The sequence below is a fragment of the Streptomyces sp. NPDC056600 genome (genome assembly GCF_042792855.1).
Classification (GTDB): domain Bacteria; phylum Actinomycetota; class Actinomycetes; order Streptomycetales; family Streptomycetaceae; genus Streptomyces.
In genome coordinates this window covers 1-48,782 of sequence record NZ_JBHTVQ010000044.1, presented here as the reverse complement: position 1 = coordinate 48,782, position 48,782 = coordinate 1, and the positions used below count along the sequence as shown (strand labels likewise).

Sequence of the window (48,782 nt, the reverse complement as noted above, 5' to 3'; positions counted from 1 at the left end):
GGGGGCCCTGGGGGCCCGCCCCCCCCCGGGGGGGGCGGCCTTACCGGACCCCGGGCCCCCCCGCGGTCGGGTGTGGGGGGGGGGGCGGCGTCCAACCCCGCCCCCCCCCGCCACCCGATCTTCCGCACACAGGTGCGGATATTTCACCTGTTCGGGTGAGTCTGGATTGGACGCCCACCCCTATGGGCAGCCCAAGGTCACAGCGGGTCAGGCCCTCCGCAGGACATACGGAGGACGCCGGTCCGTTCGTGCGCGGCCGGAGGGGAGCGGCGGACGAACGGACCGGCGGCGCTATCGTCGCGGCATGGTCCTCGCCCGACGCGCCCTGCCCGAGGACGCCCGTGAGGTGCTGCGGCTGCGCCAGGTCATGCTCGACGCGGTCCACCCCGGACGCACGCCGACGGACCCCGGCGGTACGCCCGAGTGGCACGCCGGGGCGCTGGAGCCGCTGCGGCGCCGGCTCGCCGACGAGGACGGCGACTTCGCCGCGTTCGTGGTCGACCACCCCGAGAGGCCCGGGGCGCTGGCGTCGCTGGCGGTCGGGCAGATCGGTTACCGGATCGGAGGGCCGGACAACCCGGGCGGGCTCGACGGCTACGTGTTCAGCGTGGCGACCGATACGGACGCGCGTCACCGTGGGTGCTCCCGGGCCTGCGTGGAACTGCTGCTCTCCTGGTTCCGCGAGCAGGGCTGCGGGCGGGTCGGGCTCACCGCGTCGACCGACGGCGAACCGCTCTACACCTCGCTCGGTTTCGTCCCCCACCCGTACCCCTCGATGCGGCTGGTGTTCTGATCGGCCTAGGCTCTCCGACATGAACAGCTTGGCGATGATCGAGTCCTGGCCCGTGACCACCGCCGCGGCGGGCGTGGTGCGGGCGGACGGCACGGTGGCCGGCGTCCACGGTCCCGTCGACCACCGGTTCCCGCTGGCCTCGGTCACCAAGCCGCTGGCCGCGTACGCGGTGCTGGTGGCGTACGAGGAGGGCGCGCTCGAGCTGGACGAGCCGGCCGGCCCCGAGGGGGCGACCGTCCGCCACCTCCTCGCCCACACCTCCGGTCTCGCCTTCGACGAGCACAAGGTGATGGCCGCCCCCGGGGAGCGGCGGATCTACTCCAACGCCGGCTTCGAGGAGCTGGGCCGCCACCTGGAGAAGGCGACGGAGATGCCCTTCGCCGAGTACGCCCGCCAGGCCGTGCTGGAGCCCCTGGGCATGACCGCCACCACCCTGGACGGCTCGCCCGCCAAGGACGGCGTCTCCACCGTCTCCGACCTGCTCCGCTTCGCCGCCGAGGTCCAGGCCCCGCGCCTGCTGGATCCGCGGACGGTGCTGGAGGCGATGACCGTGCAGTTCCCCGGCACCAAGGGGGTGCTCCCCGGGTACGGGCACCAGAACCCCAACGACTGGGGCCTCGGCTTCGAGATCCGCGACGGCAAGTCCCCGCACTGGACCGGCTCCTCGTCCTCCCCCGCGGTCTTCGGCCACTTCGGCCAGTCCGGCACCTTCCTGTGGGTCGACCCCCACGCCCGCCTCGCCTGCGTCGCCCTCACCGACCGTCCCTTCGCCCAGTGGGCGATCGACGCCTGGCCCCCGTTCACCGACGCGGTGCTGGCCGAGGCCCGTTAGGGGATCAGGTGGCCGGTGCGGCCGGGGGCGGGTCGGGGAACTCCCACACCAGGAACTCCGCCGCTTCGGCCGCCTCCGCCACGAGCCCCTTCTCCTCCGTCACCCGGGCCGCGTCGCCAGCGGTCAACGTCCGTTCAGCCAGGCCGAGTTCGCCCGACGCCAGGTGGAGGTAGAGCGAACCGCCCTCAGGCAGGGCCACGTTGTCGCCGGCGGCCAGGCGGTGGATGTGCAACACCGCTCCCGCCTCGGGGAGTTCGTACGCCCCCGCCCCCAGCTCCCGGACCAGCGTGTACGCCGGCTCGCCGCCCGCCGCGACGGGCGTCAGCCACATCTGCAGGAACCGCAGCGGCCGCGGGCCGTCGTTGCGCTCGACGTGGCGGACGCCCGCCGCCGCGCTCAGGTGCTGCAGGTCGCCGGGGCGCACCCGCCGCTCGCGTCCGGCGGAGTCGCGGTGGGTGAGCTCCCCCTCCAGCACCCAGGTGACGATCTCCACGTGCCGGTGCGGATGCTCGTCGAACCCGGCGCCGGGCTCGAGCCGTTCCTCGTTGACGGCGATCAGCGGGCCGAAGCCGAGGTTGTCCGGGTCGTAGTGGGAGCCGAAGGAGAAGGCGTGGCGGGTGGTGATCCCCGCGCCGGGGTCACCGCCCGGGTGCCGGCCGTCGGCCCGCCGTACGTCGATGGTCACACCGGCCACGCTACCGGCGCCGTACCGCGCGGACCGTGGGGCCCGCCGGAGCACGGGGCCAGCCCGGTGTGACGGTCCGCACACGTACCGCTGCCACCCGGCGCGTCGCGAGCCCACCGGCATGGGGCACCCTTGGGGGCGTGCCCGCACCAGATCCTTCCGAAGCCGCCCCGTCCGCGTCCGGCCCGCCCGCCCCGCACCGCTACTCCGCCACGCTGAAACGGCTGGAGCGGTCGTCCGGCAGCCTCGCCGCGCAGGCGATCGCGCGGATGGACGAGACGCTGCCCTGGTACCGGGCGATGCCTCCGGAGAACCGGTCCTGGATCGGCCTGGTCGCGCAGGCGGGCATCGCCGCGTTCACCGAGTGGTTCCGCCGCCCGCAGACCCCGACGCAGGCGATCTCGACCGACGTCTTCGGCACGGCCCCCCGCGAGCTGACCCGCGCCATCACGCTGCGGCAGACCGTGGAGATGGTGCGCACCACCATCGAGGTGATGGAGTCGGCGATCGACGAGGTCGCCGCTCCGGGCGACGAGTCGGTGCTGCGCGAGGCGCTGCTGGTCTACGCGCGGGAGATCGCCTTCGCCACCGCCCAGGTGTACGCCCAGGCCGCCGAGGCGCGCGGCGCCTGGGACGCCCGCCTGGAGTCGCTGGTGGTCAACGCGGTGCTCTCCGGTGAGGCCGACGAGGGCGCGGTGAGCCGGGCCGCGGCGCTGGGCTGGAACTCGCCGGAGCACGTGTGCGTGGTGCTGGGCACCGCCCCCGAGGGCGACAGCGAGCTGACCGTGGAGGCGATCCGCCGCGCCGCGCGGCACACCAAGCTTCAGGTGCTGACCGGCGTGCTGGGCCACCGCCTGGTGGTGATCGCCGGCGGCAGCGACAACCCGATGCACGTGGCGAAGTCGCTGATCGGGCCGTTCGCCGCCGGTCCGGTGGTGGCCGGCCCCGTGGTGCCCGACCTGCTGGCGGCGACCCGTTCCGCGCAGGCGGCGACCGCCGGGCTCAAGGCGTGCTCGGCCTGGCCGGACGCCCCTCGCCCGGTGCTGGCGGACGACCTGCTGCCGGAGCGCGCGATCGCCGGGGACCCGATGGCGCGCGAGCAACTGGTGGAGGAGATCTACAGACCGCTGGAGGAGGCCGGATCGGCGTTGCTGGAGACGCTCAGCGTCTACCTGGAGCAGGCGAGCAGCCTGGAGGGCGCGGCCCGCATGCTGTTCGTCCACCCCAACACCGTGCGCTACCGGCTCCGACGTGTGACCGATGTCACCGGGTGGTCACCCTCCGACGTCCGCTCCGCGTTCGCCCTGCGGGTGGCCCTGGTCCTCGGGCGCCTCACCGAGGGTGATCACCTCGCCTGAGCGTTTGTCCAGGTCCTACAACTAGCCTTGCCGTTCTTCGTCCCTGTCCCCACGGGCGGGGGCCGCCGTCTCCGAGAGAGAGTGTGAAAGTGCTCGTACTCGTCGCTCCCGGCCAGGGCGCCCAGACGCCTGGCTTCCTGACTCCCTGGCTCGAACTCCCCGGCGCCGCCGACCGCCTCGCCGCGTGGTCGGACGCGATCGGCCTCGACCTCGTCCACCACGGGACCGAGGCCGACGCCGACGCGATCCGTGACACCGCGGTGGCGCAGCCGCTGCTGGTCGCGGCCGGACTGCTGTCCGCGTCCGCGCTCGGCGACGTGACGCCCGGCGCGGTCGCCGGTCACAGCGTCGGCGAGATCACCGCCGCCGCGTTCGCCGGCGTGCTGGAGGACTCCGCCGCCCTGTCGCTGGTGCGTACCCGCGGTCTGGCGATGGCCGAGGCCGCCGCCGTGACCGAGACGGGGATGGCCGCGCTGCTCGGCGGCGACCCCGACATGACCGTCGCACACCTGGAGAAGCTGGGCCTGACCCCGGCGAACATGAACGGCGCGGGCCAGATCGTGGCGGCGGGCACCGCCGCGCAGATCGAGGCGCTGGTCGAGGACAAGCCCGAGGGCGTGCGCCGCGTGGTGCCGCTGAAGGTGGCCGGCGCGTTCCACACGCACCACATGGCCCCCGCGGTCGACAAGCTCGCCGCGGCCGCCGAGGCGCTCACCCCGGCCGACCCGCGGGTCGCCTACGTCTCCAACAAGGACGGCGCGGCGGTCTCCTCCGGCGCCGAGGTGCTGCAGCGGCTGGTCGGCCAGGTCGCCAACCCGGTCCGCTGGGACCTGTGCATGGAGACGTTCCAGAAGCTCGGCGTGACCGCGCTGATCGAGGTCTGCCCCGGCGGCACCCTCACGGGCATCGCCAAGCGCGCCCTGCCGGGCGTCAAGACGCTCGCCCTGAAGACCCCCGACGACCTCGACGCGGCTCGCGCGCTCATCGCCGACCACGCCTGACGCCCCAGAAGGAGCCGACCGAACATGTCGAAGATCAAGCCCAGCAAGGGCGCCCCGTACGCGCGGATCCTGGGCGTGGGCGGCTACCGCCCCGCGCGGGTCGTGCCCAACGAGGTGATCCTCGAGACGATCGACTCCTCCGACGAGTGGATCCGGTCGCGCTCCGGCATCCAGACCCGGCACTGGGCGAACGACGAGGAGACCGTCTCCGCGATGTCCCTGGAGGCGGCCGGCAAGGCGCTGGCCGCCGCCGGGATCGGCGCCGAGCAGGTGGGCGCGGTCGTGGTCTCGACGGTCTCGCACTTCGAGCAGACCCCGGCCGTCGCCACCGAGATCGCCGCGAAGCTGGGCACGGACAAGGCCGCCGCCTTCGACATCTCGGCCGGCTGCGCGGGCTTCGGTTACGCGCTGACCCTCGCCAAGGGCATGGTCGTCGAGGGATCCGCCGAGTACGTGGTCGTGATCGGCGTGGAGCGCCTGTCGGACCTGACGGACCTGGAGGACCGCGCGACGGCCTTCCTGTTCGGCGACGGCGCGGGCGCCGTGGTGGTCGGCCCGTCCGACGAGCCCGGCATCGGCCCGACGGTCTGGGGTTCCGAGGGCGACAAGTCCGGCGTCATCAAGCAGACGGTCTCCTGGAACCGCTACCGCGTCGGGGACCTCGACGAGCTGCCGCTGGACGAGGCCGGCCGGGTGAAGTTCCCCGCCATCACCCAGGAGGGCCAGACGGTGTTCCGCTGGGCCGTCTTCGAGATGGCGAAGGTCGCCCAGCAGGCGCTGGACGCGGCGGGCATCGCCCCGGACGAGCTGGACGTGTTCATCCCGCACCAGGCCAACGAGCGCATCATCGACTCGCTGTTCAAGACCCTCAAGCTCCCCGAGACGGTCACCGTCGCGCGGGACGTCCGCACCACCGGCAACACCTCGGCCGCCTCCATCCCGCTGGCGATGGACCGGCTGATGGAGACGGGCGAGGCCAAGAGCGGCGACACGGCCCTGGTCATCGGATTCGGTGCCGGACTGGCCTACGCCGCGACGGTCGTCACCCTCCCCTAGCCGTTCCGTCCGGGACGATGCGTTCCGGCACGGACATGTGGACATCGAGCGCCACACCCTCAGAAATACATCTACGAAGGAGCGCCGACATGGCCGCCACCCAGGACGAGATCGTCGAAGGTCTCGCCGAGATCGTGAACGAGATCGCCGGCATCCCCACCGAGGACGTCAAGCTGGACAAGTCCTTCACCGACGACCTGGACGTCGACTCCCTGTCCATGGTCGAGGTCGTCGTCGCCGCCGAGGAGCGCTTCGACGTGAAGATCCCGGACGAGGACGTCAAGACGCTCAAGACGGTGGGCGACGCCGCCGACTACATCCTCAAGCACCAGAGCTGAGCGACCCTCGGCACCTGGGCTTGGCCCTCGCCACCCGGCAGCGTCGCCGCGGCGGGTGCCTCGCCTCCCGGGCGCAGGTACCCGCCGCGGTGACAGTGCGGTGGCGCCGTTATTCCTCGTACCTCGTTGGAGAAGAGTTCCCGTGAGCCCGACCAATCGCACCGTGGTCGTCACCGGTATCGGCGCAACCACACCGCTGGGTGGCGACGTAGCCTCGACCTGGGAGGGCCTGGTCGCCGGACGTTCCGGCGTCACCCCCCTCACCCAGGAGTGGGCCGCCGAACAGCCCGTCCGCATCGCCGCGCAGATCGCCGTGGAGCCGACCGAGGTCATCCCCCGTCCGCAGGCCCGCCGACTGGACCGTTCGGCGCAGTTCGCGCTGGTCGCCGCCCAGGAGGCGTGGGCCGACGCCGGTTTCACCGCCAAGGCCGGTGAGGAGGACGCGGGCGTCGAGCCCGAGCGTCTGGGCGCCGTCATCGCCTCCGGCATCGGCGGCGTGACCACCCTGCTGGGCCAGTACGACGTGCTGAAGGAGAAGGGCGTCCGCCGCGTCTCCCCGCACACCGTGCCCATGCTGATGCCGAACAGCCCCTCGGCCAACGTGGGCCTGGCCGTGAACGCCCGGGCGGGCGTCCACACGCCGGTCTCCGCCTGTGCCTCGGGCGCCGAGGCCATCGGCTACGCCATCGAGATGATCCGCAGCGGCCGCGCCGACGTGGTCGTCGCGGGCGGCACCGAGGCGGCGATCCACCCGCTGCCGATGGCCGCGTTCGCCAACATGATGGCGATGTCGAAGAACAACGACGACCCCGAGGGCGCCTCGCGTCCCTACGACACGGACCGCGACGGCTTCGTGATGGGCGAGGGCGCCGGCGTCCTGATCCTGGAGTCCGCCGAGCACGCCGCCGCGCGCGGCGCCCGCGTGTACGCGGAGGCGGTCGGCCAGGGCATCTCCGCCGACAGCCACGACATCGTGCAGCCGGAGCCCGAGGGCCGCGGCATCCAGGCCGCGCTGCGCAACCTGCTGGACTCCACCGACCTGGACCCGACCGAGCTGGTCCACGTCAACGCGCACGCCACCTCGACGCCCGCGGGCGACATCGCGGAGCTCAAGGGCCTGCGCGCGGTGTTCGGCGACGACACGGACCACATCGCGGTCTCCGGCACCAAGTCGATGACGGGTCACCTGCTCGGCGGCGCCGGCGGCGTCGAGTCGGTCGCCACGGTGCTGGCGCTGTACAACCGGGTGGCGCCGCCCACGATCAACATCAAGGAGCTGGACCCGGCGGCCGCGGGACTCGCCGACGTGGTCCGCGACGAGGCGCGCAAGCTGCCGGTCGACGGCCGGATCGCCGCGCTGAACGACTCGTTCGGCTTCGGCGGCCACAACGTGGTGCTGGCCTTCCGGACGGTCTGACACCGCCCGCACGGCTGAGGGCCCCCGCTCCGGCGGGGGCCCTCTCGCGTTCCGTGCGTGGTGTGTGCGGGGTGTTCCGCGCGTGGTGCTCCGTGCGGGGCGTGTCGTGCGTGGCCTGTCGTGCTCGGCGGGTCAGACGACCTGGTGGAGCCAGCGGACGGGGGCGCCCTCGCCGGCGTGGCGGAAGGACTCCAGCTCGTCGTCCCACGGCTTGCCGAGCAGCTTCGCCACCTCGGCCTCGAGGTCCGTCTCGCCCTTGCGGGCGCGGGCCAGCGCGGCGCGCAGCCGGTCCTCGGGGATCATGATGTCGCCGTGAATGCCGGTGACGGCGTGGAAGATGCCGAGCCCGGGCGTGCAGCTGTAGCGCTCGCCCTCGGCTCCGGCGCAGGGCTCCGAGGTGACCTCGAAGCGCAGCATCTGCCAGCCGCGCAGCGCGGAGGCCAGCTTGGAGGCCGTGCCGGCCTTGCCCTGCCAGGACAGCTCCGAGCGCCAGGTGCCGGGCGAGGCGGGCTGCCGGATCCAGTCCAGGTTCACGCGCGCGCCGAGCACTCCGGCGACCGCCCACTCGACGTGCGGGCACAGCGCGCGGGGAGCGGAGTGCACGTACAGAACCCCACGTGTCGTCACCGAGACCTCCTCGAAGCGGCGCGCTTGCCACGGACAGAACGGACGGACGGGGCTCCTGGGTTCCCGGACAGCGGCCTGACGGCGTGTCGGGGGAGCCACGGAGCGAGGCTATCGTGCCGACGGGTGGCGAGTGTGACGTACCGTCGGTCCCACGGCCGCGAAACGCCGCCATTCACCCGGTGGGACGCTTGTACGGGCGGGCGGGGCGGCATCCGGGCGGCACCGGGAACTCCCGCGCGTTCTCATGGTGGGGGGGCACGAGCGACCTGTGCCCCCTTTCGCCGGAACCATGGGCGCCGCGGCCCACGAGAGACGAGAGCACCGGAAGGAGTCCCGGGCATGCCGACCCCCTGCCGCGTGAGGCCGCGGCCCGCCGTCCTGGCGGCCGTCGCGCTCGCCGCGCTGCCGGCGCTGGCCGCGTGCGGCGGCGGCGAGGAGGCCGCGGCGCCCCGTCCGAAGGCCTCGCCGACGCCCTCCTCCTGGGACCGCTCGCCCGACTCGGTGGCCGCCGTCGGCGACTCGATCACCACGGGGTTCGACTCCTGCCAGGTCCTCTCCGACTGCCCGAGCGTGTCCTGGTCCACGGGGGACTCCCCGGAGGTGCGGAGTCTGGCTGCCCGGCTGCTGGGGGACGGCGCGAGTGCCCGGGCGCGCAGCTGGAACTTCGCGGAGACCGGCGCCCGGATGTCCGACCTCGAGGGGCAGATGCGGCTGGCCGCCGCCCGGCGGCCGGAGCTGGTGACGGTGCTGGCCGGCGCCAACGACGCCTGCCGCGGGTCGGTGAAGGGGATGACTCCGGTGGAGACGTTCCGCGAGCAGTTCGGGACGGCCCTGCGCACGCTGCGCCGGGAGTCCCCGAAGACGCAGGTGTACGTGGCGTCGATCCCGGACCTCAAGCGGCTGTGGGAGGTCGGCCGGGGGACGTCGATGGCACAGGAGATCTGGAAGCTGGGCATCTGCCCGACGATGCTGGGGGAGGCTGAGGCGATGGACCGCAAGGCCGTCGAGCGCCGCAGGAAGGTGCGCGAGCGGGTGGAGGAGTACAACGAGGCGCTGGCCGAGGTGTGCGCGCGGGACCGGCGGTGCCGCACGGACGGCGGGGCGGTCTACGCGTACCGGTTCGGCGCCCGGCAGCTGAGCCGGTGGGACCTCTTCCATCCCGGCGTGGACGGCCAGGCGAGACTGGCCGACATCGCCTACCGCGCGGTCACGGCCTAGGGTGGCGATCATGAACAGCGAACTCTTCGGCGCCCTTCCCGACGGCGCCTCGGTGCACCGATGGACCCTGGAACGGGCCGGGGTGCGGGTGCGGGTCCTGTCGTACGGCGGCATCCTCCAGTCGGTCGAGACGCCGGACCGCGAGGGCCGCACGGCGGGCATCGCGCTCGGCTTCGACGAGCTCGACGGGTACCGGAAGTTCACCGGCCCGTTCTTCGGCGCACTGATCGGCCGCTACGCCAACCGGATCGCGGGCGCCCGGTTCACCTTGGACGGCGCCGAGCACGCGCTGCCCCGCAACGACGGGGAGAACTGCCTGCACGGCGGGGACGAGGCCTTCGACAAGCGCGTCTGGGACGTCGAACCGGAGGGGGAGCACGCGCTGCGGCTGACCCGGGTGAGCCCGGCGGGCGAGGACGGCTTCCCCGGCCGCCTGGAGATCTCCGCGGTGTACGCGCTGGAGGAGGACGGGTCGCTGTCCCTGACGTACGAGGCGGTGACGGACGCGCCGACGGTGGTGAACCTGACCAACCACACGTACTGGAACCTGGCGGGCGCGGGGTCCGGCACGGCGCGCGGGCACCGGCTGCGGCTGGAGGCCTCCCGGTACACGCCGGTGGACGAGGCGAACATCCCGGACGGCCCGGTGGCGGAGGTCGAGGGCACGCGCTTCGACTTCCGCGGGGCCGAGGGGCGCCTGACGGGTGAGGGCTACGACCACAACCTCGTCCTCGACAAGGGGGTCACCGCCCAGGCGGTGCCGGTGGGCGAGATGTGGGAGGAGTCCACCGGGCGGGTGCTGACGGTCGCCACCACGGAGCCGGGCATGCAGGTGTACACCGGGGACTTCCTGGAGGGCGGCTTCGCCCCCGGCGACGGCGTCGCCCTGGAGACCCAGCACTTCCCGGACTCCCCCAACCGCTCCGACTTCCCCACCACCGTCCTGCGGCCCGGCGAGACGTACCGCTCCCGCACGGTCTACGGCTTCACGACCCGCTGACACACCCGGCGGGGCCGTCCCGGACACGGCGGCCCCGCCCCTCACGGCGGCAGAGTTCGCCGCGACAGGGCCGGCGGCGAAGGGCCGGGGACGACAAGGCTAGGTCAGGGCTGGGCGAGGGCAGGGCTGGCCGAGGTCAGGGCTTGGTGAGGTCAGGGCTTGGTGAGGTCCAGCGTGGCGGCGTCGCGGGCGGGCCGGTCCTCGTCCTCGCCGAGGAGGTCGCGGGCCATCAGGGTGGCCCCCGCGACCGCCCCCGGCATCAGGAACACCGCCACGAACGGCACCAGGAAGCACGCCGCCAGCGGCGCCCCGAAGCCCCACACCAGCAGCTTCCGGGACCGCAGCAGCCGCAGCCGCTCCCGCAGCCGGACGTCGCGCCGCTGCAGGGCCACCGAGGTCAGCTCCTCGGTGAGGAAGAACCCGGTGACGAACACGCCGATCACCGGCACCGCCGTCTGCCCCACCACCGGGACGAACCCGCAGCAGAACAGCAGCAGCCCCCACAGGGCCGCGCGGACCATCACCCGCAGGCTGTCCCGCGCGGAGATCCACAGCTCCCGCAGCAGCGGAAGGTCGGAGACGGCGGCCGTGCCGTCGGGCGACACGTCGCGGTCGACCCGCTCGGAGAGCGCCTCGTAGAAGGGCTGGCCTATCAGCAGGGTCATCGCGGTGAAGGTGAGCACCGCCGCGAGCAGCGCCGCCGCCCAGAGCAGCACGGTGAAGGCCACGCGCACCAGGTCGGCCCAGGTCTGCGACCAGTCGTCGGCGAAGGGCGTCGCCCAGGCCACCAGATCGGCGCCCCAGACGGCCAGCGCCACCAGCAGGCCCACGTACAGGACCAGCGTGATCAGCCCCGGGATGAGGCCGAAGCCGTACTGCCTGCCGTGCCTGGCCACCCAGCGCTGGCCCTTGAACAGATAACCGAAACCGACCCCGAGATCACGCATGCCGGGAACTCTAGCGCTGCGCCTTCCGGAGCGACCAGGCACCATGGAACGCATGTCCCATACACCTGAACTTCCCGCACAGACCCGCGCCTGGCACCTGCTGAGCCGTCCGGTCGGCGAGCCCAAGCCCTCCGACTTCGCCCTGGTCGAGAGCGAGCTGCCCGAGCTGAAGGAGGGCCGGGTCCTCGTCCGCAACCTGTACTTCTCGGTCGACCCCTACATGCGCGGCCGGATGTCGGACGCCAAGTCCTACGTCGCCCCGTTCGAGCTGGACAAGCCGATGCAGGGCCACGCGATCGGCGAGGTCGTCGCCTCGAACTCCCCGGACCTCGCGGTCGGCGACCACGTGGTGCACATGCTGGGCTGGCGCGACTACGCCTCCCTGGACGCCCGGCACGCCACGAAGGTGGACCCGGACGCCGTCCCGCTCTCCGCCTACCTGGGCGTCCTGGGCATGACCGGCCTGACCGCCTACGCGGGCCTGTTCCGGGTGGCGTCGTTCAAGGAGGGCGACAGCGTCTTCGTCTCCGGCGCGGCCGGCGCGGTCGGCTCGCAGGTGGGCCAGATGGCGAAGCTCAAGGGCGCCTCCCGGGTGATCGGCTCGGCCGGCTCCGCGGACAAGGTCCGGCTGCTCACCGAGGAGTACGGGTTCGACGCGGCCTTCAACTACAAGGACGGCCCGGTGAGCAAGCAGCTCCGCGAGGCCGCGCCGGACGGCGTCGACGTCTACTTCGACAACGTGGGCGCCGACCACCTGGAGGCGGCGCTCGGCTCACTGAACGTGGGCGGTCGCATCGCGGTCTGCGGCATGATCGCCGTCTACAACGCCACCGAGCCCGTCCCGGGCCCGCGCAACCTGGCCCGGCTGATCCAGACCCGCGGCCGCATCGAGGGCTTCCTGGTCGGCGACCACGAGGACCTGCGCCCGGCGTTCGTCGAGGAGGCCGGCGCCTGGATCCGCTCCGGCGAGCTCAAGTACCGCGAGACGGTGACCGAGGGCATCGAGAACGGGCTGGACGCCTTCCTCGGCATGCTGCTGCGCGGCGACAACGTCGGCAAGGCGGTCGTCAAGGTCTGACCGTTCCCACGGCCCCGCACGCGGCCCCGCACCGTCCCCGCCGCGGCCCCGCGCCCCTCCCGGCCCGCACCTAGGTGCACCACCACAGCACCCGCTCGCAGGTGGGCGAGGGGGTGGGCGTCGGGCGGGGCGGGGCCGAGGTGGTGGTCGGGGCCGGTCGCGAGGGGGCCGGTTCGGGGTCCGCGGCCCCCGGCGGCCGCGCGTCCTGGCCGGACTCGGCGGACGCCTGGTCCGCCGGTTCCGCCGCCGGCGGCGACGGCGACGGGCTCGAGGTCGGCGGCTCCGAGGCGGTCGCGGAGGCCGACGGGGAGGGCTCGTCCCCGGCGGGGGTGGCGCTCGCGGCCTCCCGCTGCGGCGACGGGGCGGAGCGGGCCTCCTCGGCGGGGGCGGTGTCCGCCGCCGCGGCCGCGGGCGTCGTGGGGTCGTTCTCGCCGCCGACGGCCGTCACGGCCGCAACTCCCAGCCCGAGGGCGCCGAGCAGGCAGCCGCCGATCAGCAGCGCGCGGCCCGGCCCGCGCCCGCCGTGCCGCCGTGCGGCGGCCCGGGGCGCGGCCGGCTCCGTCCGCGGTGTACGGAGTCCGGCGCGGCGGCCTCCGGGGCTCCTGACATCCCCTCCGCGCCTGGTGTCCCCGGCGCCGGTCGCCTCCACGCCGGACTCCTCCACCGCTGCCGTGACGTCCGCCTCACCGGCCGCCCCGCCGACGACGTGGCCGGCCGGCTCGGGGGGTTCGGCGGTTTCGTCAACAGCCTCGGCGTACTTGTGGAGTTCCCACGCCGGCGTTCCACAACCCGGGCAGTTGAACTGCAGGTTGAGATGCCGCCGGCACCGCGCGCAATAGTCCATGAGGCTGGAAGGGTAGGTGCCCGACCGGTGACTTGTCGGGGGGTCCTGGTGAAGGTCGTGTGCGGCATTGGCGGACACCGGCACGCCCCCCGTCGGCGCCCGACAGCACGTGACCGCGCAACAGCGTTCGGTGCACGTCCAGTTGGTCGCGGACCGGGTCAGGTCAGCCAGCCCCGGGCCCGGGTGAGTTCCAGGACGCAGGAGCGGACCTGTTTGAGCTGGGCGGCCGTGAGGGTGGGGACGCCGTCGATCAGGGCCTCGGTGAGCTCCGTGCGGAAGCCGTCGGAGCCGGGCCGCGCCGCTCCCGCCGTCGCACCCCGCGGCGCCGGGCCGAGGAGCCGGATCTCCGAGCCCTTGGGGCCCTTCTCGCCCATCTCCAGGACGAACTCGACCTGGCAGCCCTCCCCGTACAGGTACTTGTCGTCGAGCAGGTCGTTGGCGTGCATGAACACGTCCTCCCCGCCCTCGTCGGGGGCGATGAACCCGTACCCGCGCACCTCGTCGAACCGCAGCACCCTGCCGGTCATCAGCACCGCGAACCCACCCACTCCTTCGTCGGCCGCCGCAGCCCCCGGTCGGCACGGCTGCGGTCGGCGCCCCTTCGGTCGGCACAGCTCCGGTCGGCGCCGGGGACGGGGCACTGCCGGGCGGTGCCCGAAGTTACCGGTGCGGCGCGGGGTGCCGGGCGGCTTTTCCCCGGTCGCGCCCGATCGGTGCGCGCCGGCGCCCGCGCGAAAGCGGCAAAAGGGCAGCAACCGGGCACCGTAGGCATCCGCCGGACCCCGTCGGGTGCGGCCCCTGTGGAGAATGGGGCGCGCGCGTCGATGTGGCGCGGGAGTCGGCGGAGGTTCTGTTGGTGTTCACCAGGCGTACGTTCGGTGCTCTGGCCGGCACGGCCGTGCTGGGGGTCGCGCTCGCGGCCGACAGCACGGCGGCGCCGCCGACCGAGTCCGCCTCGCGGAACGTGCCGACCGGCCGTCCGCCCGCCCCGCCGCGCGCGGACCGGCGGCCGCACTCGGTGCGGCACGACGGCTACTCGCTGATCGTCGACGGGCAGCGCCTGGTGCTGTGGTCCGGGGAGTTCCACCCGTTCCGGCTGCCCAGCCCCTCGCTGTGGCGGGACGCGCTGCAGAAGATCCGCGCCTCGGGCCACAACGCGGTGACCGTGCCGGTGGCCTGGAACCACCACTCCCCCGCTCCGGGACGGTACGACTTCACGGGAGTACGCGACCTGGGCCTGCTGCTGCGCACCGCCGCCGAGGAGCACCTGTACGTGGTGCTGCGCCCCGGCCCGTTCCTCGGCGCCGACCTGGACGGGGGCGGGCTGCCGGGCTGGCTGGCCGGCACCGGGGGCGGCGCGGGCGCGGACGACCCCGCCTACCTGGAGCACGTCGACGCCTGGCTGACCGCGGTGGACCGGATCGCGCGCCGCCACCAGTACACCGAGGGCCGCGGCACCGTCCTGCTGTACCAGTTCACCGACGTCAGCGGCGCCACCTCCACCGCCTACCGGGAACATCTGTACGCCAAGGTGCGGGGCGACGGGATCCAGGTCCCGGTGTTCCACAAGGAGCTCGACCCGGCCGCCGGTCCGGCCGAGCGGGGACCGGCGGACGTCCCGCCGGACCGCGGGCTGTTCTTCGGGGCGGCGACCTCCGAGCGGGCCCGCCCGCGCACGGCCGGCGTGCTCGCCGAGTTCACCGCCGGCCGGCCGGTCCCCTGGGGCGGCGGCCGCGACGGGCAGCGAGCCTTCGAGGCGGTGCGCCGGGAGTTCGACGCCGTGCAGGTGCGCCGCACCTGCCTGACCGACATCGCCAACGGACTCACCGTCCACAACACCCGGACGGCCTTCGGCGGGACCAACTGGGGCTGGCTGGGCGGCCCGTCGACCGTCACCTCCTACGACCTCGCGGCCGGTCACGACGAGGCCCGCGCCCCCACGCCCCAGCTGGCCGCCTTCCAGCAGATCGGGCACATGCTGCGCACCGTCCCCGACCTGGCGAAGCTGCACCGGGCGGCGGACGTGCGGGCCGACGACGACCGGGTGCGGGTCTACCACCTCACCAACCGGGACACCGGCTCGCACACCTACGTGCTGCGCAACGACTCGCAGGACCAGGTCACCACCTCGCTGCGGCTCGCCGGGTCCGCGCTGCCGGTGACCGTCACGCTGCCGCCCCGCGAGGCCCGGCTGATCATGTCGGGGCTGCGGCTCGGCGAGCGGCGGCTGCGCCACTCGACGGCCCAGCCGATGCTCTTCCTGCCGATCGGCTCGATGGACGTCGCCGTGTTCACCGGCACCCGCGGCGAGCTGGTCGAGCTGGTGCTGGAGACCCCCGGCTCCCCGGTGACCACGCGGCTGGACCCGGAGCCGGCCTGGGCGCTGGACCGCAACCTGCTGCGGGTGACCGCGCCGCTGGGCGAGGGCGGCCTGAGCCGGGTGCTGGTCGAGGGCGGCGGCAGCGACCGGCCGCTGCTGCTGATCCTCGCGGACGAGGACGACGCGGCGCGGATGTGGCCGGTGGAGACCCGCAAGGGCGACTTCCTGGTCTACGGCCCGTCGCTGGTGCGCACGGTGACGCCGCACGGGTCCGGCGTGGACCTCACCGGCGACGTACGGACCACCACCGGCCTGGAGGTGTGGGCACCGGGCCGGATCGGCTCGCTCACCTGGAACGGCGAGCGGGTGCGCACCACCGTCTCGCGGGGCAACGCGCTGGTGGCGACCCGGCACCTGAAGGCGCCGCCGGCCGTGGTGCTGCCCACGCTCACCGGCTGGCGGCGCCGCGAGGAGAACCCGGAGGCCGACCCGCGCTTCGACGACGGCCGCTGGCGGGTCGCCGACCGCACGGCGACGTCCGGCGCGACGCCGGTGCCCGAGGGGCAGCCGGTGCTCTTCGCCGACGACTACGGCTTCCACTACGGCGACCTCTGGTACCGGGGCCGGTTCGCCGACGCCCGCGGCGCGGCCTCGGTGCGGCTCTCCTACCGGGCGGGGCCGCAGGGCCTGGTGATGGCCTGGCTGGACGGCGAACCCCTGGGCGTGCACCGGCGGCCCGAGGACGCCGCCGCCGGGCAGGGCACGGGCGCCGACGGCACGGACGGCGGCGGGACGGACGCCGACGGGGCGGACGACGGGAGCGACGCGTCCGTGCAGGCGGCGCCGGCGGGCGGCGGCGAGGCCACGGCGGAGTTCGCGGTGCCCGAGGAGCTGCGCACCCCGGGCGCCCACGTGCTGGCGGTGCTGGTGCGCCCCATGGCCCGCGAGGAGGGCAGCGGTTCGGCCGGCGCCCACAAGGCGGCGCGCGGCCTGACCGCGGTGACCTTCGAGGGCGCGCGGCCTGGGGTGGAGTGGCGGCTGCAGGGCGCGGCGGGCGCGGATCCGGTGCGCGGCCCGCTCAACACCGGCGGCCTGTACGGCGAACGGGAGGGCTGGCACCTGCCCGGACCGGTCGACGAGAAGGGCTGGGACGCCGTCGAGCTGCCGGTGGGCAGGAAGGACGAGGAGAAGCGGCAGGGCGTCGTCTGGTACCGCTCCTCCTTCACCCTGGACGTGCCGGAGTCGGTGGACGCCTCCGTCGGACTGGCCCTGGAGGACGATCCCGGCCGGGCCTACCGCGTGCAGATCTTCCTCAACGGCTGGAACCTCGGCCTGTACGTCAACGACGTGGGGCCGCAGCATGTGTTCGTGCTGCCGAACGGGGTGCTGCGCACACGTGGGGAGAACACACTGGCGCTGGCCGTGCTCTCCGACGGGACCACACCGTCGGGCCCGGGCACGGTGAGCCTGCGGCTGCTGGGCGCGGCCGCAGGCGGGACGCCGATGACCGACGTCGCCTCCCCGGGCCGGTAGGCAGCCGCATGTCCTCCTCCCCCGACCACGCTGGCCACTGCCGCCGCCCGGGCTCTGCCGGCTCCGCCGCCGCCTTCACCCGGCTGGACTTCCAGCTGGTGCTGCTGCGCCGGATGGCGGACCACAACCCGGAGCTGGTGGAGGACGCCCGCCGCCGGCTGGGCGTCTCGGCCGCAGCCATGCGGGAGGCCAACAAGCGGTGGCAGGCCATGGTGCGCTCGCCGCGCGGCCGGTCCGCGGCCGCCCGGTACCGCTCGGTGCTGGGCGAGCCGGAGTCGACCCGGCGCCGGGTGCTCGGCGACCTGGAGTGCGAGGCGCGGCTGTGGCCGGTGCCGCTCTGGCCGGACCTGAGGTTCGAGGTCCTGGTCGGGCCCTCGGGTGCCGTCTGGAACGAGTGGCTGGTGCGCGCGCCGGGCGATCCCGGTCCCGCCCTGCGCACCCTGGCGGACCTGACGCCCTGGTCCTGCACCGTCGACGAGGCCGCCCGCGCGTTCCCCGGGGCCCGGCCGCTGCAGGGCAGCGCCCCGACCCGTTGGGGGCTGGCGCTGACGGTGCCCGACTCCTCCAGGACCGTGGGGGTACCCCCGGACGGAGTCCGGGGGAGGGAGTGCGTGGCGGAGTTCACCTGGGGGCTCCTGCAGCGGCTGGCGGTGACGGGGGCCGCGTCCGGGTAGGTTCCGGGCGCCGATGTCCCGCCGCGAGTGCGAAGGAGCCCGCCCCGATGACCTGGTCGCCGCCGTCCCCCCTGCCGCTCTTCCCTTACCTCCACGATCCCGCCGCGGCGGACCGCCCGGCGCTGGCCTTCCCGGGCCGTTCCCTGACGTACGGGGAGCTCGCGGGCGAGGCCGGGGCGGTGGCGGCCCGCGTCGGGGGCAGGGCGCGGCATGCGAGCGGCCGGATCGCGGTGTGGGCGACGCCGGGGCCGGAGACCGCGGTGGCGGTGGCCGGCGTCCTGGCCGCCGGGCTGTGCGTGGTCCCGCTGAACCCGCGCTCGGGGGACAAGGAGCTGGCCCACGTCCTGGCCGACAGCGACCCGGACGCGCTGCTGGCCCCGCCCGGCGCCGGGCTGCCCGGAGCGCCGGACGGCGTGGAGCGCCTGGACGTCGTGCTCGGCGGCCCTCCCGCCGCCCTTCCCCCGGACGCCTCCGGCCCTCTCGACCCCGCGCTGGTCGTCTACACCTCCGGCACGACCGGTCCGCCCAAGGGCGCGGTGATCCCCCGCCGGGCGGTCGCGGTCACCCTGGACGCGCTGGCCGAGGTGTGGGCGTGGACCGCCGAGGACGTCCTGGTGCACGCGCTGCCGCTGTTCCACGTGCACGGTCTGGTGCTGGGGGTGCTCGGCCCGCTGCGGCTCGGCGGCGCGCTGCGTCACCTGGGCCGGTTCGACACCGCCTGCGTGGCGCGGGAGCTGAACGCGGGCGCGAGCGTGCTGTTCGGCGTGCCGACGATGTACCACCGGATCGCGGAGTCGCTCGCCGCGGAGCCGGAGCTGGCGAAGGGCCTGGCCTCCGCCCGGCTGCTGGTGTCCGGCTCGGCCGCGCTGCCGGTCCACGACCACGAGCGGATCCTCGCCGCCACGGGCCGCCGCGTCGTCGAGCGGTACGGGATGACCGAGACGCTGATGAACACCAGCGTCCGCCTCGACGCGGGGCCCGGCGCGGTGACCGCCGGGACGGTCGGCGTCCCGCTGCCGGGCGTGGAGCTGCGGCTGGTGAACGACGACGGCACCCCGCTGCCCGCGCGGCCCGGCGCGAACGACGCGGACGACGCGGACGACGCGGACGGCACACACGGCGCACACGGCACACACGGGACGCCGCGCACCGACCCCGCGGCCGACGGCGAGCGCATCGGGGAGATCCAGGTCCGCGGCCCCCACCTGTTCACCGAGTACCTGGGCCGCCCGGACGCCACCGCCGCCGCCTTCACCGCCGACGGCTGGTTCCGCACCGGGGACATGGCGGTCCTGGAACCCGGCGGCGCGGTGCGGATCGTGGGGCGGCGGGCCACCGACCTGATCAAGAGCGGCGGCTACAAGATCGGCGCGGGGGAGATCGAGAACGCCCTGCTGGAGCACCCCGCGGTGGCCGAGGCCGCGGTCACCGGCGCGCCCGACGCGGACCTGGGCGAGCGGATCGTCGCCTGGATCGTCCCCGCCGACCCGCGGACGCCGCCGGACGCGGACGAGCTGGCGGACCACGTGGTACGCCGGCTGGCGCCGCACAAGCGCCCCCGCGAGGTGCGCCTGCTCGACGCGCTGCCCCGCAACGACATGGGCAAGGTGATGAAGCGTGCATTGGACACCAGTTCCCCCGCTCCCTTGATCAGGTGAGCCGGACTCGGACGCCCGCACGGACACGCTCCGGCGCGACATAGTCACTGTGCGCCAACAACGGGCTGCAGACCGGCAGTTGGCGCATGTCCCAGTACGAACCCATGTCCCGAGGAGCAGTACCCCATGAACGTCATCACCGACGCGCTCGCCTGCATCGCCCACTTCCTGGGCTGGCTGGTCTGACCCTTCCTGGCGAGCCGCCGGAACGCGGACGCACAGCGGCGCCGTCTCCCCGTCCCAGGGAGGCGGCGCCGCCGCCGTTCCGCGGTGACCCGGCGTCAGTCCACGCCGGGCGTCCGGCGTGTCACTTCACGCCGATCGCACGGATGATCTCCTGACGGACCGAACCGTTCCGGTCGTCGTGCGCCTCGGCGCGCAGCGAGACGTGGTCCGCGCCGCTCGGCGCGGTGAGCGTGCCCTGCCAGGTGTCGCCCCGGCGGCGCAGGTCGGCCGTGCGCCAGGTGCGGCCGTCGTCGTAGGACACCTCCAGCCGGGCGGACACCAGCCGGCCGGTGCCGGTGGCCCCGCCGACGTACTCGGCGCCGAGGGTGATCGGCACCCGCTGCCGGGCCCGGACGTCGCCGGACAGGTCGGTGGTGACGCCGAAGCTGAGGTTGAGCAGCGGGAGCGTGACCTGCCCGTCGCTCGCCGCCGAGCTGAACGTCCACTCGCCGTGGCCGCGGCTGGACAGGTCCCACTGCCCGGGGTCCAGCGTGGTGTCGGTGACCACCTTGTACGTCTGCTTCCCGGCGGGGGCGTCCCAGACGTTGAGCCCGCTGCCCTGAGTGCGGCCCAGCAGCGTGCCGTCCTCGGCGTACAGCGCGGTCTCCTGCGTCATCCCGGAGGTCTCGCTCCACACGTCGCCGAAGCCGGTGTGGTCGGGGCCGGAGTCGCCCCAGCCGGGCACGTTGATCGCGATGGCGTCGCCCTCGCGGGTCTGGCCCCAGCCGAGGCCCTCGCCCATCCAGGGGTGCCAGACGGGGCGGAACCAGTTGAGCTCCTGCCGGTCCCCGGCCCGGTAGGCGACGAGTCCGGAGCGCTGTTCCATCGCCTCGTTGTTCGTCAGCGCCTGCTCGTGCCAGGTCAGGCCGTCGGCGACGGTGACGTGGTCGGTGCGGCGGTGCGGGTAGGCGACCCGCTCGCGGAAGCCGACGCCGACCGGGAAGGTGTCGGTGATCGAATAGCGGTACTCGCTGCCGGTGTCGGTGGGCCGGGTCGCGTGGAACGCCACGTCGACCTGGGCCAGGTCCCGGCGGCCGGGCGTGTACTCCAGGCCGCGTGCCGGGATGGCTCCGGGGTGGCCCTCGGTCAGGTCGTAGACGAACGGGGTGTTCGGGGTGCCGGTCGCGGTGACGGTCCCGGCCGTCCGCAGGCGCTTCGCGTCTGCGGCGTTCAGCGAGGCGACGGGCAGCGGGGCCTGGGCGCCGGTGTCCGGGTCGCCGGCCCAGACGCTGAGCCGGCCCGGCCGGTCGTCGGTGATCAGCAGGATCCGGGCGCCGGCCTCGTGCGCGGCGCGGGCCAGGGCGGGCACGTCGGTGTCGTCGCCGACCGTGGCCAGCACGGCCTTCCCCTTGACGGCTCCGGTGACGGAGCCGGAGCCCACGTCGGCCAGGCGCGCCGTCAGGTCGCCGTCGACGAGCGGGGCGCCCGCCTGCGGGACGCTCTCGCCGACGCCGCGGATCTTCAGCACGGGGTTGCCGAGCCGCCAGCGGGTCCGGTACTCGAAGCTGCCCTCGGTGACCTTCCGGGTCGGGGCGGCGTAGATGGTGTCGTAGGCCAGCGGCACCTGGTAGGCGGCGGACGTCGGGAGACCGCGTGCCTCACGGGCGAACTCCATGAGCAGCTGCCGGGTCTCGGTGCGGTCCTCGACCCTCGCCTCGATCTCACGCAGTGCGGCGCCGTCCAGGGTGATCTCGCGGTCCCGGTCGAGCAGGATCTCGGGCGCGGTGAGCAGACCGAGGCCCAGGGAGTCGGGGCCGTGCGCGCCGGTCACGTCGAGGAAGGTGTCGACGCCGTACAGGCCCGGCCGCAGGCGCAGTTCAAGGGTGCCGGAGTCGCCGACGTGTGCGGGCTCGGGCCAGGTGTCCTGGGCGAACCGCTGCACCGACAGGTCGGCCGCGGTGGGCCTGCCCTCGCGGTCCTTCACATGGACGGTGAGGGTGTACCGCTCCTCCTCCTTGACCATCCCGAAGAGGGTGTGCGCGACGGCCTCGCCGGCCGCCGAGGCCACGATCTGCCCCCCGGTGCTGCCGGCCGGCGCGCCGGTGCTGTCGCCGGTGACGGTGGTGGAGGCGGTGCCGTGCGCGGGAACGGTCAGGGTGCTGTCGGCGAGGGTCGCGACGCCGGAGCCGCCCTCCACCGACAGGTCCAGCACGACCTCGCGGTCGCCGCCGTTGGTGTAGGTGAGGGTCCGGGTGACCGGCTTGTCGTCCTCGTGCGGCCAGTCGTGGAAGCCGAGGTCCACGCTGCCGGTCGCGATGACCTGCGAGGCCACCGCCGAGGGGACGTCGACCCGGCCGGCGCCGAGCACGTAGGCGGAGTCGTCCAGCGGCTTCGAGGTGGACATCAGCGCGCTCTTCAGCTGCTCGCCGGTCCAGTCCGGGTGCTTCTGCGCGAGCAGCGCGGCCACTCCGGCGACGTGCGGGGTGGCCATCGAGGTGCCGCTCATGGCGACGTAGTCGCCGGAGCCCTCGGCCAGGGTGGAGCGGGCGGCGAGGACGTCGACGCCGGGGGCGGCCAGGTCGGGCTTGAGGGCCATGTCGCCGTGGCGGGGGCCGGCGCTGGTGAAGTAGGCGGGCACGTCCTGCCCGTCGACGGCGGAGACGGTGAGCGCCGCGTCGGCGGCTCCGGGCGAGCCGATGGAGGAGGGGGTGCCGGTGTTGCCGGCCGCGATCACGAAGAGCGCGCCGGTCTCCGCGGAGAGGGTGTTCACCGCCTGCGCCATCGGGTCGGTGCCGTCGCTGGGCTCGGGCGAGCCGAGGCTCATGGAGACGATCTTCGCGTCGGCGTCCCGGGCGGCCCACTCCATGCCGGCGATGATCTGGGACTCGGTGCCGGAGCCGGAGTCGTCGAGGACCTTGCCGACGGCCAGGGTGGCCTCCGGGGCGACGCCCTGCTCCTTGCCGCCGGAGGCGGCGCCGCTGCCGCCGACGGTCGACGTCACATGGGTGCCGTGGCCGTCGCGGTCGGCGACCTCCTCGCCCTCGATGAAGCTGCGGGACTGCGCGACGCGGCCCTTCAGGTCCGGGTGGGAGGCGTCGACGCCGGTGTCCAGCACGGCGACGGTCACGCCCTTGCCGGTCAGCCCGGCCTGCCAGGCGGCCTCGGTGCCGATCTGCGCGTTGCTCTCGGCCATCTCGGCCTCGACGCGGCCGTCCAGCCAGACGCCGCGGACGCCGGCCTGGCGGGTGACGGACGTCCAGAAGTCGCGGCCCTTGTCGGCGGACACGGCGGCGCCCCGGACACTGGGCAGCGAGCGTTCGCGGTCGGCGCCCTCGGGGGTGGTGGTCCGGGCGCCCTTGCCGTAGGTGAGGATCAGCGGCAGCTCGCCGGTGCGGGCGTCGGTCAGGCCCTGCTCGATCAGACCGGTCACGTCGAACAGCCGGGGGTCCAGCCGGCCGGCCCGCAGCAGCGACTCGGCCTCCTCGGGGACGACCCGGATGTCGCCGTCGACCACGTCGGTGCGCACGGCGCCCGGGGCGCCCTTCGGGGGCTGCACCTCGACGGTTCTTCGGTCGCCGCCGAGTTCGGTGACGGTGACCTGGTGGCCCGTCACCAGGGTGACGGTGTGGGCGGCGGTGGCCGCGGCGCGGGCCGCCGAGGCGGTGTCCCGCGGCGCGGGGGCGGCCGCGGAGGGCGCGGCCGGGGACAGCGACGCGCAGGCGAGACAGGCGGCGACCAGGGTCACGCCACGCCGGGCGGCACGGGGCCGCGCGGAACCGGGCGGTAGGGAACCGGGCTGCGCGGAACCGGGCTGCGCGGAACCAGGCTGCGCGGAACGGGGCGGTAGGGAACGGGGGCGTGCGAAACGGGGGCTCATCTACCCTCTCTTCGTCCAGCGTCCGCCGGGAGGTTGCGGGCGCTTGGCGACGATTCTTCGCAGGCGAATGTCACCGTCAGGTCAAGACCGGCGGGCGGGATTGCGCCGTGACGTGAACCCGCCTCAGGCGCCTGACCGCGGCGTGCGCGAGGACCGCGCGAGAGGGTCCGCCCGGCCGGGTGCGGACCACCCGTCCGGTCCGCACCCGGCCGGGCGGCTCCAGCGGGCGCCCGGTGGCGGAACCTCGCAGGATGCGGGAAGGGACGCCGGCCGGGCGTCTCCGACCGCACCCGGGAGGATCCACAAGTGACCGCCGACCTGGACCAGTTGCGCCGCTGCCACTTCGCCGTGGACCTCGGCGCCGCCCGTACCCGCGTCTACGTCAAGGGCGCGGGGCTGGTCGTCGACCAGCCCTCGGTCGCCGCCGTGAACACCCGCACGGGCGCGCTGATCGCGGTCGGCGAATTCGCCGAGAAGATGACCGGCCGCACCCCCGAGTACATCAAGACGGTCCGCCCCGTCTCCGGCGGCACGGTCGTCGACATCGAGATGGCGCAGCGGATGCTCCGTCACCTGCTCGGCGAGAAGACGCGGCGCCTCCTGCGCCGCAAGCCGCGGCTGCGGGCGGCCGCCTGCACCCCGCACGACGCGGACCCGCTGGCCCGTCGCGCGACCGTGGAGACGCTGGTGGGACTGGGCGCCCGCCGGGTCGAGCTGGTGGACACCCTGATCGCGGCCGCGGTGGGCTGCGGCCTGCCGGTGGAGCGCGCCGAGGCCACCATGATCATGGTGTGCGGGGCGGCCGCCACGCAGGTGGCGGTGCTCTCGCTCGGGTCGATCGTGACGGCGGAGCGCATCCCGGTCGGCGGCGAGGCGGTGGACAACGCGATCGTCCAGCACCTGCGGCACGAGCACGAGCTGATGCTGCCCAGCCAGTCGGTGCGCCCCCTCCAGCTCGCCCTGTCCGGCAACGGACTCACCCCGCACGGCCCGGCCACCACCGAGATCAACGGCCGTGACGTGGCCACCGGTCTGGCCCGCTCGGTGCAGGTGGACACCGCGGCGGTGCGCAACGCGATCCAGACGCCGCTGACGGCGGTGCTGGACGGCATCGGCAAGGTGCTGCGCGACTGCCCGCCCGACCTGGTCGCCGACCTCGCCGACCGCGGGATCATGATGGTCGGCGGCACGGCGCTGCTCCCGGGCTTCGACCAGATGCTCCGCCAGGCCACGGGCATGCCGGTGCACATCGCCGAGCGCCCCGACGTGTGCGCCGTGCAGGGCCTGGGCGCGATGCTGGACGGCAAGATCGAGCCGCTGGTCCTGAACCCGCTGGCCGGCTGAGCCGCCCGGGTCGGGGCGCCGGGTCAGCCGCCCCGCTCAGGACACCAGGTCAGCCGTCCCGCTCAGGGCGCCGGGTCAGGCGACCGGGAGCGCCAGGTAGACCCGGATCGTGGTCCCGTAGCTGCCGGTGTGCACGCGCACCAGGTCGGCCAGCAGGTTGACGGTGAGCAGCCCGCGCCCGCCGATCTGGTCGCGGCCCGCCGGGCGGCGCCCGGCCAGCGGGTCGGTCAGCAGGCCCGCGTCGCGGACCTCGCAGACCAGGCTGCCGTCCTCGGCCCACAGTCGCAGGGCGCCGCGGCCCCCGCCGTGGACCACGCTGTTGGTGGTGAGCTCGGCCACGATCAGGGCGAAGTCGTCCAGCCGCTCGCCCGCCAGGCCCATCTGGGCGGCCTCGGCGACGCTGCGGTGGCGGGCCGTCGGCAGCGAGTCGGCGGCGTACGCGTACGTCAGCCGGACCCCGCCCGCGGCCTCCGGAAGCGGAAGGTTGTAGCGGGCCACCAGCCCGTCCGGGTCGTAGGCGGGGCTGTCGCTCCGCCGTCCCTCGCCGTCGATGACCACGGGGTGCGTGACGTAGGCGTCCGAGAGGGAACGCTCGTCGAGCCGGGAGGTGTCGTAGGGGCACAGGATGCTGACCTCGCGCCCGGTGAAGGCGTGGTTGATCAGCGCCTCGTGCTGGGCGCAGGCCGGGTACTCCGTCTCGGAGCGTCCGGCCCAGATCGGCTCCCCGATCAGGCGGACCCGCGGGGCGTCCGGGTGCGCGTCGGCGAAGGCGCGCAGCACGCCCGGGATGATCCGGCCGGGGTTGCGGCCGGCCTGCTGCATGTCGAGGAAGCGCACCCGCCCGGCGTCCTCGCCCAGGGCGGCCTCGATCAGCTTCAGGTTGTACGAGGGCACGGCGACGGCCACCGGCTCGCCCCGCTCCAGTCCCTCGCGGACGAAGGCGAGGCAGCCGGCCAGGTACTCGTCGGTGTTCCCGTAGAACAGGGCAGGGTGCACGAACGGTTCGGTCACAGTACTCACGACGTCGGCACCTCGATCCCCGGCATGCCGGGCCAGTACATCTCCAGGACCCGGACGAGGGTCCCCGGCGGCTTGTGCAGGACGATTCGGCGGCCGGTCCCCAGCCGGTCCGCGGCGGCGGCGAGCGCCTCGGCTCCCGCCACGTCCACGAAGGCGACCTCCGCCAGGTCGAGCACGTAGGCGCACCGGCGGGCCCGCACGGCCCCTGCCAGCACGTCCGTCCAGGCGGGAAGGGTGACGAGTCCGACCTCCCCGCGGAGCCGCACGCCGTCCCCGTCGGGGAGCGGCTGGACCGTCAGGTGCGGGGCCGCGGTCGCGGCCGTGGGGCCCGCCGCCGCGGCGGTCCTTTCCTGGCTGTGCACACCGTCTCCTGTCCGGGTCGCTTCGGCGCCTCGTCCAGTATGCCTGGCGCGTCGGCGCTCCCCGGCTCCGAGCCCGGTCCGCGGGCGAGAGGTCCGCCACGCGTCAGGCGCTCGCCGCGCGGGTACCCGCCGCGCGGGGCCCCGAGGCGGTGGGCCGTGTCACCGCGTGCCCCCGCGCCGGCTCCAGACCCGCGACCAGACCCGCAGCCCCAAGGAGAACCCCATGAGCGACGAGCCGATCCCGATGTCCTCGCAGGCCGAGGGCGAGCGCGAACCGGAGCCCGGGGAGGCGGCGCCCGAGCAGCACACCAACCCGCCGCACATGACGCCCTCCCAGGCGGAGGGCGAGGCGGACGACGAGCCCGGCGACCGTTCCTGACCCGCCCGGTGCCGCCCCCGCCGGCCCGCACGAGACCCTGCCGGTACGACGAAGCGGCACGACGAAAGCCCCCGGACCTGTCCGGGGGCTTCGATGATCCGTGGTGGGGCGGGTGGGACTCGAACCCACGGCCGGCGGATTATGAGTCCGCTGCTCTAACCGGCTGAGCTACCGCCCCTTCACGGCGCGTCGCGCACATATGTGCGCGCCGTCTGCCGCAGCATAGCCGCTCATACGATCTCCTGCCTCAGGTAGGTCAACTGCATGGACATGACCGGCCAGGACGGGCGCCGCGGGGCGCGTCAGCAGGGGTGGAGCACGGCGGTGCGGGGTGCGGCGGGGCATGAAAAAGGACCCCGGCGGGGCCCTCGTTCAAGCGTGCTCCTCCAACTGGACTCGAACCAGTAACCTGCCGATTAACAGTCGGCTGCTCTGCCAATTGAGCTATGGAGGACCGAAGCTCCCCCGACTGGACTCGAACCAGTAACCTGCCGGTTAACAGCCGGCTGCTCTGCCAATTGAGCTACGGAGGATCGCCTCGCTGCATCGAACGCCTCCACCCGGGTATTCGCCAGGGGGCGCGCGCTCGCTGCGAGACATACATTAGCGCAAGCAGGGGGGTGCTCCGCCAATCGGTATCCCCTGCGACCTTGCCGAAGCCGAAGGAAGGGTGGCCGACCATGCGTAACCGGCTCACATTCATGTCCGGAATGGCCCTGGGCTACGTGCTCGGCGCGAAAGCCGGGCGGGAGCGGTACGAACAGATCGTCGCGAAGGCGCGACAGATCACGCAGAACCCCGCGGTGCGCAACACCGCCGAGACCGCGGCCCAGCAGGGCCGTCAGGTGGCGGGCAAGGCCTACCACACCGTGAGCGACAAGATGCCCGACTCGGTGTCCCAGCGGGTGAAGTCCGTCCGCGGGAGCCGGTCCGGCGCCAACGGCCAGAGCGGCACGGACGACTGGGGAACCGGCACCGTCTGAACCCACTCGACGACAGGACCGGACGACGGGGCCCAGGCCCCGGCCGCCCGGTCACGGGCCCGTGCCGCGTGCGGTGCGGGCCCGTGCCGTGTCCGGGCCCGATCCGTGCCGTGTCCGGGTCGGGTCCGTGTTCCACCGGCCTGCCGCATCCGGGTGTGAGATGACGTCCGTGGTGCACAATCACCCTCATGGGGATAGTCGCCGGCTTGGACAGTTCGTCCGATTCCACTCGCATCGTGGTCTGTGACGCGGAGACCGGTGCCGTGCTGCGGCAGGGCTACGCGCCGCATCCGATCGAGCCCGCCGAGGGCGGAGGGCGTCCGGCGGACGTCGATCCGCAGGCGTGGCTGCGGTCCCTGGGCGAGGCGGCGGGCGGCGGTCTGCTGGAGAACGTCCAGGCCATCGGCGTCTCCTCGCAGCGCAACGCCCTGGTCCCGCTGGACCGCAACGGCAGCCTGGTGCGGCCCGCGCTGACCGGCGCCGACCGGCGGGCGCAGACCTCCGCCGCCGACCTGATGGACGCGTTCGGCGGCCGTGAGGCGTGGGTGGGGGCCGTCGGCCTGGTGCCGCAGGCCGCGCAGCCCGTCACCAAGCTGCGCTGGCTGCGCCGCACCGAGCCGGAGAACGCCGACCGCACCGCCTTCCTCATGCAGGCGCACGACTGGCTGGTCTGGCAGCTGCTGGGCCGACCCGTCCGGCGCACCACGGACCGGGGAGGCGCCTCCGGCACCGGCTTCTGGTCCGCGGCGACCGGCTCCTGGCGCCCCGACCTGGTCGAGCTCGCGCTCGGGCACCGGACCGGGCTGCCGGAGGTGCTCGCCCCCTGGGAGGCGGCCGGCACCACCCCGGAGGGCCTGCTGATCTCGGCCGGCACCGGGGAGACGATGGCCGCGGCGTTCGGGCTGGGCGTCGGGGTGGGCGACGCGGTCGTCTCGCTGGGCGTCTCCGGCTCCGTGATGGCCGTGCACCCGGAGGCGGTGAGCGACGGCGGCGGCGCGGTGACCTCGCTGGCCGACGCCACGGGGATGCACCTGCCGGTGGTCTCCACCTCCAACGCGGTCCGGGCGCTGCGCGCCACCGCCGCGATGCTGGACCTGGAGGGGCCCGAGGCCCTGTCGGAGCTGGCGCTGAAGTCCACCCCGGGCGCGCACGGGCTGGTGCTGCTGCCGTACCTGGAGGGCGAGCGGACCCCGAACCTGCCGAACGCGGCGGGCACCCTGAGCGGGCTGCGCACCGAGTCGATGCGGCCCGAGCACCTGGCGCGGGCCGCCTTCGAGGGCATGCTGTGCTCCCTCGCGGACGCGCTGGACCTGCTGCGCGGCCGGGGCGTGGAGGTCCGGCGGGTCTTCCTGCTGGGGCAGGCCGCGGAGCTGCCGGCCGTGCGGGCGATCGCTCCGGCGCTGTTCGGGGCGCAGGTCGTGGTGCCGCAGCCGGCCGACTACGCGGCGCTGGGCGCGGCCCGGCAGGCCGCCTGGGCGCTGGGCGTCGCGCAGGGCTCGCCGGACCCGCACCGCCCGCCGGCCTGGCAGGGCGCGATGGGGCAGGTCCTGGAGCCGGGCGACGACCTGCCGGTCGGCCAGGCGGTCCGCCGCCAGTACGCCACGGTCCGCGAGCAGACCCACCCGGGCGCCTTCACCTCCTGAACGCGCGACGCGCACGCCCCCGCCGCCCCGTGTGGTGGGGGCGTGCCGCGTTCGCGGGCCGTCGCCTGCGGACGAAGAGGGCCCTCACCTGCGGACGAAGAGGTGCGCCGCCCCGGCCGCCGGGCCGGGACCGCGTCGCGTCCAATCCCTCCTGATACCCCCACGGCTGAACCATGACCGCGTTTTGGCCCGCGCTTGGCTCAATCGGCTTGAGGTAACACCACGGGAGTGTCCGACGATAGGGACGCGTGGGGGTCCTCTCCGCCCAGCGGCGGCGGACCCCGCCTCCTCCTCGTCGGCCTCTCGAAAGTATCGGCGTGCTCATACGACTCCTCAGGGCCCATCTGCGGCCCTACCGCAAACCCATCGCCGTCGTCGTGGTGCTGCAACTGCTGCAGACCTGCGCGACCCTCTACCTGCCCACGCTCAACGCCGACATCATCGACAACGGCGTGGTGGAGGGCGACACGGGCTACATCCTGGCCTTCGGCGCCCTGATGCTGGGGATCTCCCTGGTCCAGGTGGTCTGCAACATCGGCGCCGTCCGCTTCGGCGCCCGGACCGCCGCCGCGCTGGGCCGTGACGTGCGGGCCGCGGTCTTCGACCGGGTGCAGTCCTTCTCGGCGCGCGAGGTGGGCCGCTTCGGCGCGCCCTCGCTGATCACCCGCACCACCAACGACGTCCAGCAGATCCAGATGCTGGCGCTGATGACGTTCACGCTGATGGTGTCCGCCCCGATCATGGGCGTGGGCGGCGTGATCATGTCGCTGGGTCTGGACGTGCCGCTGTCCGGCGTCCTGCTGGCGGTGCTGCCGGTGATGGCGGTGGCGCTGACCTTCCTGATCCGGGCGCTGCGCCCGCTGTTCCGCACCATGCAGGAGCGGCTCGACCAGGTGAACCGGGTGCTGCGCGAGCAGATCACCGGCAACCGGGTCATCCGGGCCTTCGTGCGCGACGAGTACGAGCAGCGGCGCTTCCGCAAGGCCAACGAGGAGCTGACCCAGGTCGCGCTCGGCACCGGCAACCTGATGGCCCTGATGTTCCCGATCGTGATGACGGTGGTGAACCTGGCGTCCATCGCGGTGCTGTGGTTCGGCGCGCACCGCATCGACTCGGGCAGCATGGGGATCGGTGACCTGACGGCCTTCCTGGCCTACCTGATGCAGACCGTCATGTCGGTGATGATGGCCACCTTCATGTTCATGATGGTCCCGCGCGCCGAGGTCTGCGCCGAGCGGATCCAGGAGGTGCTCGGGACGGAGTCCAGCGTGGTGCCGCCGGTGGCGGGCGTGACCGAGCTGCGGACCAGCGGGACGCTGGAGCTGCGCGGGGCCGGCTTCCGGTACCCGGGCGCCGAGGAGCCGGTGCTCAAGGGCGTCGACGTGACGGCGCGGCCGGGTGAGATCACGGCGGTGATCGGCTCGACCGGTTCCGGCAAGTCGACCCTGCTGGGGCTGGTGCCGCGGCTGTTCGACGCCACCGAGGGCGAGGTCCTGGTGGACGGCGTGGACGTGCGGGAGATCGACCCGCGGGTGCTCGCGAAGACCGTGTCCCTGGTCCCGCAGAAGCCGTACCTGTTCGCCGGGACGGTGGCCACCAACCTGCGCTACGGCAACCCGGACGCCACGGACGAGGAGCTGTGGCACGCGCTCGAGGTGGCGCAGGCCAAGGAGTTCGTCTCCGCGCTCGAGGGCGGCCTGGACGCCCCGGTCGCGCAGGGCGGCTCCAACGTCTCGGGCGGCCAGCGGCAGCGTCTGGCGATCGCCCGGACCCTGGTGCAGCGGCCGGAGATCTACCTGTTCGACGACTCCTTCTCGGCGCTCGACTACGCCACGGACGCGGCGCTGCGCGCGGCGCTGACCCGGGAGACGGCGGACGCGACGGTGGTGATCGTGGCGCAGCGCGTCTCGACGATCCGGGACGCGGACCGGATCGTGGTCCTGGACGAAGGCCGGGTGGTCGGCACGGGCCGGCACGCGGAGCTGATGGACGGCAACGAGACCTACCGGGAGATCGTGCTCTCCCAGCTGACGGAAGCGGAGGCAGCCTGATGGCCGGGCCTGCGGGGCGGATGATGGCCGGGACGGGCCCGGAGAACCGGTCGATGGACTTCAAGGGGTCGACCAAGCGGCTGCTGGGGCAGTTCAAGCCGGAGCGGGTGTCACTGTGGGTGATGCTCGTCTCGGTGGTGGCGAGCGTGAGCCTGACGGTGGCCGGGCCGAAGATCCTGGGCCGGGCCACCGACCTGGTCTTTGCGGGCATCGTCGGCCGGCAGATGCCGGCCGGGGCCTCCAAGGAGCAGGTGCTGGAGACGATGCGGGCCCGCGGCGAGGACGGCGTCGCGGACATGCTGGGCGGGGTGGACTTCACCCCGGGGCAGGGCATCGACTTCTCGGCGGTGGGCGGCGTGCTGCTGCTGGCGCTGGGCATGTTCCTGGCCGCCGGCGCGCTGATGGCGGTGGCCACCCGGATGGTGAACCGGGCCGTCAACCGGACGATGCTGCGGATGCGCGAGGACGTGCAGACGAAGCTGTCGCGGCTGCCGCTGTCGTACTTCGACAAGCGGCAGCGCGGCGAGGTGCTGAGCCGGGTCACCAACGACATCGACAACCTGGGTCAGACGCTCCAGCAGTCGATGGGCCAGCTGGTGAACGCGGTGCTGTCCGTCGTCGGCGTGCTGGTGATGATGTTCTGGGTGTCCTGGCTGCTGGCGCTGGTGGCGCTGGTGACGGTGCCGCTGTCGTTCGTGGTGGCGACCCGGGTCGGCAAGCGGTCCCAGCCGCACTTCGTGGCACAGTGGCGCACGACCGGGCAGCTGAACGCGCACATCGAGGAGATGTACACGGGCCACTCGCTGGTCAAGGTGTTCGGCCGGCAGGACGAGTCGGCGGAGAAGTTCGCCGAGCACAACGACGAGCTGTACGAGGCCGCGTTCAAGGCGCAGTTCATGAGCGGCGTCATGCAGCCGCTGATGATGTTCGTCTCCAACCTGAACTACGTCCTGGTGGCGGTCGTCGGCGGTCTGCGGGTGGCCTCGGGCTCGCTGTCGATCGGTGACGTCCAGGCGTTCATCCAGTACTCGCGCCAGTTCTCCATGCCGCTGACGCAACTGGCCTCGATGGCGAACCTGGTGCAGTCCGGCGTCGCCTCGGCCGAGCGGGTCTTCGAGGTGCTGGACGCCGAGGAGCAGGACGCGGACCCGATCCCGGGCGTGCGGCCCGAGGAGCTGCGCGGCCGAGTGGGCTTCGAGCACGTGTCGTTCCGCTACGACCCGGACAAGCCGCTGATCGAGGACCTGTCGCTGGCCGTGGAGCCGGGGCACACGGTGGCCATCGTCGGCCCGACCGGCGCGGGCAAGACCACGCTGGTCAACCTGCTGATGCGGTTCTACGAGGTCACCGGCGGGCGGATCACGCTGGACGGCGTGGACGTGGCGACCATGTCGCGCGACGAGCTGCGCTCGGCGATCGGCATGGTGCTGCAGGACACCTGGCTGTTCGGCGGGACCATCGCGGAGAACATCGCCTACGGCGCGCCCGGCGAGGTGACCCGCGGCGACGTCGAGGAGGCGGCGCGGGCCGCGCACGCCGACCGGTTCGTGCGGACCCTGCCGGACGGCTACGACACCGTGATCGACGGCGAGGGCTCGGGGGTGAGCGCGGGCGAGAAGCAGCTGATCACCATCGCCCGGGCGTTCCTGTCCGACCCGACGATCCTGGTGCTGGACGAGGCCACCAGCTCGGTCGACACCCGCACCGAGGTGCTGATCCAGAAGGCGATGGCCAAGCTGGCGCACGGCCGGACCTCGTTCGTGATCGCGCACCGGCTCTCCACCATCCGCGACGCGGACACCATCCTGGTGATGGAGGACGGCGCGATCGTCGAGCAGGGCCGCCACGCGGAGCTGCTGGCGGCCGACGGGGCCTACGCCCGCCTGTACCAGGCGCAGTTCGCCCAGGCGGTCGCCGAGGTGGAGTGACCCGGCCCGCCCGACGGGATCACCGACCGGAAAACGCGTCGGCCCCACCCGCGCCTGCGGGTGGGGCCGATACGTTCACGACTGGTGGGGCGGAGGGAAGCCGCACCTCCCGCCACTTCTAAGGTATAGCGCAAGGGGGGCCTTGCGGCAAGGCCCCCTCGGTGCCGCACAATCGCTCCTCCGCCCCGGTGTCCACCGGCGCGGAGCCGCGATCGCGACCTTCTACGGAGCTGATTTGCTGAACCCCCCTGCCCTGCCCGCCCGTGCCTTCGCCCTGCCCGAGCGGCTGGCCGACAAGGCCGACCCCGCGCTGATCGCCGCCGACGAGGCCCACTTCGCCGACATCGCGGCGAGCCTGGAGCAGGCGATCGCCGAGCTGTCCGACCGGCTCGACGCACAGCGGCGGGCGCCCGGCGGCGTGGGCCGGGAGGCGATGGAGCGCGACCTGGAGGTCCACCGGCTCTCGGCCCGCCTGCGGGCGCTGCGCCGTTTCGGCCTGGACCTGTGCCTGGGCCGGATGGTTCCGGCGGGCCCCGCCGGGTCCGAGGAGCCGGTCCACGTCGGACGGCTCGGCCTGACCGACAGCTCGGGGCGCCGGCTGCTGCTCGACTGGCGCTCCCCCGCCGCCGAGCCGTTCTTCGCCGCCACCCACGCCAACCCGATGGGGCTGGCCAGCCGCCGCCGCTACCGGTGGTCGGGCGGCCGGATCGACGACTACTGGGACGAGGTGTTCACCTCCGACGGCCTCACCGAACGCCACGCGGCGCTGGACGACCAGTCGGCCTTCATCGCGAGCCTGGGCGCGCACCGGTCCGAGCGGATGCGCGACGTGCTGGCCACCATCCAGGCCGACCAGGACGCCGTGATCCGCGCGGGCTCCCGCGGGGCGCTGGTGGTGGACGGCGGTCCGGGCACCGGCAAGACCGTCGTCGCCCTGCACCGCTCGGCGTACCTGCTGTACTCCGACCCGCGGCTCGGCCACCGCCGCGGCGGGGTGCTCTTCGTGGGCCCGCACCAGCCGTACCTGAACTACGTCGCCGACGTGCTGCCCAGTCTCGGCGAGGAGGGCGTGCGCACCTGCACCCTGCGCGACCTGGTCGCCGAGGGGGCGAGGGCGGTGCCGGAGGCGGACCCGGAGGTCGCCCGGCTGAAGTCGTCGGTGGAGATGGTGCGGGCGATCGAGAAGGCGGTCCGGTTCTACGAGTCGCCGCCGACCGAGGCCCTGACGGTCACCACGCCCTGGGGCGAGGTGACGCTGAGCGCCGCCGACTGGGCGGAGGCCTTCGACGCGGCCGAGCCCGGCATCCCGCACAACGAGGCCCGCGAGCAGATCTGGGACGAGCTGGTCGCCGTGCTCCAGGACCGCGTCAAGGGCGAGGTCCCCGCGGTGCTGTTCCGCAGGGCGCTCGCCGCCGACGACGAGCTGACCGGCGCGCTGAGCGCCGCGTGGCCGATGATCGAGGCGGCCGATCTGGTCGGCGACCTGTGGACGGTCCCCGCCTACCTGCGGCTGTGCGCCCCCTGGCTGGACCGCGACGAGGTGCGCCTGCTGCAGCGCGGGAGGCCGGACGCGTGGACGCTGTCCGACCTGCCGCTGCTGGACGCGGCGCGGCAGCGGCTCGGCGACCCGCGCACGGCCCTGCGCAAGCGGCGGCAGAAGGCGGCGGTGGCCACCGAGCGGGAGCGGATGGCGGGCGTCATCGACAGCGTGGTGGCCGCCGACCCGGACGGCGAGGGCGCGGTGACCATGCTGATCGGCGAGGACCTCAGGGAGAGCCTGGTCGACGAGTCGGCGCTGCCGTCCCACGCGGCCGATCCGCTGGCCGGTCCGTTCGCCCATGTGGTGGTGGACGAGGCGCAGGAGCTGACCGACGCCGAGTGGCAGATGCTGCTGCTGCGCTGTCCCTCCCGCAGCTTCACCGTGGTCGGCGACCGCGCCCAGGCGCGGCACGGCTTCACCGAGAGCTGGCAGGAGCGGCTGGCGCGGGTGGGGCTGCACCGGGCGGAGGTGGCCTCGCTGAGCATCAACTACCGCACGCCCCAGGAGGTCATGACGGAGGCCGAGCCGGTGATCCGGGCGGCCATCCCGGACGCCAACGTGCCCACCTCGGTGCGGCGTTCGGGCATCCCGGTGCGCCGCGGGGACGTCGCGGAGCTGCGGGAGGTGCTCGACGGGTGGCTGGCCGCCGACGAGGACGGCGTCGCCTGCGTCATCGGCGCCCCCGGCTTCCCGGAGTCGCCCCGGGTGCGCTCGCTCACCCCGGAGCTGGCCAAGGGCCTGGAGTTCGACCTGGTGGTGCTGGTGGAGCCCGGCCGGTTCGGTGAGGGCGTCGAGGGCGCGGTGGACCGCTATGTCGCGATGACCCGCGCCACCCGGCAGCTGGTGGTCCTCGGCTGACCCGAGCCCCCGCCGGTGCCCCGCGGCCCCACCCGCCGCGGGTCACCGGCGTCCGGACCCGGCAGTCCCTCGCGCGCACCACCCCGCCGGAGCCGACGGCGAGCCGGACACCCGGTACGACAACGTGCGGCGGCCCGAACCCGGACGGGGAGGCGGGCCGGCGCGTGGAAGCGGGGCGGGTCAGTGGACGACGTCGAAGACGTTCTTCTGCAGGCCGTTGGCGTACACCTCGTGCTCGACGAGCTTCAGCTTCTGGGCGTCCTTGTCCGTGGCGCTGAACAGCCGCTTGCCCGCGCCGAGCAGCAGCGGGAAGACGAGCAGGTGATAGCGGTCGATCAGACCGGCGTCGGACAGGCTCCGGTTCAGCGCGGCGCTGCCGTGGACGATGATCGGCCCGCCCTCGGTCTCCTTCAGCGCGGCGACCTCGTCGAGCGACCGCAGGATCGTGGTGTCGCCCCAGTTCGGCACCAGGTCGTCCTCGGTGAGCGTGGTGGAGACGACGTACTTCGGCATCACCTTGTAGTCGGCGAAGTCCTCCATGTCCGGCCACACGGCGCTGAACGCCTCGTAGCTGGCCCTCCCGAGCAGCATCGCGCCGGCCTCCTTCTGCTCCCTGCCCTTGATCTCGTAGGCCTCGGGGAGGAAGTCGACGTCCTTGAAGGTCCACCCGGAGTTCCGGTACCCGGGCTCGCCGCCCGGCGCCTCGACGACGCCGTCCAGGGAGACGAACGCGGTGCTGATCAGGGTGCGCATGAGGTTCCTCCGAGCTCGTGGTCGCTTCAAAGGTTCAGACGGCGCGGCCGGGCGAAACTCATCGCCCTCGCGCGGGCGACCGGGAGCAACCTGGTCACCCGCACGCCACCGTAGCCCCGCGGCCGCCTGTGTGCCCGGTCAGCCGGCGTACCGGAGGTAGGTGATCAGGAACGCCACCGCGAAGGTGACGGCGGCTGCCAGGAGCGCGGTCCCCAGCATGGCCATCGCCTTGTAGGGGTCGGCCAGCCCTGTCCGGGCGATCCGGGTGTTCGCGTACATGGCAGCACCACCCGCCGCGCCCCCCAACATGCCGCCGACGAACATCAGCGCCAAGGTCCCCAGCAACCACGGGGCGATCCTCCGCAAGGGCTTCCGCGCCGTCGCCGACGCCGTACGCGAGGTCCCCGCCCCCGACCGCGACAAGCGCTGAACTCCGGTCCCGTCCCAGGCCGTGCAGGACCTGCTCCGGGCCGACCGGTCGGCTTCGGCGCCGGGCGGCAGGACAGGAGCGTCAGCCCGTACCTCCCGGCCCGGGCGGTACGGGCTGACGCTCACTCCACGCCCGAGGCCTTGAACACGGCGCGGGCGTTCTCGTCAGCGACACGCTGTGCGATGCGTTCCAGGGCGGGCGCACCGTGCTGGAGCAGACCGTTCGCGGTCGCCTTGCGCGCACCGTCGTCGAGGAGGCACCACAGTCCGGGATGCCGCACCAGCACTCGGGCGTCGATCTCGACGCGGCCACCGAGCGAGTCACGCAGGACGAGCCGCTGGGCGACGCCGTCCACACAACGGACCGAAACGAGCAGGTCCGTGCGCACGCGGTGTTCACGGAGCAGTTCGCGCGAAGCCAACCAGGTCTCGCCGGCCGAGATCCGCGCGGGCCACAGCACGACACAGAGCAGCCCGCCGAGCGCCCACCACAGGGCGGCGCGCCACGGGGTGATTCCCCCGGAGCCGGCGTCGACCACGAGAAGCAGAGTGATCAGTCCGCCGGCGGCGCGGACGGAGCTCCGCAGTTCCCGCTTCCACTCGGGGCCGTTCGTCGCCTCACGAAGGGGAGTCCTCTCCGCGAGGGCGGAGAACGCTTCGTCGGCCACTTCGTCACGGTCTTCCATGAAGGTGACGCTAGTGATCGGAGGTATCCGCCCAGTTCCCCTTGATGTTCCTCTGACAGATATCCAGCGCTTCCTTGGCGCCTGCCGACGCGGGGGGCGCTGCAGACGTCTCGCCCCGGCCAGGGACCTCGGGATCAGATGATGTAAGAGAACCGTCAAAGCAGGTCGGCCAAGCGTATGGGAGCTGTCAACGAGCGACTCGATCCGGCCAAGGAGATGCTTTCCTCAAAGCGTCCTTTCCACCGAACCTCTCTTTCAGGAGTTCGTGATGGCCGATCTGGCCTACCTCGTCACCGTGGTCGCGGGTATCGCGCTGGTGGCTCTCGTCGCGAAGGGGGTGGCGAAGCTGTGACCATCGAGAACATCGTCGGCCTGGTCGTGGCCGTCGCTCTGCTGGGTTACCTCGTCCTCGCCGTGGTCTTTCCGGAGAGGTTCTGAGTCGACATGAGTCCTGTTACCGCAGGCGTGCTCCAGTTGCTGGCGCTCATCGCCGTACTGGCGCTCGTCCATGTTCCGCTGGGCAACTACATGGCCCGCGTCTATTCCTCGGACAAGCATCTGCGCGTCGAGAAATGGATCTACAAGGGGATCGGCGCCAATCCGGACACGGAAATGCGTTGGCCCGCCTATATGCGCGGCATTCTGGCCTTCTCCCTGGCCGGTCTCCTCTTCCTCTACGCCTTGCAGCGCCTCCAGGGAATCCTGCCCGCTTCGCTCGGCTTCTCCTCGGTCAACCCGGCGCAGTCGTTCAACACGGCCGTGTCCTTCGTGGCCAACACCAACTGGCAGTCGTACTACGGCGAGCAGACCATGGGGCACGTCGTGCAGACCGCCGGTCTGGCCGTGCAGAACTTCGTCTCCGCCGCCGTCGGCATGGCTGTCGCCGTGGCGCTGGTACGCGGTTTCGCCCGGGCGCGCACGGGCGAGCTGGGCAATTTCTGGGCCGACCTGGTGCGCGGAACGGTCCGCATCCTGGTGCCGATCGCCACCGTCGCGGCCGTTGTCCTGGTCGCCTCCGGCGCGATCCAGAACTTCGCCGGCATCCACGAGGTCGGCCAGTTCACGGGCGGCTCGCAGCAGTGGAACGGCGGCGCGGTGGCCTCGCAGGAGGTCATCAAGGAGCTGGGCACGAACGGTGGCGGCTACTTCAACGCCAACGCCGCCCACCCCTTCGAGAACCCGAACGCCTTCTCCAATCTTCTCGAGATCTTCCTGATCCTGGTGATCCCGTTCTCGCTCACCCGCACCTTCGGGGTGATGGTGGGCTCGGTGCGACAGGGCTACGCGATCCTCGGCGCGATGGCCGTCATCTGGGTGGGCTTCAGCGCCCTGATGATGTGGACCGAGTTCGCCCACCATGGTGCGGCGCTGCAGGCCGCAGGCGGAGCGATGGAGGGCAAGGAGACCCGGCTGGGGATCGGCGGCTCGTCGATCTTCGCGGTGTCCACGACGCTGACGTCGACCGGCGCGGTGAACTCCTTCCACTCCTCCTACACCGGCTTCGGCGGAGGGATCGCCATGCTCGGCATGATGCTGGGAGAGATCGCGCCCGGTGGTGTCGGCTCCGGCCTCTACGGCATGCTGATCATGGCGGTGATCGCCGTGTTCATCGCCGGTCTGATGGTCGGCCGTACACCCGAGTACCTGGGCAAGAAGATCGGCTCCCGCGAGATCAAACTGGCGGCCCTCTACATCCTGATCACCCCGGCGCTGGTCCTGGTGTTCACCTCCCTGTCGATGGCGCTGCCGACCCCGCCCAGCTCGATGCTCAACTCCGGTGCGCACGGCTTCTCCGAAGTCCTGTACGCCTTCACCTCGGCCTCGAACAACAACGGCTCGGCCTTCGCCGGCCTGAACGCCAACACGGACTGGTTCAACACCATGACCGGGCTCGCGATGCTCTTCGGCCGCTTCCTGCCCATGGTGTTCGTCCTGGCCCTGGCCGGCTCGCTCGCCGAACAGCGGCAGGTACCCGTGACGGTCGGCACCCTGCGTACCGAGAAGCCCATGTTCACGGGTCTGCTGGTCGGCGCGATCCTGATCATCACCGGCCTGACCTACTTCCCCGCCCTGGCGCTCGGCCCCCTGGCGGAAGGGCTCGCGTGATGATTTCCCGCCTCCGCAATTCCGCACAGACGTCAGAGGACCCCATGGCCACAGTCACTCCCAGCCGGGCGCCGCACAGCGACGTCCCCAGCGGGCACAAGTCCGACCAGGGACGCGTCGGGGCCGGCCTCTTCGACCCCAAGCAGCTGATCAAGTCGCTGCCGGACGCCTTCCGCAAACTCGACCCCCGGGTGATGGTCAAGTCGCCCGTGATGTTCGTGGTGTGGATCGGCGCCGCCCTCACCACGGTCTTCTCCTTCACCGACCCGGGTGACTGGTTCGGCTGGGTGATCAGTGCCTGGCTGTGGCTGACCGTCGTCTTCGCCAACCTCGCCGAGGCGGTCGCCGAGGGCCGTGGCAAGGCGCAGGCGGACACCCTGCGCAAGGCCAAGACCGACACCGTCGCCCGCCGTCTGCTCGTGGACCGCGGGGCCGAGGAAGAGGTTCCCGGCACCGAGCTGCGGATCGGTGACCTGGTGGTCTGCGAGGCGGGCGACATCATCCCCGGGGACGGCGACGTCGTCGAGGGTGTCGCCTCGGTCGACGAGTCGGCGATCACCGGTGAGTCGGCCCCCGTCATCCGCGAGTCCGGCGGCGACCGCTCGGCGGTCACCGGCGGCACCAAGGTGCTGTCCGACCGGATCGTCGTGCGGATCACCACCAAACCCGGTGAGACCTTCATCGACCGGATGATCGGCCTGGTCGAGGGCGCCGCCCGGCAGAAGACGCCCAACGAGATCGCGCTCAACATCCTGCTCGCCTCCCTGAGCGTCGCCTTCCTCCTCGCCTGTGCCACGCTGTCGCCGTTCGCGAACTACGCGGGCACCGAGCTGACCCTGGTGGTTCTCGTCGCCCTGCTGGTCTGTCTGATTCCGACCACGATCGGCGCCCTGCTCTCGGCCATCGGCATCGCGGGCATGGACCGCCTGGTCCAGCGCAACGTGCTGGCCATGTCGGGCCGCGCGGTCGAGGCCGCGGGTGACGTCTCCACGCTCCTGCTCGACAAGACCGGCACCATCACCCTCGGCAACCGCCAGGCGGCCGAGTTCGTGCCCGTGCGCGGCACCACCTCCGCCGAACTCGCCGACGCCGCCCAGCTCTCCTCCCTCGCCGACGAGACGCCGGAGGGCCGCTCCGTCGTCGTTCTGGCGAAGGAGAAGTACGGCCTGCGCGAGCGTCACCAGGGCGAACTGGACGGCGCCGAGTGGATCACCTTCACCGCCCAGACCCGCATGTCGGGTGTGGACGTGGGTGGCCGCAGGGTGCGCAAGGGCGCGGCAGGCTCGGTCATCGCCTGGGTCCGCGAGCAGGGTGGGACGGTGGCCGGGGAGGCGGACGAGGTCGCCGCCCGGATCTCCGAGGCCGGCGGTACCCCGCTCCTGGTCGCGGAGGAGGACGAGCGCGGAGCCCGTGTCCTGGGCGTCATCCACCTGAAGGACGTCGTCAAGACGGGCATGCGGGAGCGGTTCGAGGAACTGCGCCGCATGGGCATCAAGACCGTCATGATCACCGGCGACAACCCGCTGACCGCCAAGGCCATCGCCCAGGAAGCGGGGGTCGACGACTTCCTCGCCGAAGCCACTCCCGAGGACAAGATGGCCCTCATCAAGCGGGAGCAGGCGGGCGGCAAACTCGTCGCGATGACCGGTGACGGCACCAACGACGCGCCGGCGCTCGCGCAGGCGGACGTCGGCGTGGCGATGAACACCGGCACGTCGGCCGCCAAGGAGGCCGGCAACATGGTCGACCTCGACTCCAACCCGACCAAGCTCATCGAGATCGTCGAGATCGGAAAGCAGCTCCTCATCACCCGCGGGGCGCTGACCACGTTCTCCATCGCCAACGACGTCGCGAAGTACTTCGCGATCATCCCGGCCCTGTTCGCGGCCGTCTACCCGGGCCTGGACGCCCTCAACATCATGCGGCTGTCCTCGCCCGACTCCGCGATCCTCTCGGCCGTCGTCTTCAACGCGCTGGTCATCGTCGCGCTGGTGCCGCTGTCCCTGCGGGGCGTGCGGTACCGGCCGGTCAGCGCGGACCGGATGCTCCGGCGCAACCTCGGGATCTACGGCCTCGGCGGCCTGGTCGCGCCCTTCGTCGGCATCAAGATCATCGACCTGCTCATCTCCCTCCTCCCCGGTCTGTAACCCCTCGAAGGCGTGCTGACATGAACAACTCCGTAACCAACATGGCCCGGCTGCTCGGGGCGGGACTGCGGGCGCTGCTCGTGCTGACCGTGGTGACCGGCATCATCTACCCACTCGTCGTCACCGGCATTGCCCAGGGGCTCTTCCCCGGCAAGGCGAACGGCTCGGAGATCACCTCCGACGGCAGGGTCGTCGGCTCCTCCTTGATCGGGCAGTCGTACACCCTGCCGTCGAAGAAGGGACAGGAGACCCCCGACCCGGACCTGAAGTGGTTCCAGGGCCGCCCCGCGGGCGGACTCGGCACCAACGACATCAACACCCAGTACCAGCTCATCCTTTCCGGAGCCACCAACCTCGCGGCCGACAGCGGGGCCGTCGACGGAAGGTGCACCGCCGAGTCGGAGGACGGCTCCCTCTGCGCACAGGTCCTGGCCGCCAGGGCCGCCGTCGTCGAGGACAACTCGGTGCCCGGTCACCGTGTCGAGCCGTCCGACGTTCCCGTGGACGCCGTCACGTCCTCCGGTTCCGGCCTGGACCCGGACATCTCTCCGGCCTACGCGCATCTGCAGGTCCACCGGGTCGCCGCGAGGAACGGCCTGCCCGTCACCGAGGTGGAGAAGCTGGTGGAGGACCACACCCAGGGCCGCCTGCTCGGCTTCATGGGGGAACCCCGGGTGAACGTCCTGGAGCTCAACATCGCGCTCAAGGACCTTGCGGCGAAGCACTGACCGCAGTGCAGCAAGGATCCGGGGCCGGCGGCTCGGGGAACATCCCTGGTCCGCCGGCCCCGGAGGCCGTGGAACCGGATGGCCGCCGCTCGGCGCACAGAGCCGGAGAAAACGAAGGGAAGGGCACACCCATGACCCGGGTGCTCGTCGTGGAGGACGATCCGCAGCTCGTACGGGCTCTCGTCATCAACCTGCAGGCACGCCACTACGGAGTCGACGCCGCTCCCGACGGGGCCACGGGACTGAGGCTGGCCGCCGCCCGGGCGCCCGACGTGATCCTGCTCGATCTCGGCCTGCCCGACATGGACGGTGTCGACGCGATCAGGAGCCTGCGCAGGTGGAGCACGGTGCCGATCCTCGTCCTGTCCGCCCGGCAGGCGTCCGGGGAGAAGGTCGCGGCTCTGGAGGCGGGCGCGGACGACTACGTGACCAAACCCTTCAGCATGAACGAACTGCTGGCCAGGCTGCGAGCGGCTGTCCGCCGCGCCGCGAACGACCCGTCCCTTCCCGAGCCGGAGGTGATCGAGACGGACGAGTTCAGCATCAACCTCTCGGCCAAGAGGGTGGTCCGGCAGGGACAGGACGTGCGGCTGACCCCGACCGAGTGGCACCTGCTGGAGATTCTCGTGAGCAATCCGGGAAGGCTCGTCACGCGGAAGCACCTCCTGGAGGAGGTCTGGGGCTTCTCACAGACCGGCAAGACCAATTACCTGCGGGTGTACATGGCCCAGCTGCGCCGGAAACTGGAGGCGGACCCCTCCCACCCCCGTTATCTGATCACCGAGCCCGGTATGGGCTATCGCTTCGAGGGATGACATGGCACGCGGCAAGCTCAGGATCTACCTCGGCGCGGCACCCGGCGTGGGCAAGACCTACGCGATGCTGTCGGAGGCGCACCGCAGGATCGAGCGGGGGACCGACTGCGTGGTCGGCTTGGTGGAGCACCACGACCGGCCCCGGACGGAGGTGATGCTCAGCGGCCTGGAGGTCGTACCGCGCAAGCAGGTCGAGTACCGGGGCGCCGTCTTCACCGAGATGGACGTGGACGCCGTTCTGCGGAGGGCCCCCGCCGTCGCCGTGGTCGACGAACTGGCCCACACCAACATTCCCGGCTCCCGCAACACCAAGCGCTGGCGCGACGTCGAGGAGCTGCTGGACGCCGGGATCGACGTGGTCTCGACCGTCAACATCCAGCACCTGGAGTCCCTGGGCGACGTGGTCGAGTCGATCACCGGGATACGGCAGCGCGAAACTGTTCCCGACGAGGTCGTACGGCGCGCCGACCAGATCGAACTGGTCGACATGTCGCCGCCGGCGCTGCGCCGCCGCATGGCGCACGGCAACATCTACAAGCCGGACAAGGTGGACGCGGCGCTGTCCAACTACTTCCGCCCGGGGAACCTGACCGCCCTGCGCGAACTGGCGCTGTTGTGGGTGGCCGACCGGGTCGACGAGTACCTGACCGAGTACCGCAGCGCGCACCACGTGTCGGCCATCTGGGGTTCGCGGGAGCGGATCGTCGTCGGCGTGACGGGCGGGCCCGAGGGCCGCACCCTGATTCGTCGTGCCGCCCGGCTCGCCGAGAAAGGGGCTGGCGGCGAGGTCATGGCCGTCTACATCTCCCGCAGCGACGGCTTGAGCACCGCCTCCCCGAAGGAGCTGGCCGTTCAGCGCGCACTGGTGGAGGACCTTGGCGGAACGTTTCATCAGGTGATCGGCGACGACGTTCCGGCAGCCCTGCTCGACTTCGCCCGGGGCGTCAACGCCACCCAGATCGTGATCGGCGTCTCCCGACGCCCGACCTGGCAGTACGTCCTGGGACCGGGTGTCGGCGCGACGGTCGCCCGCGCGTCCGGACCCGACCTCGACGTCCACTTCGTCACCCATGCCGAGGCGGGCAAGGGCCGTGGGCTTCCGGTCGCGCAGGGAGGACGGCTGGGGCGTGCGCGGGTGGTCGGGGGCTGGCTGATCGGCATCCTCGGCCCCGTCCTGCTGACCTGGCTGCTCACCGCTGCCGCTCCGTCGGTGGGCCTTGCCAACGACATGCTGCTGTTCCTCGCTCTGACGATCGCGGCGGCCCTGGTGGGCGGGCTCCTGCCGGCACTGGCCTCCGCGGTGGCGGGCTCCCTGCTGCTCAACTGGTACTTCTCCCCGCCCGTCCACACCCTGACCATCGCCGACCCGAAGAACATCGTCGCCCTCCTCATCTTCGTCGGGGTCGCCGTGGCGGTGGCCTCCGTGGTGAGTCTGGCTGCCAGGCGTACCCATCAGGCCACCCGGCTGCGCGCCGAGTCGGAGATCCTCTCCTTCCTGGCCGGGAACGTCCTGCGTGGCGAGACCACGCTCGAGGCGGTGCTCGAACGTGTGCGGGAAACCTTCGGCATGGAGTCGGCGGCACTGCTCGAGCGGGCCGGAGAGACGGCCCCGTGGACCTGCGTCGGCAGTGTGGGAGAGCGTCCCGCCAGGACACCCGAGGAAGCGGATGTCGACGTCCCGGCCGGCGCCGACACGGCCCTCGCCCTGTCCGGCCGGGTGCTGCCCGCTGCCGACCGGCGGGTGCTGGCCGCGTTCGCCGCGCAGGCGACCGTCGTCCTGGACCGTTCCCGTCTGCAGCACGAGGCCGACCGGGCCCAGCAACTCGCCGAGGGCAACCGCATCCGGACCGCGCTGCTCGCCGCGGTCAGTCACGACCTGCGCACCCCGCTCGCGGGTATCAAGGCCTCCGTGAGCTCGCTGCGCGCCGAAGACGTCGAGTGGTCCGAACAGGACCGGGCGGACCTTCTCGAGGCCATCGAGGAAGGCGCCGATCGCCTCGACCACCTGGTCGGCAACCTGCTCGACATGTCCCGTCTTCAGACCGGCACGGTGAACCCCCTCATCCGGGAGACCGACCTCGACGAGGTCGTGCCCAAGGCACTCGGCGGGGTGCCCGAGGACCGCGTGCAACTCGACATCCCGGAGACCCTGCCCATGATCCATGTCGACCGTGGCCTGCTGGAGCGAGCCGTCGCCAACGTCGTCGAGAACGCCGTCAAGTACAGCCCGCAGGAGGAAAAGGTCCTGGTGTCCGCGAGCGCCCTCGCCGACCGTGTCGAGCTGCGCGTGGTCGACCGCGGGCCCGGCGTGCCGGACCACGCCAAGGACCGCATCTTCGAGCCCTTCCAGCGGTACGGCGACGCCCCTGGGGGCGTCGGTGTCGGCCTGGGCCTCGCCGTTGCCCGAGGCTTCGCCGAGGCCATCGGCGGCATGCTCGACGCGGAGGACACCCCCGGCGGCGGCCTCACCATGGTGCTCGCCGTGCCGACGGCGCCGCGGCGCAACGCGGAGCGGACGGGCCCGTCCATCGCGACCGATCCGTGACAGCGAGCGCCCGCGCCCCGGCGTCGGACGCGGCGACGGCCCTTGTCGTCGGCACGCGTCAGCATTCCGTCAAGGTCGCCGTCCTCACCGTCAGCGTCGCGTCAGTGCGCCTCCGGAACCGGGACGGCCGGGCGTAACGTGATCCGTGAGCCCCGGCCCGCCTCCCCGCGTCCGGGGCCTTCAACTGCTCCGGGCCGGATGCCTGACGACTGGCCCTGGTGCCTTGCGTTTGATCAAGCGGTCCCACGTCTTCCACGGCACCGTCACCGCCGCAGGTGTCCGCTCATGGCTTCGGCCGTGATCGGCCACCGTCCTTCAGACGCTTGAGGGATCGGCGTGGTCCCGCCTCTGGCGGGGCCGCGGCAGTCGGCTCAGGGCGATGAGGAGAAGCCCAGCGAACAGGAAGGCGTTTCCACCGAAGAAGCGGACCTCCCAGGAAACACTCGGCAGAATCCCGAAGCGGAAGAGGCTCTGCAGAACCTCCGGACCGGTCGAGCCGGCGGGGTGACCGCGTTCTCGATGGTGGTGTTCACGGCCCGTACGACCCGGTCGAGGGCGTCACGGATCAGGGACTGCATCGAGGAGTAGTCGTGCTGGCCATCCACGACCTTCGGCACGGCGTCGCCATCGCCGCGAGCGTCACCGTGTACGCACTGGCGGCCGTGATCGGCGCGGTCATCGTGGGGCGGGCTCACACCGCTGCTCGTGCGACAGCTGTCGAACGTCCCCCGCCCCACGGCCCGACGGACAGAACCTAGAGACCCACGTCGCGGCTGCGGATGTCGTCCAGGGACTCCCGGCGCACGAGGAGCCGGGCCCGCCCGTCCCGCACAGCCGCGACGGGCGGGCGGCCGACCATGTTGTAGCCGGAGGCCATGGACAGGTGGTAGGCGCCGGCGACAGGAACGGCCAGCAGGTCCCCGGGGCGCACGTCCGCAGGGAGCTCGACATCGGCGGCGATCACGTCGCCGGCCTCGCAGTGCCGGCCGACGACGGTGACGCGGGCCCGGTCGGCGGTACTGTGACGGCCGACGAGGCTGGGCGCGTAGCGGACGCCGTACAGGGCCGGTCGCGGGTTGTCGCTCATCCCGCCGTCGACCGCGACGTACCTACGATCGCCGGTGCGCTTCACGGCGAGCACGCGGTACAGGGCCACACCGGCCGGACCGGCGACGGCCCGCCCCGGTTCGATGATCAGCCGGGGAACGGTCAGCCCTGCGGCCGCGCACGCTTCGACCAGCTCGGCACGGACCCTGTGGGCCAGGGCGGTCAGGTCCAGCGCCCGCTCACCGGGACGGTAGGCGATGCCGTGCCCGCCGCCGAGATCGAGTTCGGGCAGGGCCAGGCCGTGCTGCGCGTGCAGACGGGACATCAGCCCGACGAGGCGCCGCACGGCGACCAGATACGGCTTGACACTGGTGATCTGCGAGCCCAGGTGGCAGTGCAGACCGGTCAGTTCGAGCTGCGGCTGATCCAGTACCCGGGCGACGGCGTGCTGGGCGTATCCGTCGGAGATGCTCAGGCCGAACTTCTGGTCCTCGGTGCCGGTGCGGATCTTCTCGTGGCCTCCGGCACTGACCCCCGGCACCACCCGGAGCATGACCTTCTGGTGCCCGTGACGTCCGACGGCCGCGGCCAGCCGGGCGATCTCCGAGGGGCTGTCGATGACGATGCGGCCCACTCCGAAGCGCAATGCGGACTGGAGGTCGTGTGGGGACTTGGCGTTTCCGTGCAGCACGATCCTCTCGGGCGGAAACCCTGCGGTGACGGCCAGTTCCAGCTCACCGGCCGAGCAGACGTCGAGCCCGAACCCCTCCTCGTCCATCCAGTGGATCATCGCCCGGCACAGGAACGCCTTGGCGGCGTAGAGGATGTCCGCGTCGGGGAAGCTGTCCCGGTAGGCGCGGCAGCGCTCGCGGACCTCCGCCTCGTCGAGGACGTAGACGGGGGTGCCGAAGCACTCGGCGACCTCGGCGAGTCGCACGCCGCCCACCGCCAGGTCACCCGGGCGGGCCTCAACGGTGGACGCGGGCCAGACCGAGAGGTCGGTGGCGAAAGTGGTGACCGCGGCGTCGTGAACGGTAGTCATCGGTATGCCCCCTCTCAGCCGACCCGCTGGGCGAGCATGGCGGCGGCAGGCTGCACCCGTCGGGCGGCCGGGGCCGTGAACTGGGGATCCACCGTGACGGTGGTGACCCCGAGCGGTTCGGTCAGTGCGCGCAACGCGGGCTCGGCGAGCCTGAACCACGCCTGTCCGGGGCCTAGCGTCGCCGTCAGCCGCCTCACCGAGGTGAAACCGACGGCCGTACGGTCGCCCAGAGGCGTGCGGAAGATCCGCACCGCCCATCCCGATGGTCCCGGCCGGCCGGGAACGAGAAGAAGGCCGGCCGGGAACCGTTCGGCGGGTTCCGGGTCCTCGCCGCACCGAATGTCCGTCATGGAATACCTCCGGAAGACCAGGAGACGAGTCGTCCTGGTGGGGTCGAGTGGCGTGAGGGCCCGCCCCCGAAGAGACGGAACGGGACCCACCGATGACGCTATGCCCGCCCGGGCCGGCGGGTCGCCGGCTCCTGACGCAACGCTGACGGGCATCGGGCGAACACTGACGTGGCGCTGACGCAGACGGGGCCGGGCGTCCGCTCAGGCGGGGGGCAGAGGTTGGAGCCGTCACAGCAGCCGGAAGTGGAGCCGGCAGATCACCGCGTCCGTCTCGCGCCGTACGGCGCGGTGTCCTCGCCGTCATCGCCCGGCCGGCCGGAACTCAGGAACGTACCTACGGACCGGGGCCGACAGGTCGAGCCGCCCCTGCCCCACCAGACACATCGACGCCGTCGCCGTGAAGCTCTTGCTGACCGAGCCCAGCTGGAACAGCGTGTCCTCATCCACCGCCAGCGGGTTGTCCACGCTGGTCACAGCATGGCACGCAACGGTTTCGCGGCTCTGTGCCCGGACCTGGGAGGTGTCGGTGGACTCCACGATCGTCCGTGCCCACCAGCACGCTGCCGGGGCCCGCAGAAAGGGGGCCCCGGCAGACGAGCCGGGGC

General features: G+C 72.9%; 41 protein-coding genes, 3 tRNA genes and 1 pseudogene. 28 read left to right on the top strand and 17 right to left on the bottom strand.

All coding sequences use genetic code 11. From position 1 onward, the window contains the following. The first annotated feature begins 304 nt into the window (after positions 1-304). Both ACFRAV_RS21595 and ACFRAV_RS21590 read left to right on the top strand, forming a co-directional pair. A complete protein-coding gene (locus ACFRAV_RS21595; protein ID WP_382557895.1) occupies positions 305-793 on the top strand; it encodes a GNAT family N-acetyltransferase in 489 nt (162 codons plus the stop codon). A 19-nt stretch (positions 794-812) separates the two neighbouring features. Next, positions 813-1,625: a serine hydrolase domain-containing protein gene (locus tag ACFRAV_RS21590; protein WP_382557894.1), complete on the top strand. Its 813-nt coding sequence runs from the start codon at positions 813-815 to the stop codon at positions 1,623-1,625. A 4-nt stretch (positions 1,626-1,629) separates the two neighbouring features. On the opposite strand, the gene ACFRAV_RS21585 is transcribed toward ACFRAV_RS21590, so the two are convergent. After that, a complete protein-coding gene (locus tag ACFRAV_RS21585; RefSeq protein ID WP_382557912.1) occupies positions 1,630-2,304 on the bottom strand; it encodes a pirin family protein in 675 nt (224 codons plus the stop codon). A 146-nt stretch (positions 2,305-2,450) separates the two neighbouring features. Here ACFRAV_RS21585 and ACFRAV_RS21580 point away from each other — a divergent pair, with 146 nt between their 5' ends. The 5 genes from ACFRAV_RS21580 (at position 2,451) to ACFRAV_RS21560 (ending at position 7,480) form a co-directional block, all read left to right on the top strand. Beyond that, positions 2,451-3,668 (top strand): PucR family transcriptional regulator, encoded by a 1,218-nt coding sequence (locus ACFRAV_RS21580; protein WP_382557893.1) that lies wholly within the window; start codon positions 2,451-2,453, stop codon positions 3,666-3,668. 89 nt (positions 3,669-3,757) lie between these two features. Further along, positions 3,758-4,669, top strand: a complete 912-nt coding sequence (locus ACFRAV_RS21575; RefSeq protein WP_382557892.1) for an ACP S-malonyltransferase — start codon at positions 3,758-3,760, stop codon at positions 4,667-4,669. Positions 4,670-4,693: 24 nt separating this feature from the next. Beyond that, positions 4,694-5,725 carry a ketoacyl-ACP synthase III gene (locus ACFRAV_RS21570; protein WP_382557891.1) on the top strand — a complete coding sequence of 344 codons (1,032 nt, stop codon included), beginning with the start codon at positions 4,694-4,696 and terminating at the stop codon, positions 5,723-5,725. 89 nt (positions 5,726-5,814) lie between these two features. Next, on the top strand, positions 5,815-6,063 hold the full coding sequence (locus ACFRAV_RS21565) for an acyl carrier protein (RefSeq protein WP_382557890.1): 249 nt from the start codon (positions 5,815-5,817) through the stop codon (positions 6,061-6,063). Between the two features lie 142 nt (positions 6,064-6,205). Next, on the top strand, positions 6,206-7,480 hold the full coding sequence (locus ACFRAV_RS21560) for a beta-ketoacyl-[acyl-carrier-protein] synthase family protein (protein WP_382557889.1): 1,275 nt from the start codon (positions 6,206-6,208) through the stop codon (positions 7,478-7,480). 132 nt (positions 7,481-7,612) lie between these two features. Here the strand turns inward: ACFRAV_RS21560 and ACFRAV_RS21555 are convergent, their stop codons facing one another. Further along, positions 7,613-8,107: a DUF3145 domain-containing protein gene (locus ACFRAV_RS21555; protein WP_382557888.1), complete on the bottom strand. Its 495-nt coding sequence runs from the start codon at positions 8,105-8,107 to the stop codon at positions 7,613-7,615. 339 nt (positions 8,108-8,446) lie between these two features. On the opposite strand from ACFRAV_RS21555, the gene ACFRAV_RS21550 reads away from it, so the two are divergent. Together ACFRAV_RS21550 and ACFRAV_RS21545 are read left to right on the top strand one after the other, a co-directional pair. Further along, positions 8,447-9,325 (top strand): SGNH/GDSL hydrolase family protein, encoded by an 879-nt coding sequence (locus ACFRAV_RS21550; RefSeq protein WP_382557887.1) that lies wholly within the window; start codon positions 8,447-8,449, stop codon positions 9,323-9,325. Between the two features lie 10 nt (positions 9,326-9,335). Next, positions 9,336-10,325, top strand: coding sequence for an aldose epimerase family protein (locus ACFRAV_RS21545; protein WP_382557886.1), 990 nt, complete (start codon positions 9,336-9,338; stop codon positions 10,323-10,325). 152 nt (positions 10,326-10,477) lie between these two features. On the opposite strand, the gene ACFRAV_RS21540 is transcribed toward ACFRAV_RS21545, so the two are convergent. Further along, on the bottom strand, positions 10,478-11,272 hold the full coding sequence (locus ACFRAV_RS21540; protein WP_382557885.1) for an EI24 domain-containing protein: 795 nt from the start codon (positions 11,270-11,272) through the stop codon (positions 10,478-10,480). A gap of 52 nt (positions 11,273-11,324) precedes the next feature. Between ACFRAV_RS21540 and ACFRAV_RS21535 the strand changes: the two genes are divergently transcribed. Further along, positions 11,325-12,350 (top strand): NADP-dependent oxidoreductase, encoded by a 1,026-nt coding sequence (locus tag ACFRAV_RS21535; RefSeq protein WP_351115771.1) that lies wholly within the window; start codon positions 11,325-11,327, stop codon positions 12,348-12,350. Between the two features lie 70 nt (positions 12,351-12,420). On the opposite strand, the gene ACFRAV_RS21530 is transcribed toward ACFRAV_RS21535, so the two are convergent. Together ACFRAV_RS21530 and ACFRAV_RS21525 are read right to left on the bottom strand one after the other, a co-directional pair. Continuing rightward, a complete protein-coding gene (locus ACFRAV_RS21530; RefSeq protein WP_382557884.1) occupies positions 12,421-13,194 on the bottom strand; it encodes a hypothetical protein in 774 nt (257 codons plus the stop codon). A gap of 158 nt (positions 13,195-13,352) precedes the next feature. Continuing rightward, positions 13,353-13,727, bottom strand: coding sequence for a cold shock domain-containing protein (locus tag ACFRAV_RS21525; RefSeq protein WP_382557883.1), 375 nt, complete (start codon positions 13,725-13,727; stop codon positions 13,353-13,355). 320 nt (positions 13,728-14,047) lie between these two features. Here ACFRAV_RS21525 and ACFRAV_RS21520 point away from each other — a divergent pair, with 320 nt between their 5' ends. From ACFRAV_RS21520 to ACFRAV_RS21510, 3 genes are read left to right on the top strand one after another with little or no spacing between them, the layout of a single operon-like run. After that, positions 14,048-17,047 (top strand): beta-galactosidase, encoded by a 3,000-nt coding sequence (locus ACFRAV_RS21520; protein ID WP_382557882.1) that lies wholly within the window; start codon positions 14,048-14,050, stop codon positions 17,045-17,047. An 8-nt stretch (positions 17,048-17,055) separates the two neighbouring features. Beyond that, on the top strand, positions 17,056-17,721 hold the full coding sequence (locus tag ACFRAV_RS21515; protein ID WP_382557881.1) for a hypothetical protein: 666 nt from the start codon (positions 17,056-17,058) through the stop codon (positions 17,719-17,721). A gap of 47 nt (positions 17,722-17,768) precedes the next feature. Further along, positions 17,769-19,379: an AMP-binding protein gene (locus ACFRAV_RS21510; protein WP_382557880.1), complete on the top strand. Its 1,611-nt coding sequence runs from the start codon at positions 17,769-17,771 to the stop codon at positions 19,377-19,379. A 307-nt stretch (positions 19,380-19,686) separates the two neighbouring features. On the opposite strand, the gene ACFRAV_RS21505 is transcribed toward ACFRAV_RS21510, so the two are convergent. Then, the gene (locus ACFRAV_RS21505; protein WP_382557879.1) at positions 19,687-23,289 is read right to left on the bottom strand and encodes a S8 family serine peptidase; all 3,603 of its coding nucleotides are present in this window, start codon (positions 23,287-23,289) and stop codon (positions 19,687-19,689) included. A gap of 438 nt (positions 23,290-23,727) precedes the next feature. On the opposite strand from ACFRAV_RS21505, the gene ACFRAV_RS21500 reads away from it, so the two are divergent. Then, the gene (locus ACFRAV_RS21500) at positions 23,728-24,765 is read left to right on the top strand and encodes a rod shape-determining protein (RefSeq protein ID WP_351115765.1); all 1,038 of its coding nucleotides are present in this window, start codon (positions 23,728-23,730) and stop codon (positions 24,763-24,765) included. A gap of 75 nt (positions 24,766-24,840) precedes the next feature. Here ACFRAV_RS21500 and ACFRAV_RS21495 read toward each other — a convergent pair whose 3' ends face one another. Together ACFRAV_RS21495 and ACFRAV_RS21490 are read right to left on the bottom strand one after the other, a co-directional pair. Then, the gene (locus ACFRAV_RS21495; protein ID WP_382557878.1) at positions 24,841-25,785 is read right to left on the bottom strand and encodes an anti-sigma factor RsbA family regulatory protein; all 945 of its coding nucleotides are present in this window, start codon (positions 25,783-25,785) and stop codon (positions 24,841-24,843) included. Further along, complete coding sequence (locus ACFRAV_RS21490; RefSeq protein ID WP_382557877.1) at positions 25,782-26,147, bottom strand: STAS domain-containing protein; 366 nt, start codon at positions 26,145-26,147, stop codon at positions 25,782-25,784. The genes ACFRAV_RS21495 and ACFRAV_RS21490 overlap by 4 nt, the downstream gene beginning before the upstream one ends. Positions 26,148-26,370: 223 nt before the next feature. Here ACFRAV_RS21490 and ACFRAV_RS21485 point away from each other — a divergent pair, with 223 nt between their 5' ends. Continuing rightward, positions 26,371-26,526: a hypothetical protein gene (locus tag ACFRAV_RS21485; RefSeq protein ID WP_351115760.1), complete on the top strand. Its 156-nt coding sequence runs from the start codon at positions 26,371-26,373 to the stop codon at positions 26,524-26,526. Between the two features lie 101 nt (positions 26,527-26,627). Here ACFRAV_RS21485 and ACFRAV_RS21480 read toward each other — a convergent pair. The 3 genes from ACFRAV_RS21480 to ACFRAV_RS21470 all read right to left on the bottom strand — a co-directional run bounded on the left by ACFRAV_RS21480 (position 26,628) and on the right by ACFRAV_RS21470 (position 27,059). Further along, a tRNA-Ile gene (locus ACFRAV_RS21480) sits at positions 26,628-26,704 on the bottom strand. 203 nt (positions 26,705-26,907) lie between these two features. Further along, positions 26,908-26,980: transfer RNA gene (locus ACFRAV_RS21475), tRNA-Asn, on the bottom strand. A gap of 6 nt (positions 26,981-26,986) precedes the next feature. After that, positions 26,987-27,059: transfer RNA gene (locus ACFRAV_RS21470), tRNA-Asn, on the bottom strand. Between the two features lie 168 nt (positions 27,060-27,227). Here ACFRAV_RS21470 and ACFRAV_RS21465 point away from each other — a divergent pair. From ACFRAV_RS21465 to helR, 5 genes are all read left to right on the top strand, one after another. Continuing rightward, entirely contained in the window at positions 27,228-27,509 is a 282-nt protein-coding gene (locus ACFRAV_RS21465) for a YtxH domain-containing protein (RefSeq protein ID WP_351115751.1), read from the top strand. 188 nt (positions 27,510-27,697) lie between these two features. Then, positions 27,698-29,152 carry an FGGY-family carbohydrate kinase gene (locus ACFRAV_RS21460; RefSeq protein WP_382557876.1) on the top strand — a complete coding sequence of 485 codons (1,455 nt, stop codon included), beginning with the start codon at positions 27,698-27,700 and terminating at the stop codon, positions 29,150-29,152. A 317-nt stretch (positions 29,153-29,469) separates the two neighbouring features. Next, positions 29,470-31,203, top strand: a complete 1,734-nt coding sequence (locus ACFRAV_RS21455) for an ABC transporter ATP-binding protein (RefSeq protein WP_382557875.1) — start codon at positions 29,470-29,472, stop codon at positions 31,201-31,203. After that, a complete protein-coding gene (locus ACFRAV_RS21450) occupies positions 31,203-33,131 on the top strand; it encodes an ABC transporter ATP-binding protein (RefSeq protein WP_382557874.1) in 1,929 nt (642 codons plus the stop codon). The genes ACFRAV_RS21455 and ACFRAV_RS21450 overlap by 1 nt, the downstream gene beginning before the upstream one ends. A 235-nt stretch (positions 33,132-33,366) precedes the next feature. Further along, on the top strand, positions 33,367-35,529 hold the full coding sequence (helR, locus tag ACFRAV_RS21445; protein WP_382557873.1) for an RNA polymerase recycling motor ATPase HelR: 2,163 nt from the start codon (positions 33,367-33,369) through the stop codon (positions 35,527-35,529). 180 nt (positions 35,530-35,709) lie between these two features. On the opposite strand, the gene ACFRAV_RS21440 is transcribed toward helR, so the two are convergent. Next, entirely contained in the window at positions 35,710-36,282 is a 573-nt protein-coding gene (locus ACFRAV_RS21440) for a dihydrofolate reductase family protein (protein ID WP_382557872.1), read from the bottom strand. Positions 36,283-36,420: 138 nt separating this feature from the next. Further along, a complete protein-coding gene (locus ACFRAV_RS21435) occupies positions 36,421-36,561 on the bottom strand; it encodes a hypothetical protein (protein ID WP_382557871.1) in 141 nt (46 codons plus the stop codon). Between ACFRAV_RS21435 and ACFRAV_RS21430 the strand changes: the two genes are divergently transcribed. Further along, entirely contained in the window at positions 36,560-36,712 is a 153-nt protein-coding gene (locus ACFRAV_RS21430) for a hypothetical protein (protein ID WP_382557870.1), read from the top strand. The genes ACFRAV_RS21435 and ACFRAV_RS21430 overlap by 2 nt on opposite strands. A 121-nt stretch (positions 36,713-36,833) precedes the next feature. Here the strand turns inward: ACFRAV_RS21430 and ACFRAV_RS21425 are convergent, their stop codons facing one another. Beyond that, on the bottom strand, positions 36,834-37,397 hold the full coding sequence (locus ACFRAV_RS21425; RefSeq protein ID WP_382557869.1) for a hypothetical protein: 564 nt from the start codon (positions 37,395-37,397) through the stop codon (positions 36,834-36,836). A 348-nt stretch (positions 37,398-37,745) separates the two neighbouring features. Between ACFRAV_RS21425 and kdpF the strand changes: the two genes are divergently transcribed. The 6 genes from kdpF to ACFRAV_RS21395 all read left to right on the top strand — a co-directional run bounded on the left by kdpF (position 37,746) and on the right by ACFRAV_RS21395 (position 45,738). Continuing rightward, positions 37,746-37,835, top strand: a complete 90-nt coding sequence (kdpF, locus tag ACFRAV_RS21420; RefSeq protein WP_382557868.1) for a K(+)-transporting ATPase subunit F — start codon at positions 37,746-37,748, stop codon at positions 37,833-37,835. A 6-nt stretch (positions 37,836-37,841) separates the two neighbouring features. Further along, positions 37,842-39,503, top strand: coding sequence for a potassium-transporting ATPase subunit KdpA (kdpA, locus tag ACFRAV_RS21415; protein ID WP_382557867.1), 1,662 nt, complete (start codon positions 37,842-37,844; stop codon positions 39,501-39,503). Between the two features lie 44 nt (positions 39,504-39,547). Beyond that, entirely contained in the window at positions 39,548-41,650 is a 2,103-nt protein-coding gene (gene kdpB, locus ACFRAV_RS21410; RefSeq protein ID WP_382557866.1) for a potassium-transporting ATPase subunit KdpB, read from the top strand. Between the two features lie 20 nt (positions 41,651-41,670). Next, the gene (locus tag ACFRAV_RS21405; protein WP_382557865.1) at positions 41,671-42,378 is read left to right on the top strand and encodes a potassium-transporting ATPase subunit C; all 708 of its coding nucleotides are present in this window, start codon (positions 41,671-41,673) and stop codon (positions 42,376-42,378) included. A 131-nt stretch (positions 42,379-42,509) separates the two neighbouring features. Further along, complete coding sequence (locus ACFRAV_RS21400; RefSeq protein WP_382557864.1) at positions 42,510-43,193, top strand: response regulator; 684 nt, start codon at positions 42,510-42,512, stop codon at positions 43,191-43,193. Between the two features lies 1 nt (position 43,194). After that, on the top strand, positions 43,195-45,738 hold the full coding sequence (locus tag ACFRAV_RS21395) for a DUF4118 domain-containing protein (RefSeq protein ID WP_382557863.1): 2,544 nt from the start codon (positions 43,195-43,197) through the stop codon (positions 45,736-45,738). Positions 45,739-46,492: 754 nt separating this feature from the next. Here the strand turns inward: ACFRAV_RS21395 and lysA are convergent. The 3 genes from lysA to ACFRAV_RS21380 all read right to left on the bottom strand — a co-directional run bounded on the left by lysA (position 46,493) and on the right by ACFRAV_RS21380 (position 48,624). Continuing rightward, positions 46,493-47,827 carry a diaminopimelate decarboxylase gene (gene lysA / locus ACFRAV_RS21390; RefSeq protein ID WP_382557862.1) on the bottom strand — a complete coding sequence of 445 codons (1,335 nt, stop codon included), beginning with the start codon at positions 47,825-47,827 and terminating at the stop codon, positions 46,493-46,495. 14 nt (positions 47,828-47,841) lie between these two features. Next, positions 47,842-48,177, bottom strand: a complete 336-nt coding sequence (locus tag ACFRAV_RS21385) for an SAV_915 family protein (RefSeq protein WP_382557861.1) — start codon at positions 48,175-48,177, stop codon at positions 47,842-47,844. 300 nt (positions 48,178-48,477) lie between these two features. Further along, entirely contained in the window at positions 48,478-48,624 is a 147-nt protein-coding gene (locus ACFRAV_RS21380) for a serine hydrolase (RefSeq protein WP_382557911.1), read from the bottom strand. Positions 48,625-48,691: 67 nt separating this feature from the next. On the opposite strand from ACFRAV_RS21380, the pseudogene ACFRAV_RS21375 reads away from it, so the two are divergent. After that, positions 48,692-48,782, top strand: a pseudogene (locus tag ACFRAV_RS21375) (IS5/IS1182 family transposase); the annotation flags it as partial.

Excerpts from the sequence above, each read along its gene's own strand:
- kdpA (WP_382557867.1), top strand. The coding sequence starts at position 37,842 with ATGAGTCCTGTTACCGCAGGCGTGCTCCAGTTGCTGGCGCTCATCGCC.
- ACFRAV_RS21515 (WP_382557881.1), top strand. The coding sequence starts at position 17,056 with ATGTCCTCCTCCCCCGACCACGCTGGCCACTGCCGCCGCCCGGGCTCT.
- ACFRAV_RS21530 (WP_382557884.1), bottom strand. The coding sequence starts at position 13,194 with ATGGACTATTGCGCGCGGTGCCGGCGGCATCTCAACCTGCAGTTCAAC.
- ACFRAV_RS21550 (WP_382557887.1), top strand. The coding sequence starts at position 8,447 with ATGCCGACCCCCTGCCGCGTGAGGCCGCGGCCCGCCGTCCTGGCGGCC.
- ACFRAV_RS21435 (WP_382557871.1), bottom strand. The coding sequence starts at position 36,561 with ATGTACGCGAACACCCGGATCGCCCGGACAGGGCTGGCCGACCCCTAC.
- ACFRAV_RS21425 (WP_382557869.1), bottom strand. The coding sequence starts at position 37,397 with ATGGAAGACCGTGACGAAGTGGCCGACGAAGCGTTCTCCGCCCTCGCG.
- ACFRAV_RS21440 (WP_382557872.1), bottom strand. The coding sequence starts at position 36,282 with ATGCGCACCCTGATCAGCACCGCGTTCGTCTCCCTGGACGGCGTCGTC.
- ACFRAV_RS21385 (WP_382557861.1), bottom strand. The coding sequence starts at position 48,177 with ATGACGGACATTCGGTGCGGCGAGGACCCGGAACCCGCCGAACGGTTC.
- ACFRAV_RS21565 (WP_382557890.1), top strand. The coding sequence starts at position 5,815 with ATGGCCGCCACCCAGGACGAGATCGTCGAAGGTCTCGCCGAGATCGTG.
- lysA (WP_382557862.1), bottom strand. The coding sequence starts at position 47,827 with ATGACTACCGTTCACGACGCCGCGGTCACCACTTTCGCCACCGACCTC.
- ACFRAV_RS21510 (WP_382557880.1), top strand. The coding sequence starts at position 17,769 with ATGACCTGGTCGCCGCCGTCCCCCCTGCCGCTCTTCCCTTACCTCCAC.
- ACFRAV_RS21405 (WP_382557865.1), top strand. The coding sequence starts at position 41,671 with ATGAACAACTCCGTAACCAACATGGCCCGGCTGCTCGGGGCGGGACTG.
- kdpB (WP_382557866.1), top strand. The coding sequence starts at position 39,548 with ATGGCCACAGTCACTCCCAGCCGGGCGCCGCACAGCGACGTCCCCAGC.
- ACFRAV_RS21460 (WP_382557876.1), top strand. The coding sequence starts at position 27,698 with ATGGGGATAGTCGCCGGCTTGGACAGTTCGTCCGATTCCACTCGCATC.
- ACFRAV_RS21540 (WP_382557885.1), bottom strand. The coding sequence starts at position 11,272 with ATGCGTGATCTCGGGGTCGGTTTCGGTTATCTGTTCAAGGGCCAGCGC.
- ACFRAV_RS21485 (WP_351115760.1), top strand. The coding sequence starts at position 26,371 with ATGAGCGACGAGCCGATCCCGATGTCCTCGCAGGCCGAGGGCGAGCGC.
- ACFRAV_RS21595 (WP_382557895.1), top strand. The coding sequence starts at position 305 with ATGGTCCTCGCCCGACGCGCCCTGCCCGAGGACGCCCGTGAGGTGCTG.
- ACFRAV_RS21430 (WP_382557870.1), top strand. The coding sequence starts at position 36,560 with ATGGCAGCACCACCCGCCGCGCCCCCCAACATGCCGCCGACGAACATC.
- ACFRAV_RS21450 (WP_382557874.1), top strand. The coding sequence starts at position 31,203 with ATGGCCGGGCCTGCGGGGCGGATGATGGCCGGGACGGGCCCGGAGAAC.
- ACFRAV_RS21590 (WP_382557894.1), top strand. The coding sequence starts at position 813 with ATGAACAGCTTGGCGATGATCGAGTCCTGGCCCGTGACCACCGCCGCG.
- ACFRAV_RS21465 (WP_351115751.1), top strand. The coding sequence starts at position 27,228 with ATGTCCGGAATGGCCCTGGGCTACGTGCTCGGCGCGAAAGCCGGGCGG.
- ACFRAV_RS21395 (WP_382557863.1), top strand. The coding sequence starts at position 43,195 with ATGGCACGCGGCAAGCTCAGGATCTACCTCGGCGCGGCACCCGGCGTG.
- ACFRAV_RS21570 (WP_382557891.1), top strand. The coding sequence starts at position 4,694 with ATGTCGAAGATCAAGCCCAGCAAGGGCGCCCCGTACGCGCGGATCCTG.
- ACFRAV_RS21545 (WP_382557886.1), top strand. The coding sequence starts at position 9,336 with ATGAACAGCGAACTCTTCGGCGCCCTTCCCGACGGCGCCTCGGTGCAC.
- ACFRAV_RS21400 (WP_382557864.1), top strand. The coding sequence starts at position 42,510 with ATGACCCGGGTGCTCGTCGTGGAGGACGATCCGCAGCTCGTACGGGCT.
- ACFRAV_RS21535 (WP_351115771.1), top strand. The coding sequence starts at position 11,325 with ATGTCCCATACACCTGAACTTCCCGCACAGACCCGCGCCTGGCACCTG.